Genomic DNA, 45,614 nt, shown 5'->3' with positions numbered 1-45,614 from the left:
TTTAATATTTCTGTCACACAGGTCAAAAAACGCCCAGAAACGCAAAAGCCGGCCCCGAGGGGCCGGCTTTCTGCACTACTTACAAACTAGGGAAAGCAAATTGCGAGGCTTCATGACTGGCCCGCTGCGGCCAACGCTGGGTAATCGCCTTGCGACGAGTATAGAAACGCACCCCATCCGGCCCGTAGGCATGCAGATCGCCAAACAGCGAACGCTTCCAGCCACCAAAACTGTGATACGCCACCGGCACAGGCAATGGAACATTCACCCCCACCATACCCACTTCAATCTCGTCACAGAACAGACGCGCCGCTTCACCGTCACGGGTGAAAATACACGTACCGTTACCGTATTCATGGTCGTTGATCAGTTGCATGGCCGCTTCCAGGCTATCCACCCGCACAACACACAACACCGGCCCAAAGATCTCTTCTTTGTAGATACGCATTTCAGGCGTCACATGATCAAACAGACTACCGCCTAGGAAGAAACCTTCTTCATGGCCCGCAACACTCAGTCCGCGCCCATCAACCACCAACCTGGCACCCGAAGAAACACCGTCTTCTATATAGCCACTGACCTTATCCCGCGCCTGACCAGTCACCAACGGCCCCATATCCAGGCCACAAGACGTCCCCGCCCCGATCTTCAGTGCCTTGACCTGCGGCACCAGCTTGGCGATCAACGCATCCGCCACTTGGTCGCCCACGCACACCGCCACCGAGATCGCCATGCAACGCTCACCGCAGGAACCGTATGCTGCACCCATCAGAGCGCTGACGGCGTTATCCAGATCCGCATCCGGCATCAGCACCGCGTGGTTCTTCGCCCCACCCAATGCCTGTACGCGCTTGCCACGCTTGGTTGCCTCGGAATAGATGTATTCGGCAATCGGCGTCGAGCCCACGAAGCTAAGCGCCTTCACTTCCGGCGCCTCGATCAGCGCGTCCACCGCGCCCTTGTCACCGTGCACCACGCTGAGCACGCCTTTGGGCAGCCCGGCTTCCTGCAACAGTTGTGCAATCAGCAATGTCGAGCTCGGATCACGCTCCGATGGTTTCAGGATGAAACAGTTACCGCAGACGATCGCCAGCGGATACATCCACAGCGGCACCATCGCCGGGAAGTTGAACGGCGTAATACCGGCCACTACGCCCAGCGGCTGGAAATCCGACCATGCATCAATATTTGGTCCTACATTACGGCTGTACTCGCCCTTCAGAATCTCTGGTGCCGAACACGCGTACTCAACGTTCTCGATGCCACGCTTCAACTCACCGGCAGCATCTTCCAGCGTCTTGCCATGCTCTTCGCTGATCAGTTGCGAAATGCGCGCTTCGTTCTGTTCCAGCAATTGCTTGAAACGAAACATCACCTGGGCACGCTTCGCCGGCGGTGTATTACGCCACGCCGGGAACGCCGCCTTGGCTGCGTCGATCGCCTGTTGGATGGTTTCACGGCTGGCCAACGGCACCTGATGAATCACTTGGCCGGTCGACGGGTTATACACGTCGGCACTACGGCCGGAATCATTGACCAACTCACCGTTGATCAAATGCTGGATAAGGCTCATGCGGGGCTCCTGAAAAGTTGTTCTATATAGAAGGAGAAATCAGTCGATCTTGTTCAGCACTTCGCCGACCGCATCGAACAGGCGATCCAGGTCCTGCGGCTTGCTGTTGAAGGTTGGCCCGAACTGCAGGGTGTCACCGCCAAAGCGCACGTAGAAACCCGCTTTCCACAAAGCCATGCCGGCCTCGAATGGACGCACGATGGCATCACCATCACGCGGGGCAATCTGGATCGCGCCGGCCAGGCCGTAGTTGCGAATGTCGATCACGTTCTTGCTGCCCTTCAAGCCATGCAGCGCATTCTCAAAGTGCGGGGCGACTTCAGCGACGCTCTGCACCAGGTTTTCCTTCTGCAACAGGTCCAATGCCGCCAGGCCCGCCGCGCAGGCCACCGGGTGCGCCGAGTAGGTGTAGCCGTGGGGGAATTCCACCGCGTACTCCGGCGTCGCCTGGTTCATGAAGGTCTGGTAGATCTCGCTGCTGGCAATCACTGCGCCCATCGGGATCGCGCCGTTGGTGACTTGCTTGGCGATGCACATCAGGTCCGGGGTCACGCCGAAGCTGTCGGCACCGAACATCGAGCCGGTACGGCCGAAACCGGTGATCACTTCATCGAACACCAGCAGGATATTGTGCTGGTCACAGATCTCACGCAGACGCTTGAGATAACCCTGTGGCGGCACCAGCACGCCAGCGGAGCCGGCCATAGGTTCGACAAACACTGCAGCGATGTTCGACGCATCGTGCAATTCGATCAGCTTGAGCAGTTCATCTGCCAGCGCAATACCGCCCTGCTCCGGCATGCCACGGGAGAAGGCATTGCTTGCCAGCAAGGTATGCGGCAAATGGTCAACGTCCATCAAGCCCTGGCCAAACAGCTTACGGTTGCCGTTGACGCCCCCCAGGCTGGTACCGGCAATGTTCACACCGTGATAACCACGGGCGCGACCGATCATCTTGGTCTTGGTGGCCTGGCCCTTCAGGCGCCAGTACGCACGCACCATCTTCACCGCCGTATCGGCACACTCGGAGCCAGAGTCGGTGAAGAACACATGGTTCAGGTTGCCTGGGGTCAGGTCGGTAATCTTTTCCGCCAACCGGAAGGACAATGGATGACCGTACTGGAAGCCCGGCGAGTAGTCCAACGTGCCCAGCTGCTTGGCGACCGCGTCCTGGATTTCCTTGCGCGTATGCCCGGCACCACAGGTCCACAGGCCCGACAACGAGTCATACACCTTGCGGCCCTTGTCATCGGTCAACCAGCTCCCTTCGGCGGCCACGATCAGGCGCGGGTCACGCTGGAAGTTTCGGTTGGCGGTGTATGGCATCCAGTGCGCGTCCAGCTTCAATTGGCTGGCCAGGGACGATGGGGCATTTTCGGGCATGTTCATCAGCAAAACCTCGCAGGGCAAAAGGCAGCGTCGGGATTGAAAAAGCGTTGTTGCAGCTAAATTGCCACGACGATAAAGTCGGTGAAATCCAACTCTTCTAACCTTCAGTCAGGCCTTCACTAAACTATGAGCAGCCGTCGACCCGACCCCCTGGCCCAAGTCAGCGACTTCGATATCCGCCTGCTGCGCATCTTTCGCAGCGTGGTGGAGTGCGGCGGCTTCTCCGCGGCGGAAACCGTGCTGGGCATCGGGCGCTCGGCGATCAGCCAGCAAATGAGCGACCTGGAGCAACGCCTCGGATTGAGACTGTGCCAACGCGGCCGCGCCGGCTTCTCCCTGACCGAAGAGGGCCGCGAGGTCTACCAGTCGGCCCTGCAACTGCTGAGTGCCCTGGAAAGCTTTCGCACCGAGGTCAACGGCCTGCACCAGCACTTGCGTGGCGAGTTGATCATCGGCCTCACCGACAACCTCGTCACCCTGCCCCACATGCGCATCACCCACGCGCTCGCACAACTGAAGGAGCGCGGGCCGGACGTGCAGATCCAGATCCGTATGATCGCCCCCAACGAAGTCGAACAAGGCGTGCTCGATGGCCGCTTGCATGTGGGCGTGGTGCCCCAGGCCAGCGCCTTGTCGGGGTTGGAATACCAGCCGCTGTACAGTGAACGTTCATTGCTCTACTGCGCGGTCGGCCACCCGTTGTTCTATGCCGACAACAAGCAACTGGAAGATGCACGCATTGACGCCCAGGACGCCATCGCCCCGACCTTCCGCCTGCCCGCCGAAATCCAGGCCCATTACCAGGCGCTCAACTGCACGGCCAGCGCCTCCGACCGCGAAGGCATGGCGTTCCTGATCCTCACCGGCCGTTACATCGGCTACCTGCCCGACCACTACGCGAGCCTTTGGGTACAGCAAGGCCGACTGCGTGCGCTGAAACCGGCTACGCGTTTTTACGATTTAAGCCTCGCATCGGTCACGCGCAAAGGCCGGCGCCCCCATTTGGTGCTGGAAAGCTTCCTGGAAAGTCTCGCGGCAACCCGCTAACTCGGCCTCGCAGCTAAAAGCTGAGCAGTTGGACAGCTTTTTGCAACAGCCCAAGGACATAGACCTTGAGTTTGCCAGCCATGCCACCAGAAACGTCCAACAGCAGCGATCTTATCTACGGGCTCAACGACCGCCCGAAACCCGGACCTGCCTTACTCGCCGCCCTGCAACATGTACTTGCTGCATTTGTCGGCATCATCACCCCGCCGCTGATCATCGGCTCCGCCCTGGGCCTCACCGCCCATTTGCCCTACCTGATCAGCATGGCGCTGATGGTCTCCGGTGTCGGCACCTTCATCCAGGCGCGCAGGCCCTTCGGCATAGGCGCCGGGATGATCTGCCTGCAAGGCACCAGCTTCGCCTTTCTCGGCGCGGTGCTGTCGGCAGGTTTCCTGGTGAAACAACGCGGCGGCAGCCCGGAAGACATCATGGCGATGATCTTCGGCGTGTGCTTTTTCGGCGCCGTGGTGCAGATCGTGTTAAGCCGCTTCATCGGGCAGCTGCGCCGAGTCATCACGCCTCTGGTCACCGGAATCGTCATCACCCTGATCGGCATCAGCTTGATCAAAGTCGGTATCACCGACCTCGGCGGCGGCTTCAATGCCGCCGACTTCGGCGCGCCGACCAACCTGGCGCTGGGCCTGTTCGTGGTGTTGACGATCATTCTGCTCAACCGCTCGAATACACCTTGGGTGCGCCTCTCGGCCATCATCATCGGCCTCGCCCTCGGCAGCCTGGCCGCCTGGTTCAGTGGCAAACTGGTGCCTCAAGCCCTGCCAGATCTGCCGCTGGTCAGCCTGCCGATCCCGTTCCGCTTTGGTTTCAACTTCGACTGGAGCGCTTTCCTACCGATCGCGCTTATTTATCTGATCAGCAGCATCGAAACCGTTGGTGACCTCACCGCCAACTGCATGATTGCCCGCCAACCCATCAGCGGCCCTTCTTATATAGGCAGACTCAAGGGCGGCGTACTCGGTGATGGCGTGAGCTGCATGATCGCCGCCACCTTCAGCGCCTTCCCCAACACCACCTTCGCGCAGAACAATGGTGTAATCCAACTCACCGGCGTGGCCAGCCGCTACGTTGGCCTCTACATCGGCGCGGTGCTGTTTTGTCTCGGTCTGTTTCCAATGATTGGCGCCGTGCTGCAGCAAATCCCCAAGCCGGTGTTGGGCGGCGCCACCCTGGTGATGTTCGGCAGTGTGGCCGCTGCTGGCGTGCGCATCCTCGCCCAGGCACCGCTGGACCGGCGCAGCATGCTGATCATCGCCACTTCGTTTGGCGTCGGCCTGGGCATCGCCGCCCAACCGAACCTGCTGCATCTGATGCCGACGCTGGTGCAGAACCTGTTTGACTCCGCCATCACCAGCGGCGGGCTGACGGCCATCGTGTTGTGCCTGTTGCTGCCCGAAAGCAAGGCCCCCAGCGCTGCCGCAAACAAAGCACCGGAAAGCGACAGCCTGGAACCGCTTTGACGGTTTTATTGCATCAGGACTTGTCTGAGGCTTGAGGGTGGGTTATCTGTGCACACGTCGTCTCAATCGATCAGCACGGAAACCTCCATGAGCCTCGAAGTTCCTGCCCACAGCACCCACGCCGGTAAGCCCGCCAGCCGCATTCGGCAAAAGAACGAACAAGCGATTCTGCAGGCGGCTGAAGACGAGTTCGCGCGCCATGGCTACAAAGGCACCAGCATGAACACCATCGCGGCCAGTGCCGGGCTGCCCAAGGCCAACTTGCATTACTACTTCACCAACAAGCTGGGCCTGTATATCGCGGTGCTCAGCAATATCCTCGAGCTGTGGGACAGCACCTTCAACACGCTGACCGCCGAAGATGACCCGGCCGTAGCGCTCACCCGCTACATCCGCACTAAGATGGAGTTCTCGCGTCGCCAGCCCCAGGCTTCGCGAATCTTCGCGATGGAGATCATCAGCGGCGGCGAATGCCTCACCGAATATTTCAGCCAGGACTACCGCGCCTGGTTCAGCGGCCGGGCAGCCGTGTTCCAGGCCTGGATCGACGCTGGCAAGATGGACCCGATAGACCCCGTGCACCTGATCTTCCTGCTGTGGGGCAGCACCCAGCACTACGCCGACTTCGCCACCCAGATCTGCCGCGTCACCGGTCGCACCAAGCTGACCAAGCAGGACATGGAAGACGCCGGCACTAACCTGATCCATATCATCCTCAAGGGCTGCGGCATCAAGCCCGCCTATTAAACGAAGCGACTTATGCCTTTCACGCTCACCGGCCTTTGCGAGTTTCGCGAAGAAATACGCAAAAGCCGCTTTATCACCCTCGCCGCACCGATCACCAGCCCGCAGGACGCCCAGGCGTTTTTCGAGCAACACAGCGACTTGAACGCCACGCACAACTGCTGGGCCTGGAAACTGGCCGATCAATACCGCAGCAACGACGATGGCGAACCCGGCGGCACCGCCGGGCGGCCGATCCTGGCGGCCATCGAGGCCCAGGGCTTCGATCAGGTGGCGGTGCTGGTGATTCGCTGGTACGGCGGCATCCAGCTGGGCACCGGCGGTCTGGCTCGGGCCTATGGCGGTGGAGCGAACAAATGCCTGCAAACCGCCGATCGCATCGAACTGATCAGCCGTGTCCCCTTGAGTTGCGCTTGTGGCTTCGCCGAGTTAAACCTGGTGAAACTGCGCGTCGCCGAACTGGGTGGGCTGGTGGTCGAAGAAACCTTCACCGCAAATGGCGTCGAGCTGCAACTGGCCTTGGGCGAAGCGCATATCGACACCCTGCAAATTCAACTCGCCGACCTCAGCCGTGGGCGTATCCTGCTACAACGCTGAACTCCGTGAACCGCGACGCTAAAGGAAGCTTTTCATGTCTACGCCAAAAACCGCACTGATCATCGGTGCCTCCCGCGGCCTGGGCCTCGGCCTGGTCAAGCAACTGCTTCAGGACGGCTGGGACGTGACTGCCACCGTGCGTGACCCGAACAAGGCCGATGCGCTGAAAGCCGTTGGGCCGGTACAGATCGAAAAACTCGACATGGACGATCAGCAAGCCGTGATCGCCCTGAGCCAACGCCTCAAGGCACGCACCTTCGACCTGCTGTTCGTCAATGCGGGCGTCAAGGGCCCCGCCAACCAGGAGCCGGGCCACGCCACCCTGGCCGAAGTCGGCCGACTGTTTTTCACCAATGCCGTAGCGCCGATCAACCTGGCCCAGCGTTTCGTCGGGCAGATCCGCAAGGACACTGGCGTGCTGGCGTTCATGAGTTCGGTGCTGGGCAGCGTGACCATCCCGGACGGCTCGGACCTGGCGCTGTACAAAGCCAGCAAGGCGGCACTCAACTCCATGACCAACAGCTTCATCACTCAGTTGGGTGATCACAAGCTGACCGTACTGTCCCTGCATCCGGGCTGGGTGAAGACTGACATGGGCGGCGAAAACGCCCATATCGATGTCGACACCAGCGTGCGCGGCCTGGTTGACCAGGTGAACGCCTACACCGGCAAAGGCGGCCATCACTTCATCGACTACAAAGGCGACACCATCGCCTGGTAAGCGGTGCGGGATTGTTATCGACCGATTGCCGTCGATAACAATCCGCGCGTAGACTGCCCACCTCGCCCTCACGGGCGACCCTGGATCAGCAGACAGGGCAACACTGAGCTGGCAAACCTGAACCCATCATTCAGAGGAGCCGGCCAATGCCTGCGACCCGTATCTGGTTAAAAAACCCCCTTGCGATTTTCACGGCCAACGGCCTCGACGCCCGTGGCGGCCTGGTGCTGCAGGACGGTGTGATCACCGAAGTGCTGGCCCAGGGCCAAGAACCCACGCAACCCTGCGCACAGGTGTTCGATGCCCGTGAACATGTGGTCCTGCCCGGGCTGATCAACACCCACCATCACTTCTATCAAACCCTGACCCGCGCCTGGGCGCCGGTGGTCAATCAGCCGTTGTTTCCCTGGTTGAAGACCCTGTACCCGGTCTGGGCACGGCTCACCCCGGAAAAACTCGCACTGGCCAGTAAAGTTGCGTTGGCCGAACTGCTGCTCTCGGGCTGCACCACGGCGGCAGACCACCACTACCTGTTCCCCGAGGGCCTGGAAAACGCTATCGACGTGCAAGTGCAAAGCGTGCGCGAATTGGGCATGCGCGCCATGCTCACCCGCGGTTCCATGAGCCTGGGCGAGGCCGACGGTGGCCTGCCGCCGCAACAGACGGTGCAACAGGGCCAGGTCATCCTCGAAGACAGCCAGCGCCTGATCCATGAATACCATCAGCGTGGCGACGGCGCGCAGATCCAGATTGCCCTCGCGCCCTGCTCGCCGTTTTCCGTCACCCCGGAAATCATGGAAGCCAGCGCTGAACTGGCCAATCGCCTGGATGTGCGCCTGCACACCCACCTGGCGGAAACCCTCGACGAGGAGGATTTCTGCCTGCAACGTTTCGGCCTGCGTACCGTGGATTACCTGGACAGCGTCGGCTGGCTCGGTCCGCGCACCTGGCTGGCCCATGGCATCCACTTCAACCCGGATGAAATCGCGCGCCTGGGCGCTGCCGGCACCGGCATCTGCCATTGCCCAAGCTCGAACATGCGCCTGGCGTCCGGCATCTGCCCGACCCTGGACCTGCTCGCGGCCGGCGCGCCTATCGGCCTGGGTGTGGACGGTTCCGCGTCCAACGACGCGTCGAATATGATCCTTGAAGCGCGCCAGGCTTTGTACATCCAGCGCCTGCGTTACGGCGCGGAAAAGATCACCCCGGAAGGTGTGCTGGGTTGGGCGACCAAGGGTTCGGCGCAGTTGCTGGGGCGTACGGATATCGGTGAATTGGCCGTAGGCAAGCAGGCCGATCTGGCGCTGTTCAAGCTGGATGAGCTGCGCTTTTCCGGCAGCCACGATCCGATTTCGGCGTTGCTGTTGTGCGGCGCCGACCGTGCGGACCGGGTAATGATCGGCGGCAAATGGCGCGTGATCGACGGCCAGGTCGAAGGCCTGGACCTCAAGGGCCTGATCGCCGATCACACCCAGGCTGCGCACCAGTTGATCGCTGGCTGATTACAACCCCAACAGCGACAGCATGATAAAGGTCGCAAACAGCACGAAATGGGTCATCCCTTCGATGGCGTTGGTTTCGCCATCGTTGAGGTTGATCGCGCTGACGATCAGCGTGATAAACACCATCACGGTCTGCACCGGCGTCATCGCCATCTGGAACGGCTGCCCGGTGTAGAGCGCCATCGCCTCCATCACCGGCACCGTCAGGATCACCGTCGACAGCGAAGCACCCAGCGCGATATTCACCACCGACTGCATGCGGTTCGCCAACGCCGCCCGCAACGCGGTCAGAATCTCCGGTGCTGCCGAAATGGCCGCGACCACGATCGCCGTGATCACCGGCGGCGCGCCTGTGCCTTCCAGGCCCAGGTCCAAGGTCTTGGACATCACCTCGGCCAGTGCACCGATCACAATCACCCCAAACACCAGCGTGCCAATGGAAAACGCCAGGTTGACTGGCGGCGCTTCCTGTTCTTCCGGCAGTTTCTTGCGGCGCTTTTCCGGGTAGCTGTAGCTGAAGAAGTAACTGTGCGGCCCAACCTGCATGCGCAGGAACAGGGTGTACAACACCACCATCGCGCCAATGGTGAAGGCCGAATAGATTTTCCAGTCGGCTTCCGGGATAAATTCCGGCACCACCATCGACACACCCATGGCGGTGAGGATCATCACGCTGTAGGTGCGTGCCGAGTCATCGTTGTATGACTGTTCACCATGCTTGATGCCGCCCATCAGCGCGGCCAAGCCGAGGATCCCGTTGATGTCGAGCATCACCGCCGAATAGATGGTGTCGCGCACCAGGGTGGGCGATGGCTCATTGCTCATCATGATCGCCAGGATCACCACTTCCACCAGCACGGCGGCGAGGGTGAGGATCATGGTGCCGTAGGGGTCGCCGACTTTTTCCGCGAGCTGCTCGGCGTGATGGGCCACGCGCATCGACGCCACCACGATAAAGCCGATCAGCACCACACCGGCCAGCAGCGCCGTGATTTGGCCACTATGGAGCATCCAGTGCTCCAGCGGATAGGCAGCGATGGCGGCAATCAGCGCCAGCAGCATGAATTTTTCTTGCTTGAGGGATGTGAGCATTCCGGGCCTTTTAGTACGGCAAATCAGTCATTGATGGGGTACAGACTGCGCCAAGCCGCTAACGTTTCGTTACACCTTAGTTCACAAGGCCCTTGCGTGAATGCAACGAAAGCAATCCTGCTGGTCAGGTTTTGCCGATTATTTCAGCCATGGCCTGTAGAATGCCTTCATTGCACCTGATGAGAATTTAGAAAATGTACGATTGGCTCAACGCCCTGCCCAAGGCTGAACTGCACCTGCATCTGGAAGGCTCGCTGGAGCCGGAGTTGCTGTTCGCCCTGGCCGAGCGCAACAAGATTGCGCTGCCGTGGAACGACGTCGAAACCCTGCGCAAGGCCTACGCCTTCAACAACCTGCAGGAATTCCTCGACCTGTATTACAAGGGCGCCGACGTGCTGCGCACTTCCCAGGATTTCTACGACCTGACCTGGGCCTATCTGCTGCGCTGCAAAGCGCAGAACGTGATCCACACCGAACCCTTCTTCGACCCGCAAACCCACACCGACCGTGGCATACCGTTCGAAGTGGTACTCAACGGCATCGCTGCGGCGCTGAAAGATGGCGAGCAGCAACTGGGGATCACCAGCGGCTTGATCCTCAGCTTCCTGCGCCACCTGAGCGAAGCCGAAGCCGAAAAAACCCTCGACCAGGCCCTGCCGTTCCGCGACGCGTTCGTGGCCGTGGGCCTGGACAGCTCGGAAATGGGTCACCCGCCAAGCAAATTCCAGCGTGTGTTCGACCGTGCCCGCCACGAAGGCTTCCTCACCGTCGCCCACGCCGGTGAAGAAGGCCCGCCGGAGTACATCTGGGAAGCCATCGACCTGCTGAAAATCCAGCGTATCGACCATGGCGTACGCGCCATCGAAGACGAGCGCCTGATGCAGCGCATCATCGACGAGCAGATCCCGCTGACCGTGTGCCCGCTGTCCAACACCAAGCTGTGCGTATTCGACGACATGGCCCAGCACAACATCCTCGACATGCTCGAGCGTGGCGTGAAGGTGACCGTGAACTCGGATGACCCGGCGTACTTCGGCGGTTATGTCACCGAGAACTTCCACGCGTTGTACACCTCACTGGGCATGACCCAGGACCAGGCCAGACGCCTGGCGCAAAACAGCCTGGATGCGCGACTGGTCAAACCGTAATACCCGTGGGAGCCGGCTTGCCGGCTCCTGCACAGTCAATGCCTGGACCATCACTCAGGCACGGCCAACCGGCTGATCGCCCTGCGCCCGATGGCACTGACCTGCAAGGCCTGGGACTCATTGCTCACGCAGATCCAGCTCGACTGCAAAAACAGTTGCAACAACCCCGCCCCCAACGCACCGCCCAGGTGCGGCTGCTGCTGGCTCCAGTCAAAGCAGTTACACACCAGCGGCGACGCCAATGCCTGGGTAAAAATCCCCAGTTTTGCCAAGTGCTGGGCGCCCTTCACCGTGACATCGGGACGCTGTTCGTAGCGCTCGATCCAGCCTGCGTCCAGCAGATGTTGATACAACTGCGCCCCCAACTCGCCACCAAGGTGCCCATGGCACAAACGGGCATGACGTAACGACGGCGGAGCAATCAGGGTCGGCGGCAAAGCATCCGGCGCGCTGCGCGCAGCGCAGGCCATAGTGGTCCTGGCCAGGGCATCGATGGCTGCACTGACATCCGGCGCCGCCACGCGAAACAGGCGCTTGCCACGCCTGGCTTCCACACGCAGCAAACCGCCTGCGGTCAGTCGCGCCAGGTGCGCATGGGCGGAGGTCGTGGACAAACCGGCGAACGTCGCCAACTCTATCGGTGACTTGGCTGAACCGTCCATCAAGGCCCACAGGATGGCGGTGCGCTTGGGCTCGGCGAGCAAGCTGGCGATCTGACTGATGCAAGGTGCTGCTTCCATCTTTTCACTCCCTGTTGGCTTATTTTTCTACTGATGTGGGAGCCAGAGTATAGGGGCGCAAACCACCGGTTCCACGGCGTCTGACAGCGCGGATAGGGACAGGACCTGAGTGAAATTTCCTGCTCTGATGGAAGGCGCTACGTCGCGCTCAATCGCTCCGGCCATTGAGCGGTCAACGTCGCACAGCGAGATACGAGCATTTCCCGCAACAGGTTGATGGGCTTGCTCAGTTGCGCACGATGGGCACACAGCAGATTGAGCGGCGTGCGCTCACCACGCAGCTCCGGCAGGATCAGGCGCAAGCGGCCCGCGAGCACATCGGTGCTGACATCCAGCCAGGATTTGTAGGCAATCCCCACACCCGCCACCGCCCAACGACGGACCACGTCGGCATCGTCACTGAAGCGGTCCCCCGTGACGGTCAAGCTCACTTCACGTTTGCCGTCGTGGAACGTCCAGTGGTCATGAACCCGGCTTCCGAGCATATAGAGCAGGCAATTGTGCTGGGCCAATTGCTCCAGGTGCCGAGGCTGACCATAACGGGCGAGGTAGCTGGGGGAGGCACACAGCACGCGAACATTCTCCGGCGCAACGGGCAGCGCGATAAGGCTCGAATCCTCGGGCTCACCGTAGCGCAGGGCAATATCCACCGGCTGGCGAAACAGGTCGGCAATCCGATCACCCAACAGCAGACGCACGGTAAGTTGCGGATACTCACGCTGAAATTCATCCAGCCACGGCAGCAACTGGTTACGCCCGAAATCCGACGGGGCGGACAGCTGCAGCACGCCGCTGACATGGTCCTGGCCGCTGGCCAATAAACGGCGCCCCTCGTCCAGTGAACTCAACGCAGCACGGGCATACTCCAGGAAGCCCTCGCCTTCGGCGGTCAGGCGCAAGCTGCGGGTGGAACGCGCCAGCAAGCGCGCGTCCAGTTGCTGTTCGATACGCTTGAGCGCGGCGCTGGCCACGGCAGGCGACAGGTCCATCACCCGTGCCGCTGCGGACAGGCTACCGAGGTCCGCCGCCCGTACAAACAACTGCAAATCATCAAAGCGCAGCATACGTTCCCGCCCATTATCAAAATTTCATTGAAACAGACTGCTGTTTTAGCCGCTTTTATCTGCGCTGGAAATAGCCAATCATCTGTGCATCCCGTTCATCACGTGTCTGGAGTTGACTATGTCCACCGCCTTTAACGTCATTGCCACGCTGATCGCCAAACCCGGCCAACAAGCCACCCTGGAACCCTTGCTGCGCGGCCTGCTGGAACCCACGCGCCTGGAAGCCGGTTGCGAACAATACGACCTGCATCAAGACCTGCAACACCCCGAGACCTTCTACATGCTCGAGCGCTGGAGCGACGAAGCGGCGCTCGCCGACCACGACCAGAGCGCGCATATCCAGAGCTTTCGCACCCAGGCCGCTGATGTGATCGAACACTTCGAACTCAAGCGCCTGAAATTTCTCGCCTGATCATCGCCCTTTTTCCGGAGCCATCATGAAAGCCATTGCCTACTACGCCTCACTGCCGATCAACGATCCAAACGCCTTGCAAGACATCGAGCTGCCAGCGCCCGTCGCCGGCCCGCGTGACCTGCTGGTGGAAGTCAAAGCCATCTCGGTCAACCCGGTGGACACCAAGGTGCGCCAGAACGTCGCCCCGGAAAACGGCGCCGCCAAGGTCCTGGGCTGGGACGTCGCCGGTGTGGTCAAGGCCGTCGGCAGCGACGTGACGCTGTTCAAGACCGGTGACAAGGTGTTCTACGCTGGTTCCCTGGTGCGCCCAGGCGGCAACAGCGAACTGCACACCGTGGACGAGCGCATCGTCGGCCATATGCCGAAAAGCCTGGGCTTTGCCGAAGCCGCCGCGCTGCCACTGACGGCGATCACCGCCTGGGAGCTGCTGTTCGAACGCCTGCAAGTGCGTGAGGGTAAACAGGATGAAGGCCAGAGCCTGCTGATCGTCGGTGCCGCCGGAGGTGTGGGCTCGATCCTGACCCAATTGGCCAGCCAGCTCACCGCCTTGAGAGTGATCGGCACCGCTTCGCGCCCGGAAACCCAGGCGTGGGCCAGGGACCTGGGCGCCGACCTGGTGATCGACCACAGCCAACCCTTGAGCGAAGCGCTGAAAAGCGCCGGCCACCCGCACGTGACCCACGTCGCCAGCCTGACCCAGACCGATCATCACCTGGACCAACTGGTCGAGGCTCTGCAACCCCAGGGCAAGCTGGCGCTGATCGACGATCCCAAGGCGCTGGACGTCAGCAAGCTCAAGCGCAAAAGCCTGTCGTTGCACTGGGAGTTCATGTACACCCGCTCGATGTTCGAGACACCGGACATGATCGAGCAGCACAACCTGCTCAACCGCGTGGCCGAACTGATCGACGCCGGCACCCTGAAAACCACGGTGGGCGAACACTTCGGCGTGATCAATGCGGCCAACCTGCGCCGTGCCCATGCGCTGCTGGAAAGCGGCAAGGCCAAGGGCAAGATCGTGCTGGAAGGGTTCTGAAAAAACGGCTGTCAGCGTCGTCCATTATTCATGTGAGTAATGGACGACACCGCTAGTCAGAGAGTTGATCTTTGTCATATTTGTGAGCGTATTCGGGTTTATATTGGCCGCCTTTGCCACGATTCTTTTACGTGAGGAAGTCAGCAATGAAGATCCTGATAAAAGCGTTAGCAAAATCCGCAGGCAATAAATGGCAGGTGCGTCTCGACCAGGACGCCTTCACCTTCCGCACCGAGGCCGAGGCCCGCGCCTTTGCCGACACCCTGCAAGCCCGTATCCAGGCCCCCCACCGTTTCCCCATCAGCCAGCAACGTTCTGCCGCTGGCTGACCCGCTCTTCAGACCTGCGCCTGCAAGGCCCGTTTGCGTTGCAGGCGCTGGGTCGACATCGCAATCGTCACCGCCAGTACACCGCACAAGCTGATGACCATGGCCATCGGCATCGCCGTGCCGTCGTGCAACACGCCGACCAACGAAGCAGCGCCGGCGGCCACGCCAAACTGAATGCAGCCGAGCAACGCCGAAGCGCTACCGGCCCGTGCACCCTGCCCGCTCATGGCGCAGGCCGAAGTGTTAGGCAGAATGCAGCCCAGGCTGGCAATGCAGATAAACAGCGGCACCAGCAATGGCCACAATGCATCGGTGCGCAATGCCGCGATGCCCAGCAACGTCAACGCCGCCAACAGGTAGACCCACACACTGCGCGACAGCAGGAACGCCGGGCCGCGCTTGGACAGCAGCCGCGCATTGACCTGCGCCACGAGGATAAAACCCGCCGCGTTGGAGCCGAACAGCCAGCCGTAATGCTCGGCCGGCACGCCATAGAGTTGGATAAACACGAACGGTGAACCGGCGATGTAGGCAAACATCCCGGCAATCGAAATGCCACCGGTGAGGGCATACCCGAGGTAGACGCGGTCCGACAACAAGGCCGCATAGCGACGCAACGAGCCGGACAACGGCTGGCGCGGCTGATGGGCCGGAAAGGTTTCCGGCAACCCGACGGCGACCGCGATGGCCGCCATTACGCTGAATATCGACAGCGCCAGGAAAATCGACTGCCAGCCCCACAGCCCCACCATCAACCCACCGGCCAGCGGCGCGAGGATCGGCGCCAGGCCAGTGACCAGCATCAGTTGGGAAAAGACTTTGGCCGACCCCACCGCGTCGCATTTGTCGCTGACCACGGCACGGGAAATCACCATGCCCGCGCAACCGCCCAGGGCCTGCACGAAACGCGCGCCAATCAACCATTCCAGTGAAGGCGCAAAGGCGCAGGCGAAGGAGGCCAAGGTGAACAAGGTGACGCCGCTGAGCAGCGGACCGCGCCGACCAAAGCGGTCAGCCAATGGGCCGTAGATCAACTGGCCGATGGCCAGGCCGCCGAAATACACCGCCAGGGTCAGCTGGATGTGTTTTTCATCGGTGGCAAAGGCCTTGGCCATGGCCGGGAAGCCCGGCAGGTAAAAATCGATCGCCAGCGGCGCGAAGGCGCTCAAGGCACCCAGGATCAGAATTATGCGGAGGTTCATCGGGCACCCAAGTGAGTCGGCAGCCCGATAGTCTAGCCGCGCTTGGGTGCGTTGAACACGATAGCTCGCTAACTATTTGTCCGCGTCAGGCGAGCTTGGCGCTATAGCCCTCGTCGTTGATCGCCTCGATCACTTGCTCGGCAGACAAGCGGCTCTCGACGCCCACCTCTTTTGCCGCCAGGTCGACCTTCACGCTGGCCGCCGGGTCCTGGTTCTGCACCGCCTGGGTCACCGCTCGAACGCAATGGCCGCAGGTCATTCCTTCAACGCTGAATACTTGCATGACATGACTCCTTTGATGAGGTTGGACCCAGTCTCGACCTTGCCACGATGGCAAGGTCAAGTTCCGGAAGTTTCTGCCGGGCTGGTATTTGGCCGCTTCAAAGGCCAAGCTTCACTCATCTTCGATTCACACCACGGAGCATTCGCCATGCGCTGGTCGTTTTTTGCCCTTGCCGGCCTGATGAGCCTGTCGGCCGCCGCGCCCCAAGCCTTCGCCGCAGAAGACTATGCGGTGCTGATCATTTCCCGGGAACGCCTGGAAGTGCCGACCAACTGCGAAATCGGTCTGTACCTGAATGACCAGTTGGCGGGTCGGCTGTTCCAGGAGCAGGCCACCTCGTTCAACCTGCCGGCGGGCAACCTGTCACTGCGCCTGAAGTTGCTGCCGGGCCAGTCCCCGGGTTGCCTGCCGGGCCTGCTGGCACCGCCTGCGCAAAACATTACGCTCAAGGTCGGTGATGTGCGCAAGTTGCGCATTGCCCAGGGCCCGGACGGCATGTACCTCAAGCCCGCCGCCTTGGAATACTGAAGGCGCTTGACCTTCCCCACAGGTCAAGGTTGATGCTAGGGGCAACTTCTCTTGGAGGACTGCCCCATGAATGGATCCACCACCTTTGACCTGCCCATCGGCGGCATGACCTGCGCCAGCTGTGCCGGCCGGGTCGAGCGCGCGCTGGGCAAGGTACCGGGGGTGCAAAGCGTCAGCGTCAACCTGGCCAATGAACGCGCCCATGTCGAAGTGCTCGGCCTGATGGACCCCGGCGTGCTGATTGCTGCCGTCGACAAAGCCGGCTACACCGCCAGCCTGCCCCAAAGCGAAACCTCCACCGATGCCGATCAGGCCCGGCGCCTGCACCGCGAGCGTTGGTCGTTGCTGCTGGCAATCCTGCTGGCACTGCCGTTGGTATTGCCGATGCTGGTGGAGCCCTTCGGCCTGCACTGGATGCTGCCGGCCTGGGCGCAGTTCGCCCTGGCCACGCCGGTCCAATTCATCTTCGGCGCACGCTTTTATATTGCTGCCTGGAAAGCCGTACGGGCGGGTGCCGGCAATATGGACCTGCTGGTCGCCATCGGCACCAGCGCCGGTTACGGCCTGAGTCTCTACGAGTGGCTCGCCGCTCACCCAGGCATGACGCCGCACCTGTACTTCGAAGCGTCGGCGGTGGTGATCGCCCTGGTGCTACTGGGTAAATACCTGGAGAGCCGCGCCAAACGCCAGACCGCCAGCGCCATCCGCGCCCTGGAAGCCCTGCGCCCCGAGCGAGCGATTCGGGTACTGGATGGCCGCGAAGAAGACGTCGCCATCAGCGCCCTGAAGCTCAATGACCTGGTGCTGGTTAAACCCGGCGAACGCTTCCCGGTGGACGGTGAAGTGGTCGAGGGTCAGAGCCACGCCGACGAAGCGTTGATCAGCGGCGAAAGCCTGCCGGTGCCAAAGCAACCTGGCGACAAAGTCACCGGTGGCGCCATCAACGGCGAAGGCCGCCTGCTGGTACGCACCCTGGCCCTCGGCGCCGAAAGCGTGCTGGCGCGGATCATCCGTCTGGTGGAAGACGCCCAGGCCGCCAAGGCACCGATCCAGAAGCTGGTGGATAAAGTCAGCCAAGTGTTTGTCCCGGCCGTGCTGGTGCTGGCGTTGATCACCCTGGTGGGCTGGTGGCTGTACGGTGCTTCGCTGGAGACCGCGATCATCAATGCCGTGGCTGTGCTGGTGATCGCCTGCCCCTGTGCCTTGGGCCTGGCCACACCCACTGCAATCATGGCCGGCACCGGCGTTGCCGCCCGCCACGGCATCCTGATCAAGGACGCCGAGGCCCTGGAACGCGCCCATGAAGTGAGCGCCGTGGTCTTCGACAAGACCGGCACCCTCACCTCCGGCGCCCCGAAAATCGCCCACCTGGCCGCCGTGGATGGCAACGAAGCGCGGCTGCTGCAACACGCCGGCGCGCTGCAACGCGGCAGTGAACACCCGTTGGCCAAAGCCGTAGTGGATGCGTGCAAGGAACAAGGGTTGGCAGTTGCCGATGTGACGGCCAGCCAATCCCTGACCGGACGCGGCATCGCCGGAACCCTGGACGGCCAGTCGCTGGCCCTGGGCAATCGCCGCCTGCTCGAAGAAAACGGCTTGAACGCGGGGGGCCTGGCGGACTCGGCCAAGGCCTGGGAAGCCGAAGGCCGCACCTTGTCCTGGCTGATCGAGCAAGGCGCCCAACCGCGAGTGCTGGGGCTGTTCGCTTTTGGCGATACGCTCAAGCCCGGCGCGCTGGAAGCGGTACGGCAACTCAAGGCCCGGCACATCAGCAGCCATTTGCTCACCGGTGATAATCACGGCAGCGCCCGCGTGGTCGCCGAGGCTTTGGGTATCGACGATGTACACGCCGAAGTGCTGCCCGCCGATAAAGCCGCAACTGTCACTGAGTTGAAGAAAACCGGCGTGGTGGCCATGGTCGGCGACGGCATCAACGACGCCCCGGCCCTGGCCGCCGCCGATATCGGCATCGCCATGGGCGGTGGCACCGACGTGGCCATGCACGCGGCCGGTATCACCCTGATGCGCGGTGACCCGCGCCTGGTGCCGGCAGCCCTGGAGATCAGCCGCAAGACCTACGCCAAGATCCGTCAGAACCTGTTCTGGGCCTTTGTGTATAACCTGATCGGCATTCCGTTGGCCGCATTCGGCCTGCTCAACCCGGTATTGGCCGGCGCGGCAATGGCCTTGTCGAGTGTCAGCGTGGTCAGCAATGCCTTACTGTTGAAGACTTGGAAACCCAAGGACCTGGAGGAACGACGCCCATGAACATCGGCCAAGCCGCGCGCCAGACCGGGCTCAGCGCCAAGATGATTCGCTACTACGAATCCATCGGCCTGCTGAAGCCAGCCCACCGCACCGACAGTGGCTATCGCGTGTACGGCGCGGATGACTTGCACACCCTGGCGTTTATCAAACGCTCGCGCGACCTGGGATTTTCTCTGGAGGAAGTCGGCAGGCTACTGACCCTGTGGCAGGACCGGCAACGGGCCAGCGCCGATGTAAAAGCCTTGGCGCGCCAGCATATCGAGGCGTTGAACCAGAAGATTCTTGAGCTGGGGCAACTGCGCGATACGTTGCAGGACCTGGTGGAGCACTGCCAGGGCGATCATCGGCCGGATTGTCCGATTCTCAAGGAGTTGGCGTCCGGAAGCTGCTGCGCCTGACCGAATGTGCACAAATCCAATGTGGGAGGGGGCTTGCCCCCGATTGCAGTGGGTCAGCTACAGATAAGCCGGCTGATCCACCGCTATCGGGGGCAAGCCCCCTCCCACATTGTGATTTCCAGTTATCTGGCAATCACTGCATCCAAGGCGGCGGCGGAGGTTCGTCCGGCACCTTGCTCGGCGGCGCATCGTCCGCCGCGCGAATCGCCTGGCGGCGCTCTTCATCCAACCGCGCCGCTTCGATCTCGCGGATCACACCGCCGACGTCTGCCAGTTCTTCCGGCTCGTCGAACTCACCGGTCAACACGCTGGCAGGGTGCAACGTGCCGGCTTCGTACAGCGCCCACATTTCCTTGGCGTACTTGGTCTTCTTCAACTCCGGCGCAAAGCGCCCGAAATAGGAAGCCATGTTGCCCACGTCCCGCTCCAGCATGCTGAACGCGTGGTTGTTGCCCGCCGCATCCACCGCCTGGGGCAGGTCGATGATCACAGGGCCGGTGGGCGTGAGCAGCACGTTGAACTCGGACAGGTCACCGTGCACCAGGCCGGTACACAGCATCAGCACGATCTGGGAAATCAGGAAGGCGTGGTATTCGCGCGCCTGGTCCGGTTCCAGCACCACGTCGTTCAGACGCGGCGCCGCATCGCCGTACTCGTCGGCCACCAGTTCCATCAGCAGCACGCCTTCAAGGAAGTCGAACGGCTGGGGCACGCGGACGCCCGCACCGGCCAGGCGGAACAATGCAGCCACTTCGGCGTTCTGCCAGGCATCCTCGGTTTCTTTCTTGCCGAACTTGGAGCCCTTGGCCATGGCCCGGGCCTGCCGGCTGTTACGGACCTTACGGCCTTCCTGGTATTCGGACGCTTGACGAAAACTTCGTTTGTTCGCCTCCTTGTAAACCTTGGCGCAACGCAATTCGTTGCCGCAGCGCACCACATAAACAGCTGCTTCTTTACCACTCATGAGTGGGCGCAGCACTTCGTCGACCAGACCGTCTTCGATCAGGGGTTCAATGCGTTTAGGAGTCTTCATCAGCTTTTATTGTGGGTCCTGTATTACCAAACACGCGTATGGCACTCGTTATACGGCAATCAGCTCGCCGGTGGGAGAGGCTAGCGACCGTTGATCACTTAAGAATGCATCCAATATGCCAGTTTCAGCGCTCGATGATCGCCGTAACACCCTGACCGCCCGCAGCGCAGATCGAAATCAGCCCACGCCCCTTGCCCGCCGCGTCCAGCAACTTGGCCAGATTGGCAACGATACGCCCACCGGTGGCGGCAAACGGATGGCCGGCGGCCAGGGAACTGCCTTTAACGTTCAAGCGGCTACGGTCGATGGAACCCAAGGGGGCGTCAAGTCCCAGGCGCGTCTTGCAGTAGTCCGCATCCTCCCAAGCCTTGAGCGTGCACAACACTTGGGCAGCGAAGGCTTCGTGGATCTCGTAGTAATCGAAGTCCTGCAGCGTCAGACCGTTCCTCGCCAGCAAGCGCGGTACCGCATACACCGGCGCCATCAGCAGGCCTTCGGCACCGTTGACGAAGTCCACCGCCGCCGCTTCGCCATCACGCAGGTACGCGAGGATCGGCAGGCCGCGCTCCCTGGCCCACGCTTCACTGCCCAAGAGCACCAGCGATGCGCCATCGGTGAGCGGCGTGGAGTTGCCGGCAGTGAGCGTGCCCTTTGCGCTGCGTTCGAAGGCGGGTTTAAGGGCGGCGAGTTTTTCCAGGGTCAGGTCGGGACGCAGGTTGTTGTCGCGGGTCAGGCCCAAGAACGGCGTGAGCAGATCGTTGTGCCAGCCCTCGGCATAGGCGGCGGCCATTTTCTGGTGGCTTTCCAGGGCCAACTGGTCCTGCTCGGCGCGGGGGATCTGCCAGGTCTGCGCCATCAATTCGCAGTGCTGGCCCATGGACAAACCGGTACGCGGTTCGCCGTTGCGCGGCAGTTCCGGCTTGAGGTGATGGGGACGAAGTTGTAACAGGACTTTTAATTTATCCGCCATGGACTTACTGCGGTTGGCTTGCAGCAAAAGCCTGCGCAGCCCTTCGTTCACCCCGATCGGTGCGTCGGAGGTGGTGTCGACCCCACCGGCAATCCCGCATTCGATCTGGCCCAGGGCGATCTTGTTGGCCACCAGCAACGCCGCTTCCAGGCCGGTGCCGCAGGCCTGTTGAATGTCATAGGCCGGGGTTTGCGGGGACAGGCGCGAGCCAAGCACACATTCGCGGGTCAAGTTGAAATCCCTCGAGTGCTTGAGCACCGCGCCGGCAGCCACTTCACCCAGGCGCAGGCCGTGCAGGTTGTAGCGTTCGATCAGGCCTTCGAGGGCCGCGGTCAGCATTGCCTGGTTGCTCGCCGTGGCATAGGGGCCATTGGAACGGGCGAAGGGAATGCGGTTACCGCCAATGATCGCTACACGGCGCAATTGAGTCATGGAAAGCTCCCTCTGTCTGTTATGGGCTGGATTACTGAGCCTAGTCGAACGACTGCTACCCTGGGATGGTCAACCCTTTGAACCCCAGCCTTCGGAGAGCGTTCCATGTCTGACCGTTATATCGACTTCGCCAACTCAAGCCTCGGCCATCGTCTGGTCGCCGCCATTGGCCTGCCGTCGCCGGTACGCCTGGAACGCTGGCAGGCCGGGCGCCTGCGCCCGGTGGAAGGCGCATTGCTGCTGGGCGGCGGTGCACTGGTCAGCAAGGTGCAGGCGTTTGCCAACAGACTCACCGATGCCATTTACACCTACGGGACTGAAACGTCGACGTGGATTCCCGGGCACGGTCCCAAACTCAAGGCCGTGGTGTTCGACGCCAGCGACTTGCAACACACCGACCAGCTCAAGCAACTGCGCGAGTTCTTCCAACCGCTGCTGAAAAACCTGGATAACAGCGCGCACCTGGTGATCCTCGGCCGTGCGCCGGAAAACCTCAGCGATCCGTTCGCCGCCAGTGCCCAACGCGCCCTGGAAGGCTTCAGCCGCTCGCTGGCCAAGGAGTTGCGCAACGGTGGCGTGTTGCAATTGCTGTATGTCGGCGACGGTGCCGAAGACCAGTTGGAAGGCGCCCTGCGCTTCTTCCTCTCGCCGAAAAGCGCCTATATCTCCGGCCAGGTGATCCGCCTGGAGGCTTGCACTACACCGGTGGAAGATTGGACACGGCCGCTGGCCGGGCGCAAGGCGCTGGTCACCGGCGCCGCCCGGGGCATCGGGGCATCCATCGCCGAGACCCTGGCCCGCGATGGTGCCGAGGTGATCCTGCTCGACGTGCCCCAGGCCAAGGCCGACCTCGACGCCCTGGCCGCACGCCTGGGTGCACGCACCGTAGCGCTGGATATCTGCGCCGAAGACGCCGGCAACCAATTGATCGAACACTTGCCCGAAGGCCTCGACATCCTGGTGCATAACGCGGGTATCACCCGTGACAAAACCCTGGCAAACATGACCCCGGAATACTGGGACGCGGTGCTGGCGGTCAACCTCAATGCACCGCAGGTACTGACCCAGGCGCTGCTCGACAGCGGCACCCTGCACGACAACGCCCGTGTAGTGCTGCTGGCTTCGATCAGCGGCATCGCCGGCAACCGTGGGCAAACCAACTATGCGGCGAGCAAGGCCGGCTTGATCGGCCTCGCACAGGCCTGGGCGCCGCTGCTCAAGGAGCGCGGCATCAGTATCAACGCCGTGGCGCCGGGGTTTATCGAAACCCAGATGACCGCGCATATCCCGTTCGCCTTGCGTGAGGCCGGGCGACGCATGAGTTCGCTGGGCCAGGGCGGCCTGCCGCAGGACGTCGCCGAAGCGGTGGCCTGGCTGGGCCAACCGGGTTCCGGTGCGGTCAGCGGGCAAGCGCTGCGGGTGTGTGGGCAAAGTCTGCTGGGGGCGTAACCATGCAATGGAAGACGTTAGACAGTGCACCGTCTCTGCCGCCGCTGTATTGGCGTGCGGCCCTCAAGCGCAAGATCACCGGCCGCACGCTGCCCGAGCACGGGTTGCGCTGCCGGGTCAGCATCGACCCCAAGCGGGTAGCGGCCTATCGCAAGGTCTGCGGCTTTGCCGACAGTCCGATCCTGCCGGCGACGTATCCGCATATCCTTGCGTTCGGTTTGCAGATGCAGTTGCTCACCGATAAGAGTTTTCCGTTCCCGCTGCTGGGGCTGATTCACCTGAGTAACCGCATCCGCATTCATCGCCCCCTGGGGGGTGTGAGCGACCTGTCTGTGGCTGTACACGCGCAGAACCTCAAGCCCCACGCCAAGGGCGCAACCTTCGACCTGATCACCACGGTTGAAGACTCCCTCGGCCTGCTGTGGGAAGCTGAAAGCCGCATGTTGTGCCGGGGCGTGAAGCTGGAAGGCGCGGCAGAAGATATCGCCCAATCGCCCCCCGACCAGGTCAGCGAGCTGACCCGCTGGAAAGCCCCCGCCGATATCGGCCGTCGTTATGCGCGAGTCTCCGGTGATTACAACCCGATCCACCTCAGCGCCCTGACCGCCAAGCTGTTCGGCTTCCCCCAGGCCATCGCCCATGGATTGTGGAACAAGGCGCACACCGTTGCCGCGCTCGGCGAACACTTGCCCGCCGCCAATATCGAGATCGACGTCGAGTTCAGGAAACCCGTGCGCCTGCCCGGTGAAGTGACGTTATTGTCCAGCGCCGCCGGTTCCAGCGGAGAGTTGCGGTTGAAAGGCGCGGGCGATATTGAACATATGGTAGGTAAGTGGCGACCGATCGCCTGAAACAAACAGATTAATTGTATATATACACCCTAAGTAATAGCGGACTTTATGAAGTCCGCTTTTTTATTTAACCAATTGATTTATAACCTATATATATCTTGATACATCCACCCTTTACACCCTTGGTATTAGTTGCTTAACCGGTACATCGCTGCTGTATATAAATCGTTAATACCAAGTAGAGCATTGAGAGAACGCACCGCCGGGGCTGTTATAGCCGCACGGACAAACGCATCGCTATCCCCAGAAGTAGCGAGCGCTTGAAGACAACCAAGGTTGTACAGGTGCAAGGAACTCAATCATGAAAACTCAAGTCGTGTTTTGGAAAGCAAGTACCGCGCTGGCCCTGGCAGTAGCACTGGCACTCGGCGGCTGCAGCAGCGGTGGTGGTGGGCACAAATCCAGCGTTGCAGCATCCTCCCCGGATGCAGGTGCAGGAACCGGGGGTGGCACGGGTGGCGGTGATGGCAGTGGCACAGGCGGCACGGGTGGTGGCACAGGCGGCGGCACAGGCGGTGGTACGGGTGGCGGCACAGGCTCGACCAGCACACCTCTGGTCACCGGCCAGATTGCCGGTACCCTGGGCGGCACCGTGGGTAACGTAGGCGCTGCCGTCGGCGATCTGGGCGACACTTTGACCAGCGTCCCCATCGTCGGCACCACCGCAGGAGGCCTGGTCACCGCAACCGGCAATGCGGTCACCAGTATCGGAACCGGCGTCACTGCAGGCTTGGGCTCCCTGGGCACAAACAGCAACTCCTTAGGCATCACCGTGGCGGGTGTAGGTAATGGCGTCGCCGACTTGGGCGACGGCCTTTCGACCACCGGCAAATCCTTGTCCACTACGCTGGGCGGCGTTCCAGTCGTCGGCGGACTGACCGGCGGTGTAGGGGGCGCAGCAGGAGGCCTGGTCGACCAGGTTGGCCAGGCCGTCACCATGCTCGGCGATACCTTGAGTACCGCCAGCACCACCGGCCCGCTGGGCTCGATCACCGGCCGTGTCGGCGCAAGAGTGCTGGTACCCGTGGTGTCGTTGGTGGAAAACACCACCGGCAACCTCGGCAACGCAGCCGGTCTGGGGAACCCGGTAAACGGCCTGGTGGATAAGGTCGGTGCCGCAGTCACCGGCCTGGGTGGCCAGGTGGCCAGCGCAGGCGGTACCGGTAACCCCGTCACTGACATCGTGGGTGGCGCATTGACCGGCGTCGGTGGCGTGCTCGACAAATCAGGGGGTTATGTCGCTCCAGCGGGTGGCGCTTCCGCACCTGGCTTGCCTGAGTTGGTGGGTGGCCTAGTGGCAAATGTCGGTAACGGGCTGAATGCTGGCAACACCAACGGCGCGGTCAGCGCAGCAGGTGTCACCGGTGGCGCGCTGGGCGGCACCGTCGCCTCCCTCGGCACGGTCATCGGTGGTACCGGCGTGGCCAACACGGGGGCAACGGCACCCGTCGCAGGCCTGGCAACCAGTGTCGGTGCAGCCCTCAATCCTGTGACCTCAGGCGTGGCCAGCCTCACGCAAAACATCGGCACAACCACAGGCGTCGGTGCTCCGGTCAACGGCCTGGTGACCAACGTGGGCGCCGCAGTCACCAACGTCGGGACCACGCTGACCGGTGCAAATGCCAACCCGATCACTCACGCGCTGGGCAATACCGTCAGTGCCGTAGGCGGCACGGTAGGCTCGGTCGGGGGCCTGGTCACTGGAGGTACCGGCAGCAGTGGCGGCCTGCTCGGTGGCTTGAGCGTCGGCGCCTCCGCCAATGGCAGTGCAGGCGCTACCACCAACACCGGTGTAGGCGGTTTGCTCACAGGCCTCACCGGTCAATAGAAATGCACCTGGCCGATTAGACGGCCTCACCTACAGCGCCTACGCTTGGTTGAGACGAGAGCCCCCCAATAAGTCTCTCGTCTTTTTTATGCGGCTTGGCACCATGTTCCTCCCGAGCCGAGTCCCAGAACCCGGTGGGCCCGAAACGCTGCTGCAGTTGACCATGGAGTGTCCTATGCGCGTGTTGACGCCGTTGTTATTGCTTTCTCTCAGTGCCTACGCCCAGGCCGAGACCCTTCCCAGCTTCCTCAACAGCAACGACACCATCCGCAACTTGCCAGTGCCCAACCTCCCTGCCGATGCTTATCGACCGGTCACGCCGCAAACCCAGGTGCCTGAAGCACCGCCTACCCAGGGCCAGCCGCTGATGATGGACACCAAGGTGACGATTCGCAAACTGCAGATCGAGGGTGGCACGGTCTACCCTCTCGCCGAGAGCGCCAAAGCCTACGAACCGTTGATCGGCCATGAGACCAACCTGGCGCAGTTGATCGAAGCTACCCGCGGTATCACACGTCGGTACCAACAGGACGGCTATCTGCTGTCCTATGCGTTCCTGCCCCAGCAGAACTTTGAAAACGGCCTGGTGCGCGTGGTGCTGGTGGAGGGCTATATCAAGGATTACCAGCAAAGTGGCGACATCGGCTCGGTCTCGACCTACGTCGACAAGTTGGCCGACAAGCTTCTGGTCGAACGCCCCCTGACCCGCAAGACCTTCGAGCGCTACACCACGCTCATGGGCCGCATCCCGGGCGTCACGTTGCAAGCCCAAGTGCCACCACCCCGTACCACTGACGGTGGCACGAGCATGCACATCACCGCAAGCCGCAAACCCTTCACCAGCAGCATGAACATGACCGACGACAGCCGTGGTGGCCTGCAGGCCTTGCTTACCGGTACCAGCAACGCCCAGACCAGCATGGGCGAGCAGCTCAACATCAGCGGTCTGCTCCCACCTGGCAAGGATAAAGAGCATTACTACCGCGTGGGCTACAGCCAGTTCGTGAATGCCGAGGGGACCCAACTGGCGCTCGGCGCTGAGCGCTATCGCGCCGATCCCAACACCAGCCTGCAACTGGGCGGCGGCTTCGCGCTCAAGCCGCACCAGGCCATCGATCGCTATTCCGTCGGCCTCAGCCATCCGTTGATTGCCTCACCCAATGAGTCGCTGACCCTGGGCACGCGCCTGTACGCAGTCGACCAGACCACGCGCTACCAACTGGTGGGCTACCCCCAGCGCTTCGACATCGAAACCAACCTGCGCGCCCTGGCCTTTGAAGGTGACTGGCGCAAGGCCGACACGCGCCAGTTACGCATTCTCAGTGCAGGCCTGTACCAGGGGATAGACGGCATGGGTGCCAAGACCCGTAGTGATTTCGAAGGACTCAAGCCAGACCTGGATTTCTTCCGCCTGCGCCTGTCCGGCGTCCAGAGCGACACGTTCTTCGATAACTGGCAGGGCGTGCTGTCGGGAGCGTTTTACTGGAGTGATGACACCCTGCCCGACAGCGAACGTGCCACCTTCGGCGGGCAGAACTTCGGGCGTGGCTACCCCGATGACCAAGGTTCCGGCGACAAGGGCTGGGGGTTGGCGTATGAGGTCAACTACAGCTACAACCGCGCCGGTGAGTGGGTGCGGATCCTGCAGCCCTATATCGTGTTCGACCGTGCCAAGTCCTGGTTCAACAACCTGCCGGTCAGGGCCAGCGATATGTCATCTGCGGCGATGGGCCTGCGCTTTGGTGACAACAAGTACTACAACATTGCATTGGAAGCCGCCAAACCCATGTCAGATATTGCGCTGGACAGCTTCAACCGCAGGCCGCGCTACTCACTGAGCTTCAGCTACCAACTGTAATCCCCTATATAGAGGCCAGGCTCTAAGGTTTCGCTTTGGGCAGGGGGAAGAGGTTGTTCAACGTATCGATCAACCGCACCAGGTAGATCGGCTTGCGAAACAGGTCCAGCACCTGCAGGCGCAGCATGTCGCTCACATCATCCATTTCGGCATGACCCGACATCACAATCACCGGCAAGTGCGAGCGTGAGGTGTGTTCGCGCAGGCGCTTGATCAAGGAAATGCCACTTTCCTCAGGCATGCGCAGGTCGGTGATGACCAGGGCGATGTCGGGGTGAAGTGTCAATTCTTGCAGGGCGAAGGTGACGGAATTGGCGGTAAAACACACAAACCCTTCGTTTTCGAGGGATTCGGCGAGTTCGATCAGGGCGTCCTCTTCGTCATCCACCAAAAGAATTTGTTGGCGGGAAGTCGAAGAGGCGCTCATGGCTGTACCTGGACAGGAAGAACGTTAATGAGGTGCTTCCACATGGAAAAAGACGCTATCAAGTGGTCATCTTAGTGGCGACGCTGTCGAAGATCGATTTGATCTTAGTTCCCAGCCCAGAACCGGCACCGACGATCACCAATGCAACCATGGCCACAATGATCGCGTACTCAATCCCGGACGCACCGTCTTTGCGTTGAAAAAAAAGTTGGGTTTGGACATACAGCTTCAACATCATGTCAAGGAACATTGGACTTCTCCCTAAAACGCCACTGAAAGCCGGAAAGGCTCTACCACCAGATGATCGCGGCGTGCCATTAGAGCATTGTCAACAAACCCTGGCCTCACAACTGTAAGAACGGATTAATCACAAAGTATTAGTCGCAACGTTGACGCCACAACACCGCAGTTTAAAAGGCCAACTTTCTGCTTCAGATAATTTTTCCCCGCGGTAATGGCATTTCGTCCTAGCTGAGCTACCTTCAAATAGCCAAATCGTTAGATGTTCATCACAGCCAGGTTGCGGATTAACCCGTTTGGATTAACAGGGTGTGCAGTGCAACGGGAAAGGGAGAGCCGTCATGAACAGTCGCATCAGCATGGTCCTGGCCGGCTTGCTGCTGATCGGGGCATTGATTGCCGGGTACTGGGGGCTGGTGTTGAGCCGCGCACCTGAGCCCGTCGCAGCGCCTGCCGCACCTGTCGTTTCCGTTGAAAAAACCCTCGCCGCCGCTGAAGACCAAACCCGCCAGCCGGTGGTCGTCCTGCGGCATGAAGTGCCTGCCTTTACGCCACTGACCGCCGCGGACCTGTCCGTCGAGAAACTGCGCACCGCGCCCGCCGGCAGCCTGACCCAACTCGACCAGGCCATCGGGCGCATACCCCTGAGAACCCTCGGCGCCGGTACCTGGCTCAACGAGGACAGTTTCAACGCCGGCGGCCCCCTCTCGCGCATGATCCGCCCCAACGAGCGCGCGCTGGCCGTGGCCGTGGACGAGGTGGTCGGCGCAGCAGGCCAATTGAGCCCTGGCGATTACGTGGATGTGCTGCTGTTCCTGCGCCAGGATGCCGGCAACGCCGAACAGTCGGCCCAGATCGTCCTTCCGGCGATGCGCCTGCTCAGCGTCGGCGATCAATTGGGCCTGGCCAACGATGGCCAACCGGCAGTGCCACCCCCGGCTACCGCCGAAGAACGCGCCCAGGCCCTACAACGTCGACTCACCGCACGCACCGTGGTGCTGGCCGTGCCGGAGCCGTTATTAAGCCGCATGATGCTCGCGGCACAAGCCGGGACCTTGCGCCTGGCCGTGCGCAGTGCCGAGGAACAACTGCTCAGCCGCTATTGGGCCGGTGAAGACGACACCGCGCAGAAGCTGGAAAGCGCTAACCGCGACCTTTACCAGTTCACTCAACTGGCGTTGACCGGCCCGCCCAAACCCGTCGTGCCGGCTGGCGGTGGGCCTGGTGTACGGCGTGGCATTGAAGTGATTCGCGGTGCCCAGGCGGCACCACAAACCCCGTGATCGAGCAAGGATGCCTTGAATGAGCCATCGCTACGCACCCCTGTTCACGCAACTGGCCTGCGCCCTGATGCTGGCGAGCCTGCCGATCGACATGGCCCTGGCAGCGCCGGGCAACTGCAGTGCCCTGGGCCAGCTGCCCGCCGTGGTCGAGGTGGGAGAAGGCCTGCAACAGGAACTGCAATCGCCCGTGGCAATTACGCGCCTGGCCATCGGCGATCCGAAAATCGCCGACGTGCGGGTCAACGGTGACCGTAACTTCCTGCTCACCGGTGTCAGCAGCGGCGCCACCAGCCTGCTGGTGTGGACCGCCTGCGCCAGCGCGCCGCGCCAGAGCATGGTGTTCGTCAAGGGCAAGGCCACCTCGGCGCTGACCAGCGTGTCGCTGTCGCCCTCGCAAGACCCGTTGCTGCCCAGCCAGGTGCAGACCGACATCCGCTTTGTGGAAGTCAGCCGTACCAAGCTCAAGGAAGCCAGTACGAAGTTTCTCGGCGTGGGTACCAACTTTTTCCTCGGTAGCCCCAGCCTTCTTTCGCCCTCTGAGGGGGTATTCAAGCTGCCGGTGAGCACGGACAGTTTCAACGTCGGATTTGGCGGCGGCCGGGTCAAGGCCATGATCAACGCCCTGGAGCGCAGCGGCTTTGCCTACACCCTGGCCCGCCCAAGCCTGGTGGCCATGAGCGGGCAGAGCGCATCCTTCCTCGCCGGCGGTGAAGTGCCCGTCCCGGTACCCAGCTCTGGTAGCGATACCATCTCCATCGAATACAAAGAGTTCGGTATTCGCCTGACCCTGACCCCCACCGTGATCGACCGCAATCGCATCACTCTCAAGGTGGCACCGGAAGTCAGCGAGCTGGACTACAGCAACGCCGTGCAGATTCAAGGCATCCAGGTGCCGGCCCTGACTGTACGCCGTACCGACACCAGCGTGTCCCTGGCCGATGGCGAAAGCTTCGTGATCAGCGGCCTGATCAGCACCAACAACCGCTCGACCATCGATAAATTTCCAGGGCTGGGCGATATCCCCATCCTCGGCGCATTTTTCCGCGATTCCACGATCAGCCGCGAAGAAAAAGAGCTGCTGATGATCGTCACGCCGCACTTGGTGCAGCCGTTGGCCGCCAACGCCCAACTGCCCTCCTTGCCCGGCGAAAAACTGCGCAACTACGACCCGAACTGGTACCGGCTGTTCTTTCTGGAAAACGGCAACTTCGACCGTCGCAGTGGACTTTCCCAATGAGCGATAGCCTGAGCCAGACCTTCCTCGCCATCACCCGCAACACCACTGACCTTGAGTGGCTGCAGGGGGCCCTCGCACCGCTTGGCCAAGTGGTGAGTGCCGGCACCGGCAGCCTCGACGAACTGTTGGCGCTGGTCGATGTGACCTTCGCCAACCTGGTGTTCATCGGCCTTGACCGCGAAAACCTGGTGGCCCAGAGCGCACTGATCGAAGGGGCGCTGGAAGCCAAGCCCATGCTCGCCGTGGTTGCCCTCGGCGATGGCATGGACAACCAGCTTGTGCTGAATGCCATGCGTGCCGGCGCCCGCGATTTCGTGGCCTACGGCTCACGCTCCAGCGAAGTGGCCGGCCTGGTGCGGCGCCTGAGCAAGCGCCTGCCGACCGTGACCCCCAACGCACAACTGGGCGGCCTGACCGTGCTGTTCGGCACCCAGAGCAACGCCGACGGCGCGATGCTGGCCACCCACCTGGCGCTGGTGGTGCAAAAGAGCGGGCAGCAGACCCTGCTGCTCGACCTCGGCCTGCCACGCAGCGACAGCCTGGCGTTGCTGGGCCTGGAGAGCACGTTCAATTTCGGCGATGCGCTGCGGCATTTGCGCCGCCTCGACACCACCTTGATCAACAGCGCCTTCACCACCGCCCTGGATGGCCTGCGCATCCTGGCGTACGCCACCGGTGACGAACCGCTCAAACTCACCAGCGCCGCCGAGCTGTACATGTTGCTCAGCGCCTTGCGCCAACACTTCCAGCACATCGTCGTGAACATTACCGGACAGCCGGACAGCGAAGCCCTGCGCACCTTTGTGAGCCATTGCGACAAACTGCTGTGGTGCACCGACCAGAACGTGCTGGACTGCCGTCGCAACCTGGCGGTGATCAATCGCTGGCGTGAAAAAGGCATGAAGCTTGAGCATGCCAAACTGGTAGTGGACCGCTACATCAAGGCCTGCGCCCCAGACACCGAAGCCCTGGAAAAGAGCTTCGGCCTCGAATGCGTCGCCGTGCTGCCCCTGAGTGCCGAACTGCGCCTGAATGTGAAAAACCAGGGCCAGACGCTGTTCGCCCTAGCGCCACGCGAACCCTTGACCCAGGCCGTGCGCGCCTTGGGCGAGCGCCTGGCAAAACGCTCCGAGGGTTTGGCAAAGCCTTCGATGCGCTGGTTTGAACGCATCCTGGGGTCAGGACGATGAACGGAGAAAAACTGTTTGGCGGCCCGGCCCGTGCTGCCGGTGGCAACACCGATCACGATGGCCTGAAACTGGTGCTGCATCGCTACATCATCGACGCCATCGAGGAGTCGGGCAAGAACCTGCTCGAAGGCACGCGCCAGTCCCTGGCGCAATTCGTCACCGACAAAGTCTCCGAGTACATCACGCGCATGCGCCTGGCGATTTCGCGCTACGAGACGGAGCGCCTGGCCGAAGAGATCGTTGACGAACTCACCGGTTTCGGCCCGCTGGAGGTGTTGTTGCGCGATCCGTCGGTGACCGAAATCTTGGTCAACGGGCCACATCGAGTATTTATCGAACGTGATGGTTTGCTGCACCAGAGCGACCTGCGCTTCATCGACGACCACCACGTGGAGCGCGTGATGCAACGCATCCTCGCACCGCTGGGCCGGCGCCTGGATGAGTCTTCGCCCATGGTGGATGCGCGCCTGCCCGATGGCAGCCGGGTCAATGCGATCATCCCGCCGATCGCCCTGGACGGACCGTGCCTGTCGATTCGCAAATTCCGCAAGGACATGCTCAAGAGCAGCGACCTGGTCGCCATGCAGACCATCGACCAGAGCATTTTCGAGTTCTTCCAGGAGGCCGTGGGCAAGCGCTGCAATATCCTGATCAGCGGCGGCACAGGCACCGGCAAGACTACGCTGCTGAATATCCTCAGTCAGTTGATCAACCCCCACGAACGCCTGGTGACCATCGAGGACGTCGCCGAATTGCAATTGGGCCACCCCCACGTGGTACGCCTGGAAACCCGTCCACCCAACGCCGAGGGCCACGGCGAAGTCAAGTCCAGCGACCTGATCCGCAACGCCCTGCGGATGCGCCCGGACCGCATCATCCTTGGCGAGATCCGTGGTGTCGAAGTGCTCGACGTGATGACGGCGATGAACACCGGCCACGACGGCTCCATGAGCACCGTGCACGCCAACAACGCCCAGGATGCATTGCTGCGCCTGGAAACCCTGGTGGGCCTGACCGGGCGGGCAATCGCCGAAAAAACCCTGCGCCAGATGATCTGCGCCGCACTGGACGTGATCATCCAACTGTCGCGCATGCCCGATGGGCGTCGCTGCGTGAGCGAAGTGGTGGAAGTGGTCGGTGTGCGTGATGACGTTTACGTCACCAATACCCTGTTCCGCCTGGACCGGCGTACCGGCTTTGGCTTCCTGCGCGAAGCCCTCAACCCGGCCGGCGACAAACTGCGCCGCGAATCGGCGTTGCAGTCCTAGGGAGCGCGTGATGACAGGACCGGTGTTGTTGCTTGTCTGCCTGCTGTTGATCGGCCTGTCGTTCTGGCAGTTTCAGCATGGCCTGCGCAAAGCCCAGACGGACCGCGTGCTGGAGCGCCTGGGTGACGGCCAGCCGCAGACACAGGAACCGAACAACAAGTGGACCGCTCTTGAGCGCATGTTCCAGCGTGCCGGGCTGGGCAAACCCACTGACCGCCTGGGCCTTTGGCTGAGCGCCTGGGTGATCGGCGCGCTGTTCGGCTGGCTGCTGGCCGACGGTCTGGGGCTGATCGCGATGGTCGTGACGCCGCCCCTGGTACTGCGCTTGTACATCAGTTGGCGTTATCAACGGCGCGTGCAGCGCATGGTCGAGCAACTGCCGCAGTTGCTCGACCACAGTGTACGCAGCCTCAAGTCCGGCAGAACCCTGGCAGATGCAGTACTGGGCGGCGTCGAAGGCGTTGAAGACCCACTCAAGGACGCCATGGCCCGCGTGCAACGCAATGTGCGCATGGGGGTCAGCCTGCCGGACTCGGTGAGCGACTTTGCCGAGTTCTACGAGCAGGACGAATTCCGCCTGTTCGCCCTCGGCCTGAAGGTCAACCACCGCTACGGCGGCAACGCCAGCGAACTGCTGGAAAACCTCATCAAGATGATTCGCGAGCGCGAACAAGGTGCCCGGCAACTCAAGGCCATGACCGGTGAAACGCGCATGACCGCCTATGTACTGGGCGGACTGCCCATCCTGATCGTCGGCTACTTCATGATCGTCAACCCTGGCTACTTGATGACCATGTGGAACGACGACACCGGGCGCATCATGCTGTTCGCCGCGCTGGGGATGGACCTGACGGGTACCTTCGTCATGTGGCGCATGTTGAGGAGTGTCTGAGATGGTGCTGCTGGCCTGCGCCCTGTTGTTGCTATCCGCCGCGGTACTGGTGGGAGGCCAGGTGCTTGAACATCGCCGGCGTGATCGACGGGTCGCCGAGCGCTTGCAAGGGCGGAGGGCAAGCGACCACAAACTCGGTAGCTTCATGCGTCAACTGGGGGGAAGCGCCCTGGCCCAGCGCTCGGTCAGCCTGGACAACGAGACTCAGGTTCTCCTCAACCGGATCGGTTGGCGCAAGGCCAGCCAGCGCTCGCTGTTCGCCGCCTTCCAGGTCGGTACGCCAATTGTGCTGCTGGGCCTCACCCTGCTCGGCCAGCAGCTATTGTTTCCGCACGCGGCCCCCGCTTGGATTGCGCCGATGTTTGCCGTGGGCATCGGCTACCTGCTGCCCAAACGCGTACTCGCCGCTGCGGCCAAGTATCGCCAGCAGACCATCGCCAAGGAAATTTCAACCTTCATTCCACTGCTGCGCATCCTGTTCGAATCCGGCATGGCGATTGAACAGTCGCTGCGGGTGGTAGGCAACGAAGCTCAACGCCTGCTCCCCGCGTTGACGCATGAACTGCGCCTGATCCTGGCACGGGTCGATTCGGGGCTGGAGCTGGGCGAGGAACTGGGCAAGACCGCACGCGTGCTGGAGGTGGATGAGTTCACCGACACCTGCATCATCCTCCAGCAATTGATCCAGCAGGGCGGCGGCGCGATGAAGTCCCTGCTGGCCCTCAAGCAACTGCTCGACGACCGACGCCTGACCCGTTTGCAGGAATACATCTCGAAGATGTCGGCAAAAATGTCGGTGGTGATGATGGTGTTTCTGTTCCCCGCTTTGTTGATCGTGCTCGGCGGCCCCGCCTTTATCGGCATCGCCCGCGCGTTGAGCCACTTTTGAGGAGACCTTGATGAAAGCACTGATTGCCGGCCTGACGCTGTTGATGCTCGGCGGCTGCGCCACCAACGGCCAATCGCCCTGGGCGGCGCTGGCCTCACCGGGCAGTTGCACCAAGCCGAGCGCGGACCAGGAGCTGGCGCTGAACCTGTCCGACGACCTGGCCAACGAAGGCAAGCTGCACGCCAGCCTGGCCAACCTGCAAAACCTGCCCGAGTCCCTGCCCCAGGTGCGCCAGCGCAAGGCCCGCACTTATCGCCTGCTCGGGCGCAGCGAAGCCGAGCCGCTATACCGCAGCCTGCTCGGCACCTGCATGACGGCCGAAGGCGAGCACGGCCTCGGGCAGTTGGCGGCCGCCAGAGGCGACAACGGCCTGGCCATGACCCACTTGCAACGGGCTGCGCAGCTGGCCCCCACTGACGAAAAGATCCGCAATGACTTGGGCGTGGTCTACCTCAACCAATTACGGGTGGAAGACGCCCGCTTTGAATTCATGACCGCCATCGAACTCAAGCAAGGCGACCCGCTGGCCGCCGTCAACCTGGTCACACTGTTGATTTACCAGAACGACTGGGGGCAAGCGGCCAAGGTCGTCAGCCAGTTGGGCCTGAGCCGCGAGCAGTTCACCGAGGCCCAGGCCCGCGCGGAGAAACTCAAGGCCGCCGGCGTGGCGGCACGCAAAGTCGCGGCAGTCAGCCAGGCCCTGCCGGTGACCCTGAAGTAAGGAGAGCGAGATGACAGCACATTACTTCATTGCACTGGCGCTGCTACCGCTGAGCGCACTGGCCATCGAGCCGGGCCCGTCGTCCCCCTACCAGGCGGAGACGGAAAATTGGATGGCCTTGCAGGTCGATGGGCGCGCGGCTTCCGCCACGCCACAACGGACCACGCCCGCAGAACGGGAACAGGCCATGCAGCGTTGGCTGGACAGCAACAAGCATCCTATTCCGGAGTTCTTCGAGTCGCAATCCGGCGGGTCTTCCAAGGGTGGGAAGAGTCAGTAACCGTCAGTGCGCCGTCACCCGTTGCCGCAGCACCGAGGTAGCCGGCGACAGGGCCAGTGCCAGCTGGGTACGGTTATGCATATGGGTGAGGCGCAGCACCTGGGACACGTACAGCTTGACGGTGTTCTCGGTGATCCCCAGTTCACAGGCGATCTGGTAGTTGGTCTGGCCCTTGCCCACCAGGCGCGCAACATCGAGCTGGCGCGGCGACAGCTGGTTGAAGATGGTCGGGATTTCGATCGGCCCGGCATCATCGACGACCGGCTCGCCCTCATCCGCCAAGCCGGCGCCAGGGCTGCGTCGCACTTTGTCGAGGTCCTGGTACAAATCGTTGATGGATTCGGAAAGGTATTGCAGCTTCTGGTTCAGGTGCCCCAGGTGCAGCTCCTTTTGCCGCTCCTCCAGCGCCGCTTCCTGGCGTTGCAGGCCTTCGAGCAACTCATCGAGGTTGATCGGCTTCTGGTAGTAATCCGAGATCCCCGCACGCAGGGCCTTGATCACGTCCTGTTTGTCGGCACGCCCGGTGAGCATGATGGCCTCGAACGCGCGCTGCTTGCCCGCGACCTTCTGCATGGCCTGCACCAGCTCGATGCCATCCATGTCCGGCATATGCAGGTCGCACAGCACCAGGCCGATCTCGGGGTCTTCACTGAAGCGCTGCAAGGCGTGTCGACTGGACTCACATGGGACGCAGCGGTAGCCGCTGCCTTCAAGAAATTCGCAGAGTTCTTCCACGATCAACGGCTGATCGTCGACCACGAGCACTTTTACTGCCGAGGTAAGCTTGTTCACGCGCTACTCCATGCCTGGCAAGCAAATGGGCGACCCATCCATTTGGACAAAAAATAACTTACGGATACTTCATAAACGTAGACGTACTTTTCGACTATGTACATAGCGGTAGAGCGGTTGTTCGACTAATGGATCCAAAGCCAGTACAGCACAAATCCTGTCAGGACAAAGGGGGCAAATGGCTGTTTGGTCGACACCTGCGCATCTGCCCTCCCCCGACGCGCCCCAAGCCTTTGACTCACAAGCACCCAGCACGCCTGAAAAAGCGCCGCACCGATCAACGACCACAGCAAACAGTCCAGCGTACTGGCCAGCGCCAGGGCAGCCAGCAGCTTCACATCCCCCGCACCAAAGCGGCCCAGCGCATAGCCGGGCAAGGTCAACAACAGGGCCAGGGCAAACGCCCAACCGCCCTCGCTGGCGGGCGCTCCTAGCCAGGTCGTGCCCGTCCACAGCAAGAAGATCAGCGCCAGCAGCGCTGCCCCCAGGGTCAAGCCATTGGCGATCTGCCGCTGACGGATATCCTGCCACGCACAGAGCCCCAGCCAGAGCAGTATCACCACGCCGTGGATCACGTAAAAAACATCCCTTTTCGCTGATTGATTCTATGCTGATATCAAGTAGTAGCCGTCAGGGTAGACGCAGTCATGAAAACAGGCCTGCCTGGAAAGCAAAAAGGTGCGGCGGCGATTGAGTTCGCCCTGGTCTTCACGATCTTTTTTGCCGTGTTCTACGGGTTGATCAGCTATAGCCTGCCGTTGCTGTTGATGCAATCGTTCAACCAGGCCGCGGCGGAGGCCGTACGCCAGGCCCTGTCGGTGGACCCGATAGCCGCTGGCACCGCTTACGGCACGCAGGTGACCGACCGTGCCAAAACCACTGTGATAGAGCAGTTGAAATGGATCCCGAGCAGTTTCCAGTTCTCCCCCAGTTACATCAGCAGCTCCTATAACGGCACCACGCTGACCGTGGCAATCAACTACCCGACTACCAACCTCTATTCCGTGTTCCCGGCGCTGGTGCTGCCGGGGATCGGCACCGTCCCGAGCCTGCCGGCCAACCTGTCCGCCAGTTCGAGTCTGCAGTTTTGACGTCGGGGGACAAACTCTTCGGCCGCCTGCTTGGCCGCGCCAGCGCCCCGCCCCTCGACATGCCGGGTGTGCCCCTGCCAGGCCTGCACGTGCAACTGGATGCTCGAGGCCATGTGCTGGGTATCCGCGGCACCCTGCGCTCACAGCTGGCGACCCACGCCATCGGCGAACGTCGGCCGCCACTGCGTGAGCTGCTGTGCGCCGACAGTGCCCTGGATATCGAAGGCAGCCCTGCCGACTGGCAACACCAGAACCTGGACCTGGACTTCCTGGGCGCAACCGGCCAGGTGCTGCACACCCGCGGCTGGATCGAACCCGACGGTGATGAATGGAGCCTGCGCCTGCAGGACGTGGGTGATTTACTGGCCGGCCGGCAACTGGCCCAGCACCGCGAACAGAACCATCAACTCGCCTGCCAGATGAGCGAGCAGTTGCGGGTGTGCAGCCTGACCCGCCTGCCCGAGGTGTTCAACGAGCACCTGCGCAGCCTGGCCCAGCGCTGGCACATCCCCTGCGTTGCCCTGGCCTTGCTCGATGACGAAGACCGGGGTTGGCGGATCTACAGCCAGTACGCCGCCCACGACGCCCCTGCCTTGTGGCAGGCCGGCCAATACCTGGGCATCAGCCTGGACAGCGTCAATGGCAACGTACCGTTGAGCCTGGCCCGGGAGCGCAGCGATAACCCGCGTCTGCACAGTATTTTCGGCGATGCCGACGGTTTTCTGGTGCCTTACCGTGACAGTCAGGGCGTCGCCGCCTGGTTGCTCTGTGGCCCATACAACGGCCAGCAGCACACCAACGACCGCGACTGGCTGAATCTCACCGCCGCCGTCGCCGCGCCCCTGCTGAGCCGGCTGCGCGAGCAGCGCTATCACCAGCAGCTCGACCGCGTGGAGGCGTTGCAGGGCCTGCTCGGCACCGGCTGGTGGGAGCTGCTGCCGGCCACCCACGAAATCCAGTTGGCCCCGCAGTTGCTGCACAGCCTCAGCCTGGAAGACGGTCCGACCCTACAACCTTTGAGCCAATGGCTGGAATTGATTCACCCCGCCGATCGCCAGGCCCTCGACAGCCGTTTGCACGACCTGCAGGCCTTGGGCAAACCCTTGCTGACCAGCGTGCGCCTGCAACGCACCGACGCCGAGCACCACCCGCTCTGGTATCGCGTGCAGGGCCAGGTGCTTGGCGTGGGTGACAGCCGCCGCTGGATCGGTTTCATGCTCGACATCAGCGACATCAAGAACCAGCAATTGCAAGCCGCCGCCGCCCATGCACGCCTGGACAACCTGATCGCCAGCTCACCGGCCGTGATCTATGTGCAGCGCTATGTCGACGGCGCCCTGCATCCGGCTTTTTTCAGCGACAGCCTGCTACCGCTGCTGGGCTGGACCCTGGCCGAGTGCAACCACGACAGCCTGGCATCCTTGATCCACCCCGAAGACCGCGACCGGTACTTCGAGCGCAGCCGCCAGTTGCTGCGCGAAGGCAGCGTACGCAGTCGCTACCGCCTGCGCGACAAACAGGGCCACTACCACTGGCTGCTGGACGAGGCCAAGCTGCTGCGCGATGACTTGGGCCTGCCGGTGGAAGCTGTCGGCCTGTGGCTGGATGTCACCGAGGCGACCCTGGCCGCCGAACAGATCAAGCAAAGCGAAGAACGCTATCGCATCCTGGTCGAAGACTCCCCGGCGATGATCTGCCGCTATCGCCCCGACCTGACCCTGACCTTCGGCAACACACCGCTGGCCAATTACCTGGAATGCCCGCCCGCAGAGCTGCCAGGGCTGAACCTGGGCCACTGGATGTCGCAGGAACAGCGCCAGGCGTTTGTGCAGCGTATCGGCCAATTGAGCGCAGAATTCCCGGTCAGCACCGCCGAAATCAGCCTTGAACTGCCGGGGCGCGAGCACGCCTGGTGGGTCTGGTCGGACCGTGGCGTGTTCGATGAACAGGGCACGCTGGTGGAGGTGCAGGCGGTGGGCCGTGACAACACCGAAGTGCGTCGCTCCCAGAAGCAACTGACGCAAAGCGCCAAGATGGCCACCCTGGGTGAAATGGCCACCGGTCTGGCCCATGAAATCAACCAGCCGCTGAACGTGATGCGCATGGCCGTCGTCAATGTGCTCAAGCGTCTGGGCAACGGCGATGCGCAAATCGACTACCTCACCGAAAAACTCCAACGCATCGACACCCAGGTGCAGCGCGCCACGCGGGTGGTGGACCATATGCGGGTGTTCGGCCGCCGCTCGGAAATCGAACAGCAACCCTTCGACCCGTCACAGGCCGTGGAAGGCACGCTGTCACTGCTCGGCGAGGGCCTGCGCGGCAAGGGCGTTGAGCTGCGGATCACCCCGGCGGACGTCCAGGTCCAGGTCAAAGGCTATGTCGATCAGCTTGAACAGGTGTTGATCAACCTGATGGTCAATGCCCGTGACGCGCTGTTGAGCAAACGGGAAAAACACCCCGAATTTCGTCCCTGGATCGCAGTGCATTGCGAACAGGACAGCCGCCATGTGCGGATCTGGGTGGAAGACAACGGCGGCGGGATTGACCCACGGTTGCTGGAGCGGATTTTCGAGCCGTTCTTTACCACCAAGCCGATCGGCGTGGGCACGGGGCTCGGGTTGTCGGTGAGCTACGGCATTGTGGAAAACATGGGCGGACGCCTGAGCGTCGCCAATGGCGAGCACGGCGCGAAGTTTTGTGTGGAGTTGCCGATCAGCTAGATCACCAGATAGGCGCGGCCCATGTGGCAACTGAGGTTGGCGCCGACTTCGGCGTTGCCGAGGTTGACGCCCAGCGCTGCGAGCAACGTATTGACGATAGGGTCGAGGATCGGCGCCAGGACGTTCTGGACCAGGCTGACCACCGAGCTGACGATGGTCGCCAGTGCACCGGTGACTGTACTATTCGGCGTAGCGGGCGTGCTCCCCGTAGGTGGGACATAGGTGACCTGCAGGCCGTTCAAGGTAGCCCCCAGGCTGTTAACGATATTGGCGGTGCCGGGTGGGCTTTTGTAGATCGTCGCCGCATTGACGTCATTCACCGGCGAAAACAACACCGTATTGGTTTGCGCCCCCACGGTGGACAACGCCCTCAGGTTCAAGCCACCGCCAACGCCGGCCGTGCGAGGCCCGCACACCAGGGTCAGCAGGCAAAAGCGTTGGCCAAAGTCGATCAGCCGCACCGGCTGCACATTGACAGGCGCCGACGATGAAAACGCCGACACCGGGTCAACATAACCGACGCCCAGGGTCGCGAGTGACGTGGTGGCCTGCACCGTCAACGACTTGGTGGCCGGTGTGGCGCAACTGAAGTCTGTCACGTGGCTCTCCGCGCTGGCCGCCTCGATATAGATGGATAAGGTCGTGGTGATATCCACATCAGCCACATTGCACCCGACTATGCACACGACACCGGCCACCACATCGAGCAGGTTCAGGTTCAGCAAACCGCCGACCACCTTCGACACAGGCGTCGCCAGCCCGGTCAGTATCGATGAAACCCCCGAGACCACCTTGATGATCGGCGCATCGATGGTGACCAACGTGCGTACCTGGGCAGTTCGTACAAAAATCTGGTCCGTCGGCGGATTATTCAAAAGCCCAGCCTTGGCCTTGGCCGGATTGCCAAACGCAGACAGTTGCGGCGGCTCGATGACTTTGGTCTGGACCGAGACGGTGCCAACCAGAGGAATATTCACCTGCGCTGCCGCACCGACCGCACTTTTGCTACTGGATAGCTGCGCCACGGTCTCCAGCAACTGAAACAGCTGCACACTGGTATTCAAGGCAGCCGCTGGTGTACCGGTAGCGACCTTCAACAGATCGCCCACCTTCAAAAGCTGGGTATTCGGGGCAATCGCTTTCACTGAAATGACATCGTTGATCACCGCCGTGGCGACCGCGCCGTTTTTTTGCAGGACCTTCACCGCTGCGTCGAGCAACTGGCTGGCGGATACGGCGGTGCTCAGCAACGCGTCGTAGTCCCCCGCCTTGACGTTCAATTGAACCGCCAACTGGTCCAGGTAACCGAGCAGGTTCACGTTCGTCGTCAGCAAGCCATTCCAGCCCGCAGCGGTCAGGGACAGGCTGCCGCCCAGCAGATTGCCGATGACCATGTTCAATAGCGGGGAGTTGCCGGAGTTCACAGAGGACAGGCTGCTGCGAATCGTCAGTTGCGCCACCGGCGGTGCATAGGCGGCCACGGCGGTGGCACTCAGCGTCATCTGGGTGGAGACCGGCGCACCACTGAACATGCCCCACAGCCCACTGGCGATACTGGTGATTACGCTGCGCGTGGCGACCACGCGCACGGCATCGCTTTTGGTGGCGTCGGCAGTGAATACACGGACATTGCCGGCATTGGTGGTCAAGGTGCCGCAGGTAACGGCCAGGCCACGGCTGCTGTCGCCAGCGACCACGGTGAAACCGTTGCGTGTGGCGTTCTGCACGGCGTAGTCATTGGCGGTGGTGGCGGGTGTGCACAGGCCGCCACGGCTGGCGGCTTCCAGCGCGGCGCTGTCGGCGACGGACTGCAGCTTGCGCTTTTCCAGATAGAGACGGCCGCTGTCTACCGCCAGCAGCAGGAACACCATGGCCATCGCCAGGGTAGCCGCCGCCATCAGGCCAATCGCACCACGCTGCCTGTAACCAAGTCGGGGAGACATCAGGCACTCCTTAGCGCTTACTCTCCGTAGATGGTTTTGAGTGTAGACAAGGGCTGGCCCGTTGCCATAAATCGGTTTTGGGGGGTTGAGGGGCCGCTTCGCAGCCCAACGCAGGGCAAGCCTGCTCGCCACGGCAAGCCTGCTCTCCACAGCAAGCCCGCCTGCCACAGCGAGCCTGCGCCTGCAGAGGTTAGTGAGGGGGGTAGCTGGAGAGGACGCGGGTGACGGTGGTGCGGATGGCTTTGTCACGGTCCTGAGGGTTGGGCGAGCTGGCCATCATCTGTTCGTCGCTGCCACGCCAGACCAGTTTGCCGTCCTTGCCATCGAGCAGGTCGATCTGGATGGTCGCCACTTTGTAGGTGATGTTCCGCGTTTCGTTGTACATCGGCGCGCCCCAATAGCCATTCCACGGGCCGCCCCAGGCGCCGCCGTAGTTGGTGGTGACCTGCTGCTGACGGTCTTCGACGATCAGGTAGGCCTGCACGTTCAGGTCAGCCCTGGTGCCCGGCGCCGCAGGGCGCAGGCCGCGCTGGTCGAGTTGTTCACCGACGGCCTGGCGGATGCGTTGTTCAGTGAGGTCGCTCTTGATGCGCGGGTCATCCGGGCGGTATTGCAGGGCCGGGTCTTTCCAGGCCCAACTTCGGTAGGCACCGAAGTCCCGGCTGGCGTCAAAATCGTGGTTGACTTGGCTGGTCTGGCAACCGCCTAGCAGCACAACAAAAGCGAGCGTAGCGATACGACGAAACATGGTTGTTCTCCAAAGAGCGACCCGCGCCAAAGATGAGAATAGCGGTTAACTGGGAGGATACGCCGTCATTGCCTTCTGCACCGCCTGGCGCAAGGCATCCGCCCGTTCACTGAGGCTTCCCTGGCTGCCAGTCTCTGCGCTGGCGCTCCACACCGGCTGACCGGTGCGGGCATCGAACAGGTTGACGCGCACCACCACGACCTGGACTTCATAAGTGCGCACGATCGGCACCGAGTTGTACATGCCATAACCGTTGCCGTAGCGGTTATAGCCGCCATAACCGTAGCCGTAGTCATCCTGGACTTGCTTGAGACGCTTCTCCAGGCGCACGTCGGCGCTGACGAAAAGGTCCGCCGGGCGGTTGTCATGCAAGGGGCGCAGGCCGCGCTGGTCGAGGGCGCCGCTAACCGCCTCGGCGATCTGCGCCGAATCGGCCCAGGCCGTGCCCGCCGGAAGCTGGCCGTTGCGCCAGGCCCAATTGCGGTAGGCACCGTAATCGCGCACCGGCGCCGGGTAGGCACTGGTATCAAAGGTGTGGGCGGCCTGGGGCGGCGCCGGAGGGATCGGCGCCGACGCGGCAACATAAGGATTGGGGCTTGAACAGGCGCCCAACCCCAGGGACAACAGGATCAAACAGAGACGACGCATTTCGACCTCCGCAGACTGGGCCGCTTAAACCGGACGGCAGATCCAGTGCAAATAACGCCCAAGTCCGGCAAAGCTTGGGTGACGACGGTGAGCGAGTTCCATCTCTACAAGATCCTGCAAATCCGCACGGGCCTGGAATTCCACCGGCATATAGTCGTGGAACACCCGCACGCCACTTTGGCTTTCGACCTGCCAAAGGCCTTCGAGTTGCGCCGCCAATTCTCGTGGGTCCAGCGGTTGTTGCGGCGTGAGGCTCTGCTTTTCGCCGGCCATGTCATTCTTGCGCATTTTGCGGAAGTGGCCTTTGAGCAGGTTGCGATAGATCAGCGCATCACGGTTGTAGAACGCCAGGGATAGCCACCCACCCGGCGCCGCGAGTTGGTGCAGTACCGGCAGGATTGCATGGGGTTCGGCCAGCCATTCCAGCACGGCATGGCACAGCACCAGGTCGTAGGGTTCGGTGAGCTGGCCGAGCAGGTCTTGCCAGGGCGCATGGATAAACGTCGCGGTCTGCCCCGCCTCGGCGAAACGTTGACGGGCGCCTTCGAGCATCGGTTCGGCGGGTTCGGCCAGGGTCACCTGATGCCCTTGCTCAGCCAGCCACAACGACATATGGCCCAGGCCCGCGCCAATATCCAGCACACGCAGCGGGCGCCTTGGCAGGGCTTCGGTGAGGTCGGCCTGGAGAACCGCCAGGCGGATCGCGCCTTTGGCACCGCCGTAGATTTTCTCGGCGAAGCGCGTGGCCAACTGGTCGAAATGACGGTCACTCATGGGCAAACCGCCGTTCGCTGTCGGCCAGTTTGGCGCGCACCACTTCGTTCATGTCCAGGCCCAGCTCACTGCACAGCAACAGCAGGTACAGCACGATATCGCCGACTTCCTGCCCGGCATGGGCGAGTGTGTCGGCCGGCAGCTGGCGCGACTGGTCTTCGGTCAGCCATTGGAAGATCTCCACCAGCTCGGCCATTTCCACGCTGGCCGCCATGGCCAGGTTTTTGGGGCTGTGGAACTGCTTCCAGTCGTTGGTATCGCGGATGCGGTGCAGGCGTTCGGTGAGGTGTTCGAGGTTCATGTGGCAGGCTCCTGAAGGTGGATAGCTTCAGGGGGAATGGCCTTCAAGGCAAGTGAACCTTTGGGCCGTCACCGGAGCAAGCCCCCTCCCACCTTTGATAGGCCAACACATCCCAGTGTGGCAGGGGGCTTGCCCTCGATAGCGATCTAATCAACGACGCTGAACTCGACGCGCGCGGTCTGCCCGGCTTCGTCG

General features: G+C 62.0%; 46 protein-coding genes (1 of these 46 only partly in view). 27 read left to right on the top strand and 19 right to left on the bottom strand.

Features of this window, described 5'->3' with window-relative positions; genetic code table 11:
* Positions 1-79 precede the first annotated feature (79 nt).
* On the bottom strand, positions 80-1,573 hold the full coding sequence (locus tag K5K89_RS04315) for a CoA-acylating methylmalonate-semialdehyde dehydrogenase (RefSeq protein ID WP_071491551.1): 1,494 nt from the start codon (positions 1,571-1,573) through the stop codon (positions 80-82).
* Positions 1,574-1,612: 39 nt separating this feature from the next.
* Complete coding sequence (locus K5K89_RS04310) at positions 1,613-2,962, bottom strand: aspartate aminotransferase family protein (protein WP_222540920.1); 1,350 nt, start codon at positions 2,960-2,962, stop codon at positions 1,613-1,615.
* 126 nt (positions 2,963-3,088) lie between these two features.
* Here K5K89_RS04310 and K5K89_RS04305 point away from each other — a divergent pair, with 126 nt between their 5' ends.
* The 6 genes from K5K89_RS04305 (at position 3,089) to K5K89_RS04280 (ending at position 9,048) form a co-directional block, all read left to right on the top strand.
* Positions 3,089-4,009: a LysR family transcriptional regulator gene (locus K5K89_RS04305; protein ID WP_071491553.1), complete on the top strand. Its 921-nt coding sequence runs from the start codon at positions 3,089-3,091 to the stop codon at positions 4,007-4,009.
* 80 nt (positions 4,010-4,089) lie between these two features.
* The gene (locus K5K89_RS04300) at positions 4,090-5,484 is read left to right on the top strand and encodes a uracil-xanthine permease family protein (protein ID WP_093514671.1); all 1,395 of its coding nucleotides are present in this window, start codon (positions 4,090-4,092) and stop codon (positions 5,482-5,484) included.
* 87 nt (positions 5,485-5,571) lie between these two features.
* Positions 5,572-6,231, top strand: a complete 660-nt coding sequence (locus K5K89_RS04295) for a TetR/AcrR family transcriptional regulator (protein ID WP_058423630.1) — start codon at positions 5,572-5,574, stop codon at positions 6,229-6,231.
* Between the two features lie 12 nt (positions 6,232-6,243).
* Positions 6,244-6,825: an IMPACT family protein gene (locus K5K89_RS04290; RefSeq protein ID WP_058423629.1), complete on the top strand. Its 582-nt coding sequence runs from the start codon at positions 6,244-6,246 to the stop codon at positions 6,823-6,825.
* A 34-nt stretch (positions 6,826-6,859) separates the two neighbouring features.
* Positions 6,860-7,546 carry an SDR family oxidoreductase gene (locus K5K89_RS04285; RefSeq protein WP_222540919.1) on the top strand — a complete coding sequence of 229 codons (687 nt, stop codon included), beginning with the start codon at positions 6,860-6,862 and terminating at the stop codon, positions 7,544-7,546.
* 146 nt (positions 7,547-7,692) lie between these two features.
* Entirely contained in the window at positions 7,693-9,048 is a 1,356-nt protein-coding gene (locus tag K5K89_RS04280; protein ID WP_222540918.1) for an 8-oxoguanine deaminase, read from the top strand.
* Here the strand turns inward: K5K89_RS04280 and K5K89_RS04275 are convergent, their stop codons facing one another.
* Positions 9,049-10,140 (bottom strand): calcium:proton antiporter, encoded by a 1,092-nt coding sequence (locus tag K5K89_RS04275; protein WP_071491557.1) that lies wholly within the window; start codon positions 10,138-10,140, stop codon positions 9,049-9,051.
* Between the two features lie 194 nt (positions 10,141-10,334).
* Here K5K89_RS04275 and K5K89_RS04270 point away from each other — a divergent pair, with 194 nt between their 5' ends.
* Positions 10,335-11,288 (top strand): adenosine deaminase, encoded by a 954-nt coding sequence (locus K5K89_RS04270; protein WP_071491558.1) that lies wholly within the window; start codon positions 10,335-10,337, stop codon positions 11,286-11,288.
* Positions 11,289-11,338: 50 nt separating this feature from the next.
* On the opposite strand, the gene K5K89_RS04265 is transcribed toward K5K89_RS04270, so the two are convergent.
* Complete coding sequence (locus K5K89_RS04265; RefSeq protein ID WP_071491559.1) at positions 11,339-12,028, bottom strand: ArsR/SmtB family transcription factor; 690 nt, start codon at positions 12,026-12,028, stop codon at positions 11,339-11,341.
* A gap of 137 nt (positions 12,029-12,165) precedes the next feature.
* A complete protein-coding gene (locus K5K89_RS04260) occupies positions 12,166-13,092 on the bottom strand; it encodes a LysR family transcriptional regulator (RefSeq protein WP_071491560.1) in 927 nt (308 codons plus the stop codon).
* Between the two features lie 118 nt (positions 13,093-13,210).
* Between K5K89_RS04260 and K5K89_RS04255 the strand changes: the two genes are divergently transcribed.
* The 3 genes from K5K89_RS04255 to K5K89_RS04245 all read left to right on the top strand — a co-directional run bounded on the left by K5K89_RS04255 (position 13,211) and on the right by K5K89_RS04245 (position 14,872).
* On the top strand, positions 13,211-13,504 hold the full coding sequence (locus K5K89_RS04255) for a putative quinol monooxygenase (RefSeq protein WP_092250040.1): 294 nt from the start codon (positions 13,211-13,213) through the stop codon (positions 13,502-13,504).
* A gap of 25 nt (positions 13,505-13,529) precedes the next feature.
* Complete coding sequence (locus K5K89_RS04250) at positions 13,530-14,543, top strand: zinc-binding alcohol dehydrogenase family protein (protein WP_222540917.1); 1,014 nt, start codon at positions 13,530-13,532, stop codon at positions 14,541-14,543.
* A 146-nt stretch (positions 14,544-14,689) separates the two neighbouring features.
* Positions 14,690-14,872 (top strand): hypothetical protein, encoded by a 183-nt coding sequence (locus tag K5K89_RS04245; RefSeq protein ID WP_071491563.1) that lies wholly within the window; start codon positions 14,690-14,692, stop codon positions 14,870-14,872.
* Positions 14,873-14,880: 8 nt separating this feature from the next.
* Here K5K89_RS04245 and K5K89_RS04240 read toward each other — a convergent pair whose 3' ends face one another.
* Both K5K89_RS04240 and K5K89_RS04235 read right to left on the bottom strand, forming a co-directional pair.
* Entirely contained in the window at positions 14,881-16,074 is a 1,194-nt protein-coding gene (locus K5K89_RS04240; RefSeq protein ID WP_058423620.1) for a Bcr/CflA family multidrug efflux MFS transporter, read from the bottom strand.
* Positions 16,075-16,159: 85 nt separating this feature from the next.
* On the bottom strand, positions 16,160-16,357 hold the full coding sequence (locus K5K89_RS04235) for a heavy-metal-associated domain-containing protein (RefSeq protein ID WP_222540916.1): 198 nt from the start codon (positions 16,355-16,357) through the stop codon (positions 16,160-16,162).
* Between the two features lie 147 nt (positions 16,358-16,504).
* On the opposite strand from K5K89_RS04235, the gene K5K89_RS04230 reads away from it, so the two are divergent.
* The 3 genes from K5K89_RS04230 (at position 16,505) to cueR (ending at position 19,551) form a co-directional block, all read left to right on the top strand.
* Entirely contained in the window at positions 16,505-16,885 is a 381-nt protein-coding gene (locus tag K5K89_RS04230) for a hypothetical protein (RefSeq protein WP_071491565.1), read from the top strand.
* Positions 16,886-16,951: 66 nt separating this feature from the next.
* Positions 16,952-19,153 (top strand): heavy metal translocating P-type ATPase, encoded by a 2,202-nt coding sequence (locus K5K89_RS04225; protein WP_222540915.1) that lies wholly within the window; start codon positions 16,952-16,954, stop codon positions 19,151-19,153.
* Positions 19,150-19,551, top strand: coding sequence for a Cu(I)-responsive transcriptional regulator (gene cueR, locus K5K89_RS04220; protein ID WP_092250025.1), 402 nt, complete (start codon positions 19,150-19,152; stop codon positions 19,549-19,551). Before K5K89_RS04225 ends, cueR begins: the two co-directional genes overlap by 4 nt.
* 133 nt (positions 19,552-19,684) lie before the next feature.
* Here cueR and K5K89_RS04215 read toward each other — a convergent pair whose 3' ends face one another.
* Together K5K89_RS04215 and K5K89_RS04210 are read right to left on the bottom strand one after the other, a co-directional pair.
* Positions 19,685-20,584 (bottom strand): PA4780 family RIO1-like protein kinase, encoded by a 900-nt coding sequence (locus tag K5K89_RS04215; RefSeq protein ID WP_014716761.1) that lies wholly within the window; start codon positions 20,582-20,584, stop codon positions 19,685-19,687.
* 124 nt (positions 20,585-20,708) lie between these two features.
* Positions 20,709-21,986: an acetyl-CoA C-acetyltransferase gene (locus K5K89_RS04210; protein WP_092250022.1), complete on the bottom strand. Its 1,278-nt coding sequence runs from the start codon at positions 21,984-21,986 to the stop codon at positions 20,709-20,711.
* Between the two features lie 105 nt (positions 21,987-22,091).
* On the opposite strand from K5K89_RS04210, the gene K5K89_RS04205 reads away from it, so the two are divergent.
* From K5K89_RS04205 to K5K89_RS04190, 4 genes are all read left to right on the top strand, one after another.
* Positions 22,092-23,435 carry a 3-oxoacyl-ACP reductase gene (locus K5K89_RS04205; RefSeq protein ID WP_071491569.1) on the top strand — a complete coding sequence of 448 codons (1,344 nt, stop codon included), beginning with the start codon at positions 22,092-22,094 and terminating at the stop codon, positions 23,433-23,435.
* A 2-nt stretch (positions 23,436-23,437) separates the two neighbouring features.
* Entirely contained in the window at positions 23,438-24,286 is an 849-nt protein-coding gene (locus K5K89_RS04200; protein WP_092250016.1) for a MaoC family dehydratase, read from the top strand.
* 301 nt (positions 24,287-24,587) lie between these two features.
* Positions 24,588-26,114: a collagen-like triple helix repeat-containing protein gene (locus tag K5K89_RS04195; RefSeq protein WP_222540914.1), complete on the top strand. Its 1,527-nt coding sequence runs from the start codon at positions 24,588-24,590 to the stop codon at positions 26,112-26,114.
* A 175-nt stretch (positions 26,115-26,289) separates the two neighbouring features.
* Positions 26,290-27,972 (top strand): ShlB/FhaC/HecB family hemolysin secretion/activation protein, encoded by a 1,683-nt coding sequence (locus tag K5K89_RS04190; RefSeq protein WP_222540913.1) that lies wholly within the window; start codon positions 26,290-26,292, stop codon positions 27,970-27,972.
* Positions 27,973-27,994: 22 nt separating this feature from the next.
* On the opposite strand, the gene K5K89_RS04185 is transcribed toward K5K89_RS04190, so the two are convergent.
* Both K5K89_RS04185 and K5K89_RS04180 read right to left on the bottom strand, forming a co-directional pair.
* Positions 27,995-28,399, bottom strand: coding sequence for a response regulator (locus K5K89_RS04185; protein WP_071491573.1), 405 nt, complete (start codon positions 28,397-28,399; stop codon positions 27,995-27,997).
* Positions 28,400-28,457: 58 nt separating this feature from the next.
* Complete coding sequence (locus K5K89_RS04180) at positions 28,458-28,649, bottom strand: Flp family type IVb pilin (protein ID WP_058423609.1); 192 nt, start codon at positions 28,647-28,649, stop codon at positions 28,458-28,460.
* 331 nt (positions 28,650-28,980) lie between these two features.
* Here K5K89_RS04180 and cpaB point away from each other — a divergent pair, with 331 nt between their 5' ends.
* From cpaB to K5K89_RS04140, 8 genes are read left to right on the top strand one after another with little or no spacing between them, the layout of a single operon-like run.
* The gene (gene cpaB, locus K5K89_RS04175; protein ID WP_093128527.1) at positions 28,981-29,922 is read left to right on the top strand and encodes a Flp pilus assembly protein CpaB; all 942 of its coding nucleotides are present in this window, start codon (positions 28,981-28,983) and stop codon (positions 29,920-29,922) included.
* Between the two features lie 19 nt (positions 29,923-29,941).
* Positions 29,942-31,159 carry a type II and III secretion system protein family protein gene (locus tag K5K89_RS04170; protein ID WP_071491575.1) on the top strand — a complete coding sequence of 406 codons (1,218 nt, stop codon included), beginning with the start codon at positions 29,942-29,944 and terminating at the stop codon, positions 31,157-31,159.
* Entirely contained in the window at positions 31,156-32,349 is a 1,194-nt protein-coding gene (locus K5K89_RS04165; protein ID WP_071491576.1) for a pilus assembly protein, read from the top strand. The genes K5K89_RS04170 and K5K89_RS04165 overlap by 4 nt, the downstream gene beginning before the upstream one ends.
* Positions 32,346-33,617 (top strand): CpaF family protein, encoded by a 1,272-nt coding sequence (locus tag K5K89_RS04160; RefSeq protein WP_071491577.1) that lies wholly within the window; start codon positions 32,346-32,348, stop codon positions 33,615-33,617. Before K5K89_RS04165 ends, K5K89_RS04160 begins: the two co-directional genes overlap by 4 nt.
* A gap of 10 nt (positions 33,618-33,627) precedes the next feature.
* Positions 33,628-34,509, top strand: a complete 882-nt coding sequence (locus K5K89_RS04155; protein WP_071491578.1) for a type II secretion system F family protein — start codon at positions 33,628-33,630, stop codon at positions 34,507-34,509.
* Between the two features lies 1 nt (position 34,510).
* Positions 34,511-35,398, top strand: a complete 888-nt coding sequence (locus tag K5K89_RS04150) for a type II secretion system F family protein (RefSeq protein WP_071491579.1) — start codon at positions 34,511-34,513, stop codon at positions 35,396-35,398.
* A gap of 10 nt (positions 35,399-35,408) precedes the next feature.
* Entirely contained in the window at positions 35,409-36,119 is a 711-nt protein-coding gene (locus tag K5K89_RS04145) for a tetratricopeptide repeat protein (RefSeq protein ID WP_071491580.1), read from the top strand.
* Positions 36,120-36,129: 10 nt separating this feature from the next.
* Positions 36,130-36,399 (top strand): DUF3613 domain-containing protein, encoded by a 270-nt coding sequence (locus K5K89_RS04140; protein WP_071491581.1) that lies wholly within the window; start codon positions 36,130-36,132, stop codon positions 36,397-36,399.
* 3 nt (positions 36,400-36,402) lie between these two features.
* On the opposite strand, the gene K5K89_RS04135 is transcribed toward K5K89_RS04140, so the two are convergent.
* A complete protein-coding gene (locus K5K89_RS04135) occupies positions 36,403-37,191 on the bottom strand; it encodes a response regulator transcription factor (RefSeq protein ID WP_071491582.1) in 789 nt (262 codons plus the stop codon).
* A gap of 125 nt (positions 37,192-37,316) precedes the next feature.
* On the bottom strand, positions 37,317-37,766 hold the full coding sequence (locus K5K89_RS04130; RefSeq protein ID WP_071491583.1) for a prepilin peptidase: 450 nt from the start codon (positions 37,764-37,766) through the stop codon (positions 37,317-37,319).
* 72 nt (positions 37,767-37,838) lie between these two features.
* Between K5K89_RS04130 and K5K89_RS04125 the strand changes: the two genes are divergently transcribed.
* The gene (locus tag K5K89_RS04125; protein WP_071491584.1) at positions 37,839-38,282 is read left to right on the top strand and encodes a TadE/TadG family type IV pilus assembly protein; all 444 of its coding nucleotides are present in this window, start codon (positions 37,839-37,841) and stop codon (positions 38,280-38,282) included.
* Positions 38,279-41,005, top strand: a complete 2,727-nt coding sequence (locus tag K5K89_RS04120; RefSeq protein ID WP_222540912.1) for a PAS domain-containing protein — start codon at positions 38,279-38,281, stop codon at positions 41,003-41,005. The genes K5K89_RS04125 and K5K89_RS04120 overlap by 4 nt, the downstream gene beginning before the upstream one ends.
* On the opposite strand, the gene K5K89_RS04115 is transcribed toward K5K89_RS04120, so the two are convergent.
* The 6 genes from K5K89_RS04115 to pbpC form a co-directional block, all read right to left on the bottom strand.
* Positions 41,002-42,948 (bottom strand): pilus assembly protein TadG-related protein, encoded by a 1,947-nt coding sequence (locus K5K89_RS04115; protein ID WP_222540911.1) that lies wholly within the window; start codon positions 42,946-42,948, stop codon positions 41,002-41,004. The genes K5K89_RS04120 and K5K89_RS04115 overlap by 4 nt on opposite strands.
* Before the next feature lie 190 nt (positions 42,949-43,138).
* Complete coding sequence (locus K5K89_RS04110) at positions 43,139-43,696, bottom strand: DUF4136 domain-containing protein (protein WP_071491587.1); 558 nt, start codon at positions 43,694-43,696, stop codon at positions 43,139-43,141.
* Between the two features lie 45 nt (positions 43,697-43,741).
* Complete coding sequence (locus tag K5K89_RS04105; protein WP_093128495.1) at positions 43,742-44,344, bottom strand: DUF4136 domain-containing protein; 603 nt, start codon at positions 44,342-44,344, stop codon at positions 43,742-43,744.
* Positions 44,345-44,368: 24 nt separating this feature from the next.
* Entirely contained in the window at positions 44,369-45,118 is a 750-nt protein-coding gene (locus K5K89_RS04100; protein WP_071491589.1) for a methyltransferase, read from the bottom strand.
* Positions 45,111-45,419 (bottom strand): MazG-like family protein, encoded by a 309-nt coding sequence (locus K5K89_RS04095; RefSeq protein WP_016972502.1) that lies wholly within the window; start codon positions 45,417-45,419, stop codon positions 45,111-45,113. The genes K5K89_RS04100 and K5K89_RS04095 overlap by 8 nt, the downstream gene beginning before the upstream one ends.
* A gap of 146 nt (positions 45,420-45,565) precedes the next feature.
* Positions 45,566-45,614 carry the end of a peptidoglycan glycosyltransferase PbpC gene (gene pbpC, locus K5K89_RS04090; protein ID WP_222540910.1) on the bottom strand. The gene runs 2,282 nt beyond the window's last position, so 49 of the gene's 2,331 nt are visible here — the last part of the coding sequence; its start codon lies off the right edge, out of view; the stop codon is at positions 45,566-45,568.

This window comes from Pseudomonas sp. DR208, assembly GCF_019823005.1.
Classification (GTDB): domain Bacteria; phylum Pseudomonadota; class Gammaproteobacteria; order Pseudomonadales; family Pseudomonadaceae; genus Aquipseudomonas; species Aquipseudomonas extremorientalis.
This window is presented reverse-complemented; position numbering and strand designations above follow the sequence as displayed.

Coding starts and splice junctions, on each gene's coding strand:
- K5K89_RS04180 (WP_058423609.1), bottom strand. CDS start 28,649: ATGTTCCTTGACATGATGTTGAAGCTGTATGTCCAAACCCAACTTTTT.
- K5K89_RS04270 (WP_071491558.1), top strand. CDS start 10,335: ATGTACGATTGGCTCAACGCCCTGCCCAAGGCTGAACTGCACCTGCAT.
- K5K89_RS04290 (WP_058423629.1), top strand. CDS start 6,244: ATGCCTTTCACGCTCACCGGCCTTTGCGAGTTTCGCGAAGAAATACGC.
- K5K89_RS04255 (WP_092250040.1), top strand. CDS start 13,211: ATGTCCACCGCCTTTAACGTCATTGCCACGCTGATCGCCAAACCCGGC.
- K5K89_RS04305 (WP_071491553.1), top strand. CDS start 3,089: ATGAGCAGCCGTCGACCCGACCCCCTGGCCCAAGTCAGCGACTTCGAT.
- K5K89_RS04215 (WP_014716761.1), bottom strand. CDS start 20,584: ATGAAGACTCCTAAACGCATTGAACCCCTGATCGAAGACGGTCTGGTC.
- K5K89_RS04140 (WP_071491581.1), top strand. CDS start 36,130: ATGACAGCACATTACTTCATTGCACTGGCGCTGCTACCGCTGAGCGCA.
- K5K89_RS04300 (WP_093514671.1), top strand. CDS start 4,090: ATGCCACCAGAAACGTCCAACAGCAGCGATCTTATCTACGGGCTCAAC.
- K5K89_RS04240 (WP_058423620.1), bottom strand. CDS start 16,074: ATGAACCTCCGCATAATTCTGATCCTGGGTGCCTTGAGCGCCTTCGCG.
- K5K89_RS04280 (WP_222540918.1), top strand. CDS start 7,693: ATGCCTGCGACCCGTATCTGGTTAAAAAACCCCCTTGCGATTTTCACG.
- K5K89_RS04190 (WP_222540913.1), top strand. CDS start 26,290: ATGCGCGTGTTGACGCCGTTGTTATTGCTTTCTCTCAGTGCCTACGCC.
- cueR (WP_092250025.1), top strand. CDS start 19,150: ATGAACATCGGCCAAGCCGCGCGCCAGACCGGGCTCAGCGCCAAGATG.
- K5K89_RS04225 (WP_222540915.1), top strand. CDS start 16,952: ATGAATGGATCCACCACCTTTGACCTGCCCATCGGCGGCATGACCTGC.
- K5K89_RS04095 (WP_016972502.1), bottom strand. CDS start 45,419: ATGAACCTCGAACACCTCACCGAACGCCTGCACCGCATCCGCGATACC.
- K5K89_RS04205 (WP_071491569.1), top strand. CDS start 22,092: ATGTCTGACCGTTATATCGACTTCGCCAACTCAAGCCTCGGCCATCGT.
- K5K89_RS04125 (WP_071491584.1), top strand. CDS start 37,839: ATGAAAACAGGCCTGCCTGGAAAGCAAAAAGGTGCGGCGGCGATTGAG.
- K5K89_RS04160 (WP_071491577.1), top strand. CDS start 32,346: ATGAACGGAGAAAAACTGTTTGGCGGCCCGGCCCGTGCTGCCGGTGGC.
- K5K89_RS04195 (WP_222540914.1), top strand. CDS start 24,588: ATGAAAACTCAAGTCGTGTTTTGGAAAGCAAGTACCGCGCTGGCCCTG.
- K5K89_RS04295 (WP_058423630.1), top strand. CDS start 5,572: ATGAGCCTCGAAGTTCCTGCCCACAGCACCCACGCCGGTAAGCCCGCC.
- K5K89_RS04250 (WP_222540917.1), top strand. CDS start 13,530: ATGAAAGCCATTGCCTACTACGCCTCACTGCCGATCAACGATCCAAAC.
- K5K89_RS04315 (WP_071491551.1), bottom strand. CDS start 1,573: ATGAGCCTTATCCAGCATTTGATCAACGGTGAGTTGGTCAATGATTCC.
- K5K89_RS04155 (WP_071491578.1), top strand. CDS start 33,628: ATGACAGGACCGGTGTTGTTGCTTGTCTGCCTGCTGTTGATCGGCCTG.
- K5K89_RS04110 (WP_071491587.1), bottom strand. CDS start 43,696: ATGTTTCGTCGTATCGCTACGCTCGCTTTTGTTGTGCTGCTAGGCGGT.
- K5K89_RS04185 (WP_071491573.1), bottom strand. CDS start 28,399: ATGAGCGCCTCTTCGACTTCCCGCCAACAAATTCTTTTGGTGGATGAC.
- K5K89_RS04165 (WP_071491576.1), top strand. CDS start 31,156: ATGAGCGATAGCCTGAGCCAGACCTTCCTCGCCATCACCCGCAACACC.
- cpaB (WP_093128527.1), top strand. CDS start 28,981: ATGAACAGTCGCATCAGCATGGTCCTGGCCGGCTTGCTGCTGATCGGG.
- K5K89_RS04235 (WP_222540916.1), bottom strand. CDS start 16,357: ATGCAAGTATTCAGCGTTGAAGGAATGACCTGCGGCCATTGCGTTCGA.
- K5K89_RS04200 (WP_092250016.1), top strand. CDS start 23,438: ATGCAATGGAAGACGTTAGACAGTGCACCGTCTCTGCCGCCGCTGTAT.
- K5K89_RS04170 (WP_071491575.1), top strand. CDS start 29,942: ATGAGCCATCGCTACGCACCCCTGTTCACGCAACTGGCCTGCGCCCTG.
- K5K89_RS04245 (WP_071491563.1), top strand. CDS start 14,690: ATGAAGATCCTGATAAAAGCGTTAGCAAAATCCGCAGGCAATAAATGG.
- K5K89_RS04150 (WP_071491579.1), top strand. CDS start 34,511: ATGGTGCTGCTGGCCTGCGCCCTGTTGTTGCTATCCGCCGCGGTACTG.
- K5K89_RS04285 (WP_222540919.1), top strand. CDS start 6,860: ATGTCTACGCCAAAAACCGCACTGATCATCGGTGCCTCCCGCGGCCTG.
- K5K89_RS04100 (WP_071491589.1), bottom strand. CDS start 45,118: ATGAGTGACCGTCATTTCGACCAGTTGGCCACGCGCTTCGCCGAGAAA.
- K5K89_RS04260 (WP_071491560.1), bottom strand. CDS start 13,092: ATGCTGCGCTTTGATGATTTGCAGTTGTTTGTACGGGCGGCGGACCTC.
- K5K89_RS04145 (WP_071491580.1), top strand. CDS start 35,409: ATGAAAGCACTGATTGCCGGCCTGACGCTGTTGATGCTCGGCGGCTGC.
- K5K89_RS04265 (WP_071491559.1), bottom strand. CDS start 12,028: ATGGAAGCAGCACCTTGCATCAGTCAGATCGCCAGCTTGCTCGCCGAG.
- K5K89_RS04115 (WP_222540911.1), bottom strand. CDS start 42,948: ATGTCTCCCCGACTTGGTTACAGGCAGCGTGGTGCGATTGGCCTGATG.
- K5K89_RS04310 (WP_222540920.1), bottom strand. CDS start 2,962: ATGAACATGCCCGAAAATGCCCCATCGTCCCTGGCCAGCCAATTGAAG.
- K5K89_RS04105 (WP_093128495.1), bottom strand. CDS start 44,344: ATGCGTCGTCTCTGTTTGATCCTGTTGTCCCTGGGGTTGGGCGCCTGT.
- K5K89_RS04230 (WP_071491565.1), top strand. CDS start 16,505: ATGCGCTGGTCGTTTTTTGCCCTTGCCGGCCTGATGAGCCTGTCGGCC.
- K5K89_RS04275 (WP_071491557.1), bottom strand. CDS start 10,140: ATGCTCACATCCCTCAAGCAAGAAAAATTCATGCTGCTGGCGCTGATT.
- K5K89_RS04210 (WP_092250022.1), bottom strand. CDS start 21,986: ATGACTCAATTGCGCCGTGTAGCGATCATTGGCGGTAACCGCATTCCC.